The sequence below is a fragment of the Lysobacter sp. A289 genome (assembly GCF_054072675.1).
Map to the genome: position 1 here is coordinate 1 of NZ_JBSVRN010000002.1, position 56647 is coordinate 56647.

Below are 56647 nucleotides of genomic sequence, written 5' to 3' on the forward strand. Positions count from 1 at the left end.
CGGCCTTCTTCTTTTGCGGATTTAGCTGCCGATGCCCAACGCCGCTTGCGCCAGCAAGGCGATCACGCAAAGAAGCCCCACAGCCCAGACCAGACTGCGCAGCTTGTCCAGGTTGGCTATATAAAATGCGCCGTGCAGGACACGTGCGATGACGAAAGCGATCGCGAGCAACGCGATGTGTTCGTGTGACACCGCCGCAAGCTGGGCCAGCACTACAGCGATCGCGAACGGCGGGAAGGCCTCAAATGCATTGAGCTGGGCGGCGTTGGCGCGGACCGATCGTGGGTTGTCTTGCCTGGCCAGCCAGCCCCGCGGATCCCGGTTATCGAATCCATCGCCGCTGCCTTTGGCGACCATGGTCCAAACATACGGCAGCACGGCCGCCACCAACACGCACCAATATGCAGTTGTCAGAGTCATCTATGCACTCCTTTTGGGGAATACTGGAGATTCTTCCAAAGGGCAATAGCTACTCGACCGTTGGCGTCATCATGTTTTCGCGGGCGCTACGGAATGCGTTGCCTTGGTACCACTCAGGCCACTGGTCACTATTGGCCAGCTGCTCACCGACGCCATATAGTGCTTTCAAATCCTGTATCACGCCGTCGAGGTTCCACGAGGGGTCGTACTCATCGGCCGGCTGGTGGTAACGCCGATCACGGTAATCCAGCTCGCTCTTTTGCCCGGCTTCCACGCCGCCGTCGATCAGGTCGGTGCCGCCCTTGGCATACAGCGCGGGCACTCCGGCCTTGGCGAAGTTGAAATGGTCGGAGCGGAAGTAGAAGCCGTCCTCTGGAGTGGCCTCGGCATGCAGTACACGGCCCTGCTTGTCGGTGACGCTGGCAAGTACATCCTCCAGCTCGGAGCTGCCGAAGCCGACGACGGTCATGTCGCGCGAAGGGCCGGAGATCGGCATCGCATCCAGATTGATGACCGCAACCGTCTTGTCCAGCGGAATACTCGGATGAGCGACGTAATACTTGGAGCCGAGCAACCCGGACTCCTCCAATGTCACCGCGAGGAACAACAGCGAGCGATCCGGTGCGGGCTCCTGGGCGGCGAACTTCTCCGCGATGCCCAGGATGCCGGCTACGCCGCTGGCGTTGTCGACCGCACCGTTGTAGATCGTGTCTTTATCGGCGCCACTGTCGTGGTGGCCTTCGCCGCCGTGGTCACCCAGATGATCCCAATGCGCCATATAAACCACCGCTTCGTCGGGACGGGTCGCACCGGGCAACAGCGCGATCACATTGCGTGACGATTTTTCGCGGATGGTGCTGTCCAGGTCAAGCGATAGCGAGGCATCCAGCGGTATCGCCTTGAAGCCAGTCTTGTTCGCCGCACGGTACAGATCGTCCAGGCCATGGCCCAGCTCGCCCAGCACTTCGCGGGCGACTTCGCCGGTAATCCAGCCTTGTGCCGGCAAGCGCGGTTCGGGATCGTCCGCAGGAGCAAGATCGAACTGGGGACCCGACCAGGAGTTCTTGACCACGTCCCAGCCATACGAGGCGCCGCGGGTATCGTGAATGATCAATGCGGCCACAGCACCCTGGCGCGCCGCTTCTTCATACTTGTAGGTCCAGCGACCGTAATAGGTCATCCGCTTGCCTTCGAACAACTCCGGATCATTGGCATGGAAGCCCGGGTCGTTCACGAACATCACCACCGTTTTGCCCTTGACGTCGACTCCGGCGTAATCGTTCCAACCCAGTTCGGGCGCATTCACACCGTAACCGACGAACACCAGCTCGCTGTCCTTGATGTCGACCTCGGTCTGGCCGCTACGGGTTCCGATGACCATGTCGCTGCCGAACTGAAGGTCACGCGATTCACCGTCGATATCCAGATGGATCACGGTTGACTCGTCGGCGGTGGTCTCCACCATCGGTACAGTCTGGAAGTAGCTGTCGCCGTTGCCCGGCTGCAGTCCGAGTCGTTGGAATTCGGTCTCGAGGTAGTTGACGGTCTTCTCGCCACCGGGGCTGCCTGGCGCTCGACCGGCGAATTCATCGGAGGCCAGGATGCGGACCCGTTCGGCAAAATCGGCCGCATTGATGCTGGCGTCGGACGTGTATGTGCTCGCGTCGCTGGCAGCGGTGGCTGCCGGCTGCGACGGCGAATCTGCCGGATCATTGGACGGATTGCAGGCAGCCAACACGAGGGCAGCGGCTACCAGCGAAGTGGCGGGCAACAGGGGAATGCGGGACATGGGTCATCCAGAAGCGGCAGTATCATCGATACTAGCGCGTGTACCAGAAGCGTGCCCCACCCGCCTGCCCGCAGTGGGTATCGACCTCGCCGCGCCGTTGCGCGGTATCTATACCCGGGGTTAATCCTCGCGCGGTGGTGCACTGGTTCCCGAGTAGCTTGTCGCGGTGGCGCCGGTGACCGGTCCGATGCGGGCGCTGTCGTGGATCAACAACGTGACTTCACGTTCAAACACCAGCGAACCGCCAACCTGGGCGTTCGGGCCCACCACGATCCTTGGTTTGCGATTGCTGCGGAAGCTGAACCAGCCGACGTTTGGCTTCTGGTAATGGATCCCACCATGCACGTGCGAGCCCGCGCCGACGGTCAGGTCGCCGCCGACCATATCGATGTCGCCGGAAACATCGGTATCGACCAGACCCACTGCGCCGTTGACGGTGCCGACGTCCCCCTGGACGCTGCTGCCCCGGCCCAGGAAAACCTCACCGTTGACCGTGTTCACGGATTCGCCGACCTGCACGTTCGTGCCGGTGCGGATATCGCCATTGACCGTCGACAGGCCTCCGACCTGCGCACCATCACCCACATCGATGCTGCCATTGACGGTCGCCGCCTCGCCGGTGCTTGCCTTGGCGCCGATGCTGATCTGCCCGTTGACCGTGTCCAGGTCGCCGGCGCGCGCACCTTGTTGAACCTGCAGCGTGCCGTTGACCTTGCTCATGTCGCCTTGGTCGGCGAATGCCGTGGCCGGGGCGAGCAGGGCGAGCGAGATTGTCATCGACAGCGCGAGGGCGATTGGGTTGCGGGTCATGGCTTGAGTCCCGGTATAAAAGGGGAAATAGAGTGTCGGTTCACTTGCGGCACGAAGCTTGGCACGGCGTTTCGCTACAATCCACCCCATCTGAGTCAGCGAGATAAACGTCATGCCGATCCTCCAAGCGCCAGCCGTCCGGCCCGTCGTGTTGCTGATCCTGGATGGGTGGGGCCATCGTGAGGAGCCCGCTGATAATGCAATCGCGCAAGCAAATCTGCCCAACTGGAAAGCGCTGCTCGCGAGCTGTCCGCATACGTTGATCCATACCGAGGGTCGCCACGTCGGTTTGCCGGACGGGCAGATGGGAAATTCCGAGGTGGGCCACATGAACCTGGGCGCCGGCCGCATCGTGTACCAGAGCCTGACCCGGATCGATGCGGCGATCGATGACGAAAGCTTCTTCGGCAACCCGCAGCTGCGCGCCGCCTGTGCCGCGGCAAAGCGTAACCACTCCACCTTGCACCTGCTCGGGTTGCTGTCGCCGGGTGGCGTGCATAGCCACGAACGGCACATCTTCGCGATGCTTGAACTGGTGCGACGCGAAGGGGTGGAAAAAGTGGCCGTCCACGCGTTCCTGGATGGGCGCGACATGCCGCCGCGTTCGGCCCGACCTAGCCTGGAAGCGTTGCAATCGGCGTGCGCGTCGGCAGGCAACGCTCGTATCGCCAGTGTCACGGGCCGCTACTACGCGATGGATCGGGACCAGCGTTGGGACCGTTTGCACCAGGCATGGGACGCGATGATCGAAGGGCGCGCCGACCAACGCGCCGGGGATGCAGTGGCCGCGTTGGACGCGGCTTACGGCCGTGGTGAGGACGATGAATTTGTCCGGCCGACCGTGATTGGCGAGTCGCTGCCAATGGTCGATGGCGATGCCGTGGTGTTCATGAATTTCCGTGCCGACCGTGCCCGTCAGCTGGCGGCCGCGTTCGTCTCCCCGGCATTCACCGGCTTCGATACGCGCCGTCCCGCATTGTCGGATTTCGTGTGCCTGACCGAGTACGACGCCAGGCTGCCCACCGAGGTGGCGTTCCCCCCGGATGACCTGCGCCATACCCTGGGTGAGATCTTGTCCGATAGCGGCTTGCGACAGCTGCGTATCGCCGAGACGGAAAAGTACGCCCACGTGACGTTCTTCTTCAGTGGTGGTCGCGAAGATTCCTACGCCGGCGAGACGCGGATCCTGGTGCCCAGCCCGAAAGTCGCGACGTATGACCTGCAACCAGAGATGAGTTGCCCGCAGGTGACCGAGGGCCTCACCGCCGCGCTGCGCTCCGGCGATATCGATGTCGCGATCTGCAACATCGCCAACCCGGACATGGTCGGACATAGCGGCAATCTGGTCGCGGCGGTGAAAGCCGTCGAAGCGGTGGACGTTGCGATTGGTGAGATCCTGGCCGCGGTACGGCAGGCCGGTGGTGCGATCGTGGTCACCGCCGATCATGGGAACGTGGAGATGATGCGTGATCCGGTGACCGGGCAACCGCACACCGCACATACGGTGGGGCCGGTGCCACTGGTCTACGCCGGCCCACGACCGGCTTCGTTGCGCGACGGCGGCTCGTTGCGCGATGTCGCCCCGACCCTGCTGGACCTGCTGGGATTGCCCAAGCCGGGGGAGATGACGGGCCGCAGCCTGCTGCTGGACGGGCAGTCCGGCTGATGCCAGTCACGCGCGCAAGCGTCTGGGTTGTTTTTGCCGTCGCATGCCTGATGGCTGGGCCGACGTTCGCCCAAAGCAGCAGTGACACCGAGCGCAAGCTCCAGACGATCAAGAAGGAGCTCAAATCGGTCGCGAGCGAGCGCCGCCAGATCGAATCCAAGCGCGGCGCGGCGACCCGTGAGCTGCGCCAGGCCGACGAGCAGGTCTCTGCGTCCAGCCGCCAGTTGCGCCAGACCGAGCGCGACCTGGTTGCGAGCCAGGCCAAGCTGGACGAGGTACAGGCCCAGCGGGACGCCCTGAACGAGAACCTGGACACCCGGCGCGAGGAACTCGCCCGTTTGATACGTGCGGCCTATGCGCAAGGGGATGCGGCACCGTTGAAACTGCTGCTGGCTCAGGATCGGGTGGCTGATGCCAACCGGCTGTTGACCTACCACCGTTACCTGCAGAGCGACCGCGCTGCCCGGATCCAGTCGCTGTCGGGTGAGTTGGCGCAGGTGGATGCACTGGAGCGGGAGATCGTCGCCCGCCGTGCCGAGCTGGATGCGACCAGGCAACGCCAACGCAGCCAACTGGCGCAACTGGAAAAGGATCGCAGCGCGCGCAAGACACTGGTGGCCGAGCTTGACCAGCGTTTCCAGGACAAGCGCAGTCGCGAGAAAGCACTGGGGCGTGATGCCCAGGGGCTGGAGCAGGTACTGAAGAAGCTGCGGGCCGCCGCCGAACGTGCCGAGGCGGCCCGACGCGCCGCAGTGGCCAAGGCCGAACGCGAAGCGCGCGAAGCGGCGAAGCACACCGGTCAGCCCGCGCCACGCACTGCAACCCCAACCCCAACCCCCGTCGCCGGAGGCCCCCAGGTGGGCGGCGTTGGCTGGCCTCTGGCTGGCAACTTGATTGCCGGTTATGGAGCCAAGTTGCCTGACGGCCGTGAAAGCCAGGGCTTGTTGATCGGCGCCAGCGCGGGCACCGCGGTAAGTGCAGTGGCCGCCGGCACCGTGGTGTACGCCGAATGGATGAGCGGCTTCGGCCTGATCCTGATTATCGACCACGGCAATGGCTACATGAGCCTGTACGCACACAATGACGCCGTACTCCACGATGCCGGCGACACCGTCAGTCGTGGCGATCCGGTCGCGACCGTCGGCACCTCGGGTGGGCACGGCAGGCCGGCGCTGTATTTCGAATTGCGCCGTAACGGGGATCCGGTCAATCCATCTACCTGGCTGAAGCGCTGAGCGAGCCTGCCGACGGCATCGCTTTACCCGAAATTCCGGCGATGGGGCTTATTGTTGCCACCGGAGCCATCGTTCCTGGAGTTCGCCCAATGCATTTGCGTTACCTCCCGAGTGTCCTTGCTGCCGCCCTTGCCGTTGCATTGGCGCTACCGTCCGCAGCGGTTATCGCGCAGGATCAGACTACCCCCGCGGAACCAACGCCCGCGGCCCAGCCACCGGTGGAGCTGCCACCCGACCCGGTCGACGAGGAAGCACCGGCAGCGCCGGCCACTTCGGACGACACGCGTGCCGGCGACGATGCCGCTGCTGAGTCGAAGATTCCGCTGGACGAAATTCGCCGCTATGTCGCGGTGTACAAAGCCGTCAAGGCCGCCTATGTAGAGCCGGTCGATGACCATGACCTGATGCAGTCCGCGATCCAGGGCTTACTGCTTGATCTGGACCCGCACAGCGCCTATCTGAAAGGCGATGCGGCGGACAATTTCGATGAGCAATCACGTGGCAACTACGATGGCATCGGGGTGGAAATATTCCCACAGCCCGATGGCACCTTGCGGGTCATCGCCCCCATCGACGACACGCCGGCGGCGCGGGCGGGGGTCAAGGCCGGGGATCTGATTGTCGCCGTGGATGGCGTGCCGCTCAGGGCCAGCGCGGATGCGGAAGCCAGCTCGTTGCGCGGCAAGCCGGGTACCAAGGTCGAGTTGACGGTGGTGCGCGATGGCGAGGACGAGCCGTTGAAAATCAACGTTGAGCGCCAGACCATCGTCATCGCCAGCGTCCGCAGCCGGATGCTTGAGCCGGGCTATGGCTACATCCGCGTGAGTGCATTCCAGGCCGATACTGCCGGGGATTTCGAGGGTCAGCTTGAGCAGCTCAACCAGCAGTCAGGCGGCCAACTGAAAGGGCTGGTGCTGGACTTGCGCAGCAATCCGGGTGGCTTGCTGACCGCCGCGGTGCAGATTGCCGACGCGTTGCTGGATGACGGCGAGATCGTAAGCACGCGAGGGCGGATCCCGATCAGCGACGCGGTGTTCAGCGCCACTCCCGGCGACCTCATGCAAGGCGCTCCGGTGGTGATCCTGGTGGATGCCGGATCGGCCAGCGCATCCGAAGTGCTGGCCGGTGCGCTGGCGGATAATCATCGGGCGCGGGTGGTCGGCAGCCGGACCTTCGGCAAGGGCTCGGTGCAGACGCTGCTGCCGCTGGACAACGGCGACTCGGTCAAGCTCACCACGGCGCGTTACTACACGCCCAGTGGCAAATCGATCCAGGCGCTGGGTATCGTTCCCGATGTCGTCCTGCATGCTGACAAGCAGGACGATGATGCGCGTGCGACCCGCTACACCGAGGCCAGCCTGCCCGGGCACTTGGAGGGCGAGGGCGATCAGCCCGGCGCCCATGCCGGTGAAGTGCTCGATGGCGAGGCCCCGATCTCTGCCGGACTGGTGGAGTTGAAGCGGCTGGCAGCGATCCCGTCCGAGGCGACGTCGGTCAGCGCCCACTGATCTCCCGCACGCTTGCCGGGATCATCAGAAGCCGCTTCGGCGGCGCAGTCGCCGGGCGATGCCGGCGCGTGCAAGCAGCGCAAATGCCCCGCCGAAGGCGAAACCTGCCAAATGCGCGGACCATGCCACCGCGCCGAATGCGGGACCAATGAAGGTGAATACCACCTGCAACAACGCCCAGATCCCGATCAATAGTGCGGCGGGGACCTTCACAAACTGCAGGAAAACGCCCAGCGGCACCACCAGGCCGAGCCTGGCACCGGGGAACAAGGCCAGGTAGGCGCCGATCAGCGCGGACACCGCGCCGCTGGCCCCGATGATCAGCCGGTCAGGGGTGGCAATCGACAGCACCGCCGCGAGATTGGCGACGGCACCGCCGAGCAGGAACAACAGCATGAATCGCCATGGGCCCATGGCGCGCTCGGCCGGAAGCCCGAAGATCAGCAGGAACACCAGGTTTCCCAGCAGGTGAACCCAGTCGGCATGCAGGAACAACGCGCTGATCAAACGTACCAGACTGCCATCCGGCAGCGATTGCGCCCAGGCGATCGAGGTGGTCAGGCCACCCGACAGTGCTCCCCACTCCGTCAGCAGGCGGTGTTGTTCCGGCGCGGGCAACAATGTCAGCCAGGTAAAGCTGCCCCACAAGGCCGCAAACAGCAACGGGGTGGCCCAGCGCAATGGTGCCTTCTGGCGTGATGGAATCGCAACGAACATGTCAGTGTCCCGACGTGTGCGTTGCAGCGCGATCAGGCTGGTCAGACAAGCGAAACCTCATGTTTAACTGGGGTTGTGGGCGGTCAATGCTCATTTGTTAGCATGGGGTTAATCGGCACGCTATAGTGCAGACGGTGCCGTATGGCGGCGCCCCGGCATGCGTCGGCGACCGGCGAAACCGGCGCTCCAGACGCGCCGAAAAAATAACGTCATTGGAGATTACACGTATGCACCACGTACACCGCATCACACGCCTGTCGGCGCTGGCCTTGGGTATCGCTGGCGTGTTCGCGCTGGGCCAGGCCGACGCGTCGGGCTTTCAGCTCAAGGAAAACAGTGTCAAGGCCATGGGCGCGGCCTACTCGGGCACGGCTTCGAACGAGGGTGACACTTCGGTGGTGGTCAACAACCCGGCATTGATGACGAGCTTTGAAGGCACCACGGTGCAAGCGGATGTCAGCGTCATCGACCTGAGCTACGAGTTCAAGGGCGGTGGTTACGATCTGGCTGGCCAGCCATTGACCGGGGGTAACGGAGGCAACGCCGGTGGCGTGACCCCGATCCCGTCGATGTCGCTGGTCCACAAGTTCGACAATGGCCTGGCGCTGGGCGCGATGGTCAATGCACCGTTTGGCCTGAAGACCGAATATGACGACAACTGGGTAGGCCGCTACTACGCCCACACCTCGGACGTGCAGATCGTCGACTTGACGGTTTCCGCCGCGATCGACCTGATCCCTGATCGCCTGTCGGTCGGTGCCGGCCTGATCTATTCCAGTGCGGACGTGACCCTGTCCAAGTCGGTGGATTTCGGCACCATCCTGTATGGCGCCGGCGTGCCGTTGCCGTTCGCACGTCCGCAGGGAGCCGATGGCTTTGCCGACGTGCAAGGTGATGACACCGGCATGGGTTGGGTGCTGGGCTTCAATCTTCGTCCGACCGACAAGCTCTCCATCGGCCTTTCACACCGCTCCGAGATCGACTACGAGCTGCGTGGCGACGTGGACTGGACGCTGCCTGCCAACGCCCGCGCCACGTTCGACGCGGTAGGTCGCGCGGCGCTGTTCCAGGACGGCGGTGTAAGCGCCAAGTTGACCACTCCGGGAACCACCACGGTATCGGTAGCCTATGACTTCACCGATCGCGCCAAGGCGATGGTGACCTACGCGGAAACCGGTTGGGAGTCGTTGCACGAAGTCCGTGTCGACTTTGACGGCCCGGATCCGGATTCGGTTGAAGCGTTCGATTGGGACACCACCCGTTTCATGTCGCTTGGCGGCGAGTTCAAGTTGAATCCGGCCTGGACGCTGCGCGCCGGGTATGCGATCGACGAGACCCCAACCACCTATGCGACCCGTACCCCGCGTTTGCCGGACGAAGATCGCAAGTGGTACACGCTGGGTGCGACCTGGCAGGTCAGCGATGCGCTTGACATAAACTTCGCTTACGCGCGGATCGAGCCCGACACTCCGCAGATCGGCCTGATCACTCCGCCGGCGGAGGGTGGCCAGCGCCTGTTTGGCGAGTTTGACGGCGGTGCCAACCTGTACGGCATCTCGGCCCAGTACCGCTTCTGATCGATCGATACTGAACCAACAAAAAACCCCGCTTCGGCGGGGTTTTTTGTTGCTGCGGAGACGTCAATACAGCGGTTGCAGACGTCGCCCACGTGCCGGGCCACGTTGTTTCGCCAGGCTTATTCGCCCAGGGTCAACAGTGACGCATTGCCGCCGGACGCGGTGGTATTGATGGTGATCGTCTTCTCGGTGGTAAAGCGCGGCAGGTATTGTGGACCGCCGGCCTTGGGGCCGGTGCCGGACAGGCCATGGCCGCCGAACGGCTGCACCCCGACCACCGCACCGATCTGGTTGCGGTTGACGTAGCAGTTACCGACCTTGATACGGCTGGAAATCCTCTCCACCGTGGCATCGATACGCGAGTGAATGCCCAGGGTCAGCCCGTAGCCAGTCGCGTTGATGGCGGCGATGACCGCATCGAGCTGGTCCGCCTTCCAGCGGATCACGTGCAGCACCGGGCCGAAGATCTCCTGCTTCAGCTGATCCAGCGAATCCAGCGCATAGGCGCGGGGGGCGAAGAAGGTGCCGTGGGCGGTCTCAGGCCCCATGTCGCCGGTTGCGATCGGTGTCGCCTCGCGGTCCATGCGCTCGGCATGGTCTTCCAGCATCTTCAACGCGTCCTTGTCGATTACCGGGCCCACGTCAGTCGACAGCAGGCCGGGATCGCCCACCTTCAACTCGGCCATGGCACCGGCCAGCATGGTGACCACCGTATCGGCGATATCGTCCTGGACGAACAGCACGCGCGCGGCGGAGCAGCGTTGCCCGGCGGAAGTAAAGGCCGACGACAGCGCGTCTTTGATCAGTTGCTCGGGCAAGGCGGAGGAGTCGGCGATCAACGCGTTCTGGCCGCCGGTCTCGGCGATCAGCACGCCGAGCGCGCCTTCACGTCCCGCCAGGGCGCGGTTGATCGCCGCGGCGGTCTCGTTGGAGCCGGTGAAAGCAACACCCGCCACGCGTGGATCACTGGTCAGCGCGGCGCCGACGGTGATGCCGTCGCCGGGAAGGAATTGCAGCACATCTTCGGGCACGCCGGCTTCGTGCATCAGCCGGGTCGCGTAGTAGCCAACCAGGTTGGTCTGCTCGGCCGGCTTGGCCAGCACGCTGTTGCCGGTGGCCAGGGCAGCGGCGACCTGGCCGATGTAGATCGCCAGCGGGAAGTTCCACGGGCTGATGCAGACGAACACGCCGCGGCCACCGTGGTGCAGCACGTTGGTCTCTCCGGTGGGGCCGGGCAGCGGCTCCGGGGTGAACATCGTGCGCGCCTGGGTGGCGTAGTAGCGCAGAAAGTCGACCGCCTCGCGGACCTCGCCGACGCCATCGGCAATGGTCTTGCCGGCGTCCTTGGTGCACATCGCGATGAACTGGGCCATGCGCGACTCAAGCAGGTCGGCGGCATGCTCCAGGATCGTGGCGCGATCGGCCGCCGGGGTCGCATCCCACCTCGGGTGCGCAGCGACGGCATTCTGCAGTGCCTGCTCGACCACGGCGGCGTCGGCCGGAAGCCACTGGCCGACGACCTCGCGCAGGTCGGCCGGATTGGTCACCGGCACGCGCTCGCCGGTCAGCGTCGCGCCGGGTACCAACGGTTCTGCGTACCAGTCATTGCGCACCGCGGCGTTGACCTGTTCGGCCAGCGTCCGCAACTGGTCGTCGTTGGCAAGGTTGACACCCATGGAGTTGCTCCTGTTGCAATATTTCATTGAGGCTGCGTGGCTCCGGAACAGGTCGACCGGCAGCGGAATGTTGGGGTGCGAAATGGTGTCAAACCCGGCCACGGTGTCCAGCGGGTCGCGGACGAGTTTGTCGATGGGGACGCTCTCGTCGGTGATGCTGTTGACGAAGCTGGAGTTCGCGCCATTTTCCAGCAAGCGCCGGACCAGGTAGGGCAGCAGGTCTTCGTGGCTGCCGACCGGCGCATACACGCGGCACGGAACATCCAGGCGATCCGCCGGGATCACCTCGGCATACAGGTCATCGCCCATGCCATGGAGCTTCTGGAACTCGAAATCGACCCGGCGCCCGTCCAGGCCCGCCATGGTATGGACCGCGGCAATGGTCTGCGCGTTGTGGGTGGCGAACATCGGATAGATCGCGTCGGTGGCTTGCAGCATCTGGCGCGCGCAAGCCAGGTACGACACGTCGGTGTTGGGCTTGCGGGTGAATACCGGGAATCCGGGGTAGCCATCGACCTGGGCGCGCTTGATCTCGGTGTCCCAATACGCGCCCTTGACCAGACGTACCGGGATCCGGCGACCCACCTGGCGGGCGAGATCGACGATGAATTCAATGGCCTCCGGTGCACGCTTCTGATACGCCTGGATCGCCAACCCGCAGCCGTCCCATCCGTCAAGGGACGGATCGCGGTAGACGCCGGCGAACACGTCCAGTGACAGCTCCAGTCGATCGGCTTCCTCGGCATCCACCGTCAAGCCGATGCCGTGATGCTTGGCGAGCTGTGCCAGCTCCAGCACCCGCGGGGTCAATTCGGCCAGCACCCGTGCACGTTTGGGGTGCTCGTAGCGCGGATGCAGTGCGGAGAGCTTTACCGAGATGCTGGGGGTGGCAAAGATGTCGTCGCTGCGGTAATCGGCGCTGCTGCCGATCGTCTGGATGCCCTGACGGTAGGCGTCGAGATAGCGCAGTGCATCGGCATCGGTCAACGCGGCCTCGCCGAGCATGTCATAGCTATAGCGATAGCTGCTGTTGACGCCCTTGCGGGCGCGGGCCAGTGCCTCAGCCATGGTCCGGCCCATGACGAACTGGTGGCCCATGATTTCCATCGCCTGGCGCACGGCCAGCCGGATCACCGGCTCGCCAATGCGTCCCACCAGCCGTTTGAAGGCATTGTGAGCGTCGCGCTTGGTGTCATCGGCCAGCTCGACCAGTTTGCCGGTCAGCATCAGGCCCCAGGTCGAGGCGTTGACCAGCATCGAATGGGACTGGCCCATGTGGCGCTTCCAGTCGGCTTCACCCAGCTTGTCGCGGATCAGCTTGTCGGTGGTGAGCTGGTCGGGAATCCGCAACAGTGCCTCGGCGACACACATCAGCAACACCCCTTCCTCGCTGCCCAGGTCGTACTGGCGCATGAAGGCCTCGACCACGCCTTGCTCATGGGCCCGCGCGCGTACCCGCTGCACCAGGTCGGTGGCCAGTGTCTGGGTTGTGGCGCGGGCGGTATCCGGCAAACGGGCCCGCTCGGCCAGCGCAGTCACGTGGGCGGTCTCGTCACGCCGCCAACCGGCAGTGATCGCTGCACGCGCGCTGCCAGGCATGACCGGTAATTCAGGACTGATCAGGGTGCGCAACGGCAGCGAAGCGTCCAGGGAGGGGGATTTGTTGGTCATCGGGTCCGCAAGCGGCGGTGGGGGGGAGGGCCCGATAGTCTATGGTTAAACACGCGCGCGCGCTGGATAACTTAAGTCATGGTCGAAGTCACCATGGGCGTGATTCGCTTGCTGCAAATCGTCCTGGCGGATACCCTTTGAAGGCTTTCGGTAACGTAGTCACTGGCGGGATGGGTCCCGGTGGGCCCGTCAATCATTCCGTCGCGGGTCGTTTCGGCACCCCGGTGCCGGATGCAGGCCGGGGCAGCTCGCGGAGCAGGACCTAAGGTAATCATGATCAACAAGCGGAATGCGGGGCTCAAATTGATGAAATCCGGTCGTGTCAAACAGTGCGTCATGGGGCTTGTCGCCATGGCTGCGCCGATGTGGGCGTTTGCGCAGAGTGCGGACCCGCACCGCTGGCAGCTCAACATGGGCCGCGGTGTCACCCACCTGTCCAACAACGCGTATGAAGCCCATATGATGGTGCTATGGATCTGCGCGGGAATCGGCCTGTTGGTGTTCGTCGCCATGGGCGTGGCGATGTTCCGGTTCCGGAAGTCGCGCGGCGCGGTGGCGGACACATCATTCACCCACGATACCAAGCTGGAGACCCTGTGGACGGTGATCCCGGTGATCCTGCTGGTCCTGATGGCGACCCCGGCAACCTTCAAGCTGGTCGACATGTACGACACGCGCGATTCGGAGATGACGGTCAAGGTCACCGGCTACCAGTGGATGTGGGAGTACGAGTACCTTGGCGAGGACGTCAGCTTCACCAGCCGGATGGATCGCGAAAGTGATCGTATCCGCCAAAGTGGCCTGGATCCACGCGATGCCGAGACCGAGCATCCGTACTACCTGCTGGATGTCGACAACCCGCTGGTGGTGCCCGTCGATACCAAGATCCGGTTCGTGATTACCGCTGACGACGTGATTCATTCGTGGTGGGTGCCGGCATTGGGTTGGAAGCAGGACGCGGTGCCGGGCATCATCAATGAGGCTTGGGCCGACATTTCCACCCCAGGTGTCTACCGCGGCCAATGCGCCGAGTTGTGCGGCAAGGATCACGGCTTCATGCCGATCGTGGTCAAGGCACTGCCCAAAGCCGAGTTCGAGCAGTGGCTTGCCGCCCAGAAGGGCGGCGAGGCGCCGACCGAACCGGCTTCAACCGCTACCGACACCCCGGAAGCACCCCAGGCAACTCCCGAACCCGAAACCGATGCCCCGGCCGCTGTCGCGGTCGCCGGCTGACCGGCCCGCCGGCTTTTACATCACACGAATCCAGAGGTAGGCCATGGCTGCCACGTACCCCGTCACTGATCAGCACGATGACCACGGTCCCCAGCAGGGGTTCGTCCAGCGTTGGCTGCTTTCCACCAACCACAAGGACATCGGGACTCTGTACCTGCTGTTCAGCTTCATCATGTTCCTTATCGGCGCGGCGTTCTCGATCGTCATTCGCAGTGAACTGGCGCAACCCGGGCTGCAGTTCGTCGACCCGCAGTTCTTCAACCAGATGACCGCGTTGCACGGATTGGTGATGATCTTCGGCGGGGTGATGCCGGCGTTCGTCGGCCTGGCCAACTGGATGATCCCGTTGCAGATCGGTGCGCCGGACATGGCGCTGCCGCGCATGAACAACTGGTCGTTCTGGATCCTGCCGTTCGCGTTCGCGATGTTGCTGATGACCCTGTTCCTGCCGGGTGGCGCGATGGGTGGCGGCTGGACGATGTACCCGCCGCTGTCGTTGCAGGGCGGTTCCAACGTAGCGTTCCAGATCTTCGCTATCCACATGATGGGCGTCAGCTCGATCATGGGCGCGATCAACGTCATCGCCACCGTGCTCAACATGCGCGCGCCAGGGATGGACTTGCTGAAGATGCCGATCTTCACCTGGTCGTGGTTGATCACCGCGTTCCTGCTGCTTGCGGTGATGCCGGTGCTGGCCGGTGCGGTCACCATGCTGTTGACCGACAAGTTCTTCGCGACCTCGTTCTTCAACGCCGCAGGTGGCGGTGACCCGGTGATGTACCAGCACATCTTCTGGTTCTTCGGCCACCCCGAGGTCTACATCATGATCATGCCGGCGTTCGGCATCGTCTCGGAGGTTATTCCGACCTTCAGCCGCAAGCCGCTGTTCGGCTACCAGGCCATGGTGTATGCGCTGGCGGCGATTGCATTCTTGTCGTTCATTGTCTGGGCGCACCACATGTTCACCGCCGGCATGCCGCTGGGCGGAGAACTGTTCTTCATGTACGCCACCATGCTGATCTCGATCCCGACCGGGGTGAAGATCTTCAACTGGGTCACCACCATGTGGCGCGGCTCGTTGACCTTCGAGACGCCGATGCTGTTCGCGGTGGCGTTCGTGATCCTGTTCTCCATCGGCGGCTTCTCCGGGCTGATGCTCGCGATCGTACCGGCCGACTTCCAGTACCACGACACCTACTTCGTGGTTGCCCACTTCCACTATGTGCTGGTGACCGGCTCGGTGGTGGCGCTGATCTCGGCGGTGTACTACTGGTGGCCCAAATGGACGGGCCGGATGTACAACGAGTTTTGGGGCAAGTTCCACTTCTGGTGGACCATGGTGTTCCTCAATCTGCTGTTCTTCCCGCAGCACTTCCTCGGTCTGGCCGGCATGCCGCGCCGCATCCCGGACTACAACGTGGTGTTCGCCGACTGGAACCTGATCAGCTCGATCGGCGCGTTCGGGATGTTCGTGACCCCGTTCATGATGATCTTCATCCTCGGCCACTCGAAGAAGTACGGTGCCAAGGCAACCGCGCGCGTCTGGGAAGGTGCCCGTGGCCTGGAGTGGACCGTGCCCAGCCCCGCGCCGCACCACACCTTCACCGTACCGCCGGTAATCCGTGACGGTGACCTGGCCCACGGTGACGTGACCCACTGAACCGCCCGTATCCGGCGCGATCCCGACCTGGACTGAACATGACTCCGACCCCGCCACCGCATGATGATGTCGCCGCGCGCCGCAAGGCCGCACGGCGTACCGCGCTGTGGCTGGCGGTGGCTGCAGCGCTGGTCTACGGCGGTTTCATGCTGATTGCGGCACTCAGGCAATGAACGCCGGACACGAGCCATCGACGCCGCCGCGCAAGGCGTCGACCGGCCTTGCCAAGATGCTGATCGCGGCTGCGGTGGCGTTCGCCTTCAGCTTCAGTCTGGTGCCGCTGTACCGGATTGCGTGCGAGAAGGTTTTCGGGATCCGGCTGGACAATACTGCCGTCGAGTACACCGCCGACGCCAATGCCGCGGTCGACCGGATGATCACCGTGGAGTTCGACGGCGGGGTGAATTCCAAGTTGCCCTGGAGCTTCAACCCCAACCAGTCGACCATGCAGGTGCGCCCGGGCGTGCAATACGAGACCACTTATTTCGCACGCAACGATAGTGATCGGGCGATAGTCGGCAGCGCCGTTCCCTCGGTGGCGCCGGCACGCGCTTCGCGCTACTTCAGCAAGACCGAATGCTTCTGCTTCACCGCCCAGACCATGGCCGCCGGCGAAACCCGGGACATGCCGGTACGGTTCATCATCGACCCCAATTTGCCCAAAGACATCAAGACCGTCACCCTGTCGTATACGTTTTTCAAGAACCCTGAGCTCACCGCGCAGTTGGCATCCAGTGCCCACGCGGTTTCGGCCACGCCGGTCTCAGCGCCCTGATTGCTCCATTGAACCCATTGCATAACGGAACCATCTCCATGGCCCAAGTCCAGTCGTCTGACGCCAACGTCTACTTCGTCCCGCACCACAGTCGCTGGCCGATCCTGGGCTCCGTTGCCCTGTTCGTGATGATGACCGGCGCCGCTGGCTGGCTCAACCAGAGTAGCTGGGGGCGCTGGACCTTCATCGTCGGCGTCGCGTTGATGATCGGGGTGCTGTTTGGATGGTTCGGTGACGTCATCCGCGAGTCGGTGCGCGGCAAATACAACCGCCAGGTGGACATGTCATTCCGGATGGGGATGGTCTGGTTCATCTTCTCGGAAGTGATGTTCTTCGCCGCATTCTTTGGTGCGCTGTATTACTCCCGCCAGTTGTCGCTGCAATGGTTGGGCGGTGCCGGCGACGGCGCGATGACCAATGCGTTGCTCTGGGACGGCTTTACCACGGGCTGGCCGAGTAATGGTCCAGGCGTGGTTGGCGGTGCTTACCAGACGGTCCCGGCGTGGGGCTTGCCGCTGGTCAATACATTGATCCTGCTGAGCTCGGGGGTGACCCTCACCGCGGCGCATCACGCGCTCAAGGCCGGCAAGCGCAAGGCGTTGCTGGTCGGCCTGGGCCTGACGGTGCTGCTGGGCTGTCTGTTCCTGTTTTTCCAGGCCGAGGAATACGCTCACGCCTATGCCGAGCTGAATCTGACGATGGGTTCAGGCATATACGGCTCCACGTTCTACCTGCTGACCGGTTTCCACGGCGCGCACGTGACGTTGGGCACGATCATGCTGCTGATCATCTGGTTCCGCTGCCTCAAGGGACACTTCAGCGCGGACGACCATTTTGGTTTCGAGGCGGTGGCGTGGTACTGGCACTTCGTCGATGTGGTCTGGCTGATGCTGTTCCTGTTCGTCTACGTCCTGTAACCACGATCCACACGATCCTTCCGGGACGTCGCGGCAGGTCGGCCACCAGCCCGCTCCTACACACAACAAGCGGGTGATGCCAGCTTCCAGCGGTGGGGGTAAAGCGGCCTGCCCACCACCGGCGATCGGTTGGGCGAGCCCCTCAGCCCCCAACGGAGTGGAACTGGATCCACCCCATCTTTGCGGCGACCGCCACAAACAAGATCATCGCAATGGACAGTGCGACCCGACGGGTCAATGCGTTGACGGTTCGCTTGCTCTCGCCCTTGTCGACCAGCATGTAGTAAAGCGCGGCACCGAGGTTCCAGACAATCAAAACCAGGAAGCCGATGATCACCAGGGTCTTCATCAATTTGCTCCGGCGTGTTTGCGACCAGCCCGGCGCGGGAGTCGACGTGGGTGGATTATCGCAAGTTGTGATGGATAAGACGTGAGCCGACGCCACACATTGGTCGTTGGTTGGCTGTCGGCGATGGCCGTCATTGTACTGTTCGTCAACCTGGGCAACTGGCAGCTGCATCGGGCGGTCCAGAAACAGGGGATGCTGGATGCCGCCGCGCGGGTGCTGGCCACGCGTGAACGTCATCCACTTGGCCTGGCAACCGACGAGAGCCGTCTGGAAACTTACGATTGGGCCGCAGGCCGCGGTGAGTTCGCGTCGCGTCCGCCATTGCTGCTCGACAACCAGCAGCGCGAGGGCCGCGTCGGCGTAAACGCATATCGGGTGTTCCTGCCCGAACAAGGCGCCCCCCTGCTGGTCGACCTGGGCTGGTTGCCGTTGCCGGCCGACCGCACGTTGCCGGCCATTGCCCGGCCAGAAGGCACGATCAGCCTGCAAGGGTTGCTGGTGCCGCCGCCAGCCACCGGGATCCCGATGGGCCCCGGACTGGTGCGTGACGGCGGCAGTTGGCTGCTGACCCGGGTGGATATCGCGGCTATCGCGTCGGCGATCGACCTGCCTCTCGCGTCGCGGGTATTGCGCCTGGATCCGGCCTCGCCGCTGGGGTATGAGCGCGACCTGGCGCTGCTTGCCAACACGCTCACGCCCGACAAACATCGCGCCTACGCACTGCAGTGGTTCGCATTGGCGCTGGCGGTGCTGGCCACTGCCCTCATCGTTACTTTCCGCAAACCGCGCAAGCACAACCCCAAGGCCGATACGCCATGACCAGCCCACAACCGCCCGCCAAGCCGCAGGATATCGACATCAAGTCGCGCAACCGCAACCGCATCATGCTGGTCGCGATATTTGTCCTGTTCTTCGGCAGCGCGGCGGTTGCCGGCTTCCTGCGGTTCTCCGGTTGGCAACCCGAAGGCAGCAAGAACCACGGTGAAGTGCTGCAGCCGCCGACGGACCTGCGCGAAGTCATTCCGCAGTTGGTGGACGGCGGCACGTATGAGTGGAATCCGGATGCCCGCACCTGGCGCATTGCCCTGGCGCCGCCAACGGACTGTGGCGCGGAGTGTGCCGAGCTTGCACGCGACCTGGACAAGGTGTGGCGGCTGTTTGGCAAGGACGCGGACCGCCTCCACATCCTGTGGATCTGTGACTCCCCGGGTTGCATGCCGCCCGCCGCGATGCCGTTGCCTCGCACGCTGCGGCAGCTGCAGCCGGATCCGCGGTTGCGCGCGGGGTTGCCGGGCGTGGATGATCCCGCCGGCGTGCCGGTGTATGTGATCGATCCCAATGGATTCGTGATCATGCGCTTCGAGCCCGGTTTCGATGCCGGCGGCTTGCGCTCCGACCTGGCCACGCTGTTCAAACTGATCTGAATACGGTCGTTACCGTTCCGGGGCCGGAACCGGTATCCACCAAGGGAACCCAATGACCGCATCACACAACCCCGCCAGCCACTCGACTCATCTGCGGCCAGCACGGCACTTCCATCGCCTCGCCTGGCTGGCGGTGGCATTGGCGCTGGGGGTGATCGTGTTCGGGGCATTTGTGCGCTTGTCCGATGCCGGTCTGAGCTGCCCGGACTGGCCGACCTGTTATGGCCATGCCGCATGGCCAACGCAGGACGGGCAGGGTGCCGACCATGTCGCCGCCGAGATCCGGCCGGTCAATGTCGACAAGGCGTGGCGCGAGCAGTTGCACCGGATGGTTGCCGGCGCATTGGGAGTATTGACCCTGGGCCTTGCCTTGCTGGCCGCCCGCCGACGCAAGTTCGGCATCACCCGGGTCGTCGCCGCGTCGGTGATGGTGGCGGTCGCAATCCCGCTGTACATGCGTGATCAACACGTTGCCGCGACGGTGTTGGCGATCGTCGCAGAGACCGTGCTGCTGTTCTCGGCGCTGCGCTGGAGCAACCTGGACCTGGCCCGGGCCGCAACCCTGACCCTGGCGGTGATCATCTTCCAGGCGCTATTAGGCATGTGGACGGTGACCTGGCTGCTCAAGCCGATCGTGGTCATGGGGCATTTGTTGGGCGGCTTGCTGACGTTTTCGCTGTTGTTGTGGATGGCGTGGCGTGCAACCAACGTGCCGATCCGGCTGGCCGAGGCGCCCCGGCTACGGACGTTGATGATTGCCGGGTTGGTGTTGCTGGGCACGCAGATCGCGTTGGGCGGCTGGACCAGTGCCAATTACGCGGCGCTTGCCTGCGGCACCGATTTTCCGACCTGCGTAGGCCAGTGGTGGCCACCGACTGATTTCCGCGAAGGGTTCGTGCTGTGGCGTGGGATCGGCATGGACTACGAAGGTGGCGTGCTGGACGGCGCATCGCGCATCGCGATCCAGATGGCGCACCGGATGATGGCGCTGGTGGTGGCCATTTACCTGTTGTGGGTGTCGTGGGTGCTGTTGCGCAAGCCAGGCATGCGCGGTTGGGGAAGCCTGCTGGGGCTATTGGTGTTGGCCCAGGTCAGCCTTGGCATCGCCAATGTCAAACTGGCCCTGCCGTTGTGGACCGCGGTGTCGCACAACGCCGGCGCCGTGTTGCTGCTGTTCGTGCTGGTATCGCTGTTGGCGCGGCTGCGCGCACCGGAGCCGTGAGATGAGCCACACCTTCCGTCAGATCTGCCGCGAGTACTGGGACCTGACCAAGCCACGCGTGGTGGCGTTGATCATCTTCACCGCGGCGATCGGCATGTTCCTGGCGGTGCCCGGGCTGCCGCCACTGCAGGAGTCCGTGCTCGGCTTCCTGGGTATCTGGCTGGCGGCGGCTTCCGCAGCGACCATCAACCAGCTGCTGGATGCCCGCATTGACGCCAAGATGGTCCGCACCTCGTGGCGGCCGATCGTGGTCGGGCAGGTGACCCCGCGCCAGGCGCTGCTGTTTGCGCTGGCACTGGCGGGTTTGTCGATGCTGATCCTGCTGGTGTGGGTCAACGTGCTGACGGCGGCGCTGACGTTCGCCTCGATGATCGGCTATGCGGTGATCTATACCGTGTACCTCAAGCACGCGACCCCGCAGAACATCGTGATCGGTGGCCTCGCAGGCGCGGCGCCGCCCGCGCTTGGATGGACGGCGGTTACCGGCCAGCTCGATCCGCACGCATTGCTGCTGGTGCTGATCATCTTCATCTGGACGCCGCCCCATTTCTGGGCGTTGGCGATCTTCCGCCGCGACGACTATCGCAAAGCCATGGTGCCGATGCTGCCGGTCACCCACGGCGTGCAGTACACCCGTTGGCAGATCCTGTTCTATACCGTGCTGCTGGTGCTGGTGACGGTGTTGCCGTGGGCCACCGGCATGAGCGGCCTGTTCTACCTGGGCGGCGCGCTGGTGCTCGGTGTGGCGTTCCTCTATTACGCCTGGCGGTTGATGAACCCGCCCGATGAGACCTACGCCATGAACGTCTTCGGCTTCTCGATCGTGTACCTGATGGCGCTGTTTGGGTTCCTGCTGGTCGACCACTGGCTGTTGGCACTCATGCAGCCGGCCGCACTGATGGAGTTCAAGGCGCTCGGCTGATCACTTGATCACGATGCGTGCCGAAGACGGCGATTGCGCCGCCAGCAATGCCGACAACGATGGATCGGCCGGATAGCCGTCGCCGTTGAACTGGAGCGCGACCGTGCCGACGCGGTCGGGATCGGTACCGACGCCGACGAACAGTTCATGCCAGCCCCGATGGCGACGCGAACTGATCGCGATCGGCGGCCGGGTATTCGTGGTCCGGGTGACCAGACGGAAATTTCCCTCGGGCGCCGCATGAAAGATCAGCAACGAGCAGCCCTGGCCGCTGCACCAGCGACTACCCTCCAGCAACATCATCAGGTCATCGGCGCCGTCGCCGTCAAGATCGACAAGTGCCTCACGGTAAGCCGGAACCTGCTCCACTTGCCGGTCCGCCAGGAAGCCTGCCAACGCGTCTTCGGCCGGGTTTATGGCTGCGGTGGTCAGCGCCGGTACGGGCAGCGCGACGGTTTTCGTCGCCGACGTCACCGCATCGGCGTGTCCGGTGTCGTTTTGGCGCTGCGCGTTGGGCAAGTCGAATGCCGGCAGATTACCGCTGCAGCCACTGATCGCGGCAACCGCAAGGGCGCAAGCTACCAGTCGCACAGTCCCACCTGGCCGTGGTGCACGCGCAGGCATGTGATCTCTCCGATACTTCATCGCCGTCCAGACTAGACGTGCGTGCGTCGTCGTCGAGTCAACGAGCCTGCGGCAGCGTCACCAGACCAGGTCGTCGGGCACCGGGAAGCGCTGGTAGTACTCGTCGTCCGTGGCATCGCCGCCGGTCTGGGCGATGTCCTTGCGGCCATGGTCGAGCACGATCATCGACGGATCGCGCGAGTGAACCTTGTCGGCGGCCGCGCGGGGAAGCAATTCATAGCTCTGGCCGTGGCGGACAACGACCAGCGCACCCTTGGCGAGCTGGGCGCGCAGGGTCTCGTTGACCAGCACGTTCCTGATCGCGCCGTCGTCGTTGAAGCGGTAGGCAATCTCGCCTTCGCGCGTGACCTTGTGGCTATCGACGATCTGTCGGACCTGCGCCCGCAGCTCGGCACTGTGGGCCTGCGCATTGCGTTCGGCCGCCAGCGCGCGATCACGCTCGGCGCGCTGTTCCTGCAGCTGGCGGGTGTCTACCGGCGAGGCATCCGGGGTTGCAGTGCTGCGGCCATGGCGCTGCCGCGTCTGTTCGCGAACTGCCTTGGCCACCTTGTCCTTCTTGACCAGGCCAGCCTTCAGCAACTGCTCCTGCAAGGGGGTGCGCATAGTAAAAAGACCGTGGTTCCGTGAAGGGGGGTAATGATTGTAGCGTTATCGCGGAACAAGCCCCGCTGGCATCCCGGACTAGCTGAGGCGGGCCAGCAGCAATCCGCGCAGTTCGTCCTTGTCGTCATCGCTCAAGCCGCTTTGGTGCCGTTGGGCTTGCAACTCGTCGACGCGTTGCTGCAGGGTCTGGCGGTTGAGCTGGGCGATGGTGTCGAGCAGTTCCTTGCGCAGCGTGCTCTCGTCGCCCGGCAGCGAGACGGCCGCCAGCTTCTGCAATGACTCATGCTCCTGGCGGCCGGCGAAGTGCTCGATCAGCGCGCCGGTACCGATGTCGGGACGCTCATAGACCAGGCCCAACAAGTCGACCAGCAGGTCGATGCCGGGTTGTTGTAACGCCGCGAAACGAAATGGCGGTTCCAGCTCCAGCGCCAGTGCGGGCTGTTGCAGCAGCAGCAGGATGGCACTGCGCACCAGGCTGCGGCGCGGGGCGGCGGCGCGCCCATGGCCGGCGCGGGCACGCTGTACCGGCACATGGGTCGTGGTGGTGCTGGTGCGAGCGCCGACGCCGGTCAACTCGGTCAGCCGTTGCTGCATCAGGTCGGCGAACGCGCCGTCGGGGATCTGCGCGAGCAGGGGTTTGGCACGCTCGGCCAGCCGGCCCTTGCCTTCCAGGGTGCCCATGTTGACGTCGCTGGACAACGAGTCGAACAGATACTGCGACAGCGGCGTGGCGGCCTGGCAACGCTGGTCGAAGCCACTGGCACCCTCGCGGCGAACGATGCTGTCGGGATCCTCGCCATCGGGCAGGAACAGGAAGAATCCCTGGCGCCCGTCCTTCATGCGCGGCAATATCGATTCGACTGCGCGCCAGGCCGCTGCCCGGCCGGCGCGATCGCCATCGAAACAGAAATACACGTCCGCCGCGTTGCGGAACAACAGCTCGGCGTGGTCGGGCGTGGTCGCGGTGCCCAGGGTGGCCACCGCGGTGTCGACGCCGTGCTGGAACAAGGCGACCACGTCCATGTAGCCTTCGACCACGATCAGCCGGGGGATCTTGTTGTGGGCCTGCCGTACCTGCCACAGGCCATACAGCTCGCGGCCCTTGTGGAACAGCTCGGTCTCTGGCGAGTTCAGGTATTTGGGGTTGGCGTCGGCATCCAGCACACGCCCACCGAAGCCGATGGCGCGGCCGCGACGGTCGTGGATCGGGAACATCACCCGGTCACGGAACTTGTCGTAGATGCGGCCGCTGTCGCTTTTGGAGAACAGGCCGCCGCGCTCGAGCAGGCTGGTCTGGCGCTGATCGGTCCCCAACGCGTCGCGCAGGGCATTGAAGCCATCCGGCGCGTAACCGATGTGGAAGCGCGCGCGGGTCTCGGCATCCACGCTGCGCCCGTCCAGGTAAGTCCGCGCCTTTGCGCTGTCGGCCAGTTGCTGCTGGAAGAAGGTTGCCGCCGCCGCCATTGCGTCAAACAGGGCCTGGCCATCGGGATTGGCGTTGCGCTGCCGGGTATCACGCGGCACTTCCATGCCGGCGTGCTTGGCCAGCTCGTCGACCGCATCGAGGAATTCGAGCCGGTCGTAGTTCATCAGGAAGCTGATCGCGGTGCCATGGGCGCCGCAGCCGAAGCAGTGGTAGAACTGCTTGGTTGGCGAGACGGTGAAGCTGGGCGAGCGCTCGTCGTGGAACGGGCAACGCGCCGAGTATTCCTTGCCTTGGCGCTTCAGCGGCACCCGCGCGCCAACCAGCTCGACAATGTCGGAGCGGGCGAGCAGGTCATCGATGAATGCGTCGGGGATGCGGGCCATGCAGCGTTGTCCTGGCGGACATCCATGATCGAAAGTGAATGGTAGGACTAGGATGCCACCGCAGCGGTTGTTCCGCTTGCCGGCAAGAGAATGGTGTCAGGTGTTGCTGGCGCCGGCGGGCGGTGGGCCGTCCATAGCGAAGCCGGTCTCGTCCGGCGCAGAGGCGTTCATGGCCCGGGATTGTTCGTCCATCAAGCGGCCCTTGACCCGCGCATGCTCGTCCAGCATCGCGGTGATCAGCGCGCCGGTCATGAACACCATCGCGCAGTAGTACAACCACACCAGCATCACCACCAGCCCGCCGGCCGGCCCATAGGCGTTGCCCAGGGTGGCTTGGCCCAGGTACAGGCCGATCGCCCAACGGCCCAGCATGAAAAGTCCGGCCGTGAGCGCGCCCCCGAACAGCGCACGTCGTCGACTGACGGGACGGTCCGGCAGCAGCCGGTAGATCAATGAAAACACCAGCATATAGAGCAGGAAGGACACCGCCGCGGCGAATACCGGCAGCAGGTCCGGCAGCCAACGCATCAGTATCGCCATTGCGGCCTGCGCCGCCATCGATACCACCAGCAAGAAACCCACTCCCAGTGCCATCCCGAATGACAGCAACCGCTTGCGGAGCCAGCTCAGCAGGCCGCCCAGATGTTTGGCGTCGCTGCGGAAAACCCGGTTGAGCGCCGATTGCAATTGGCCAAAGACGATGGAGGCGCCAATCAGCAACGCGCCGACGCTGAGCAGTGCGGAAAATGAACCGGTGTCCGGTTGCTGCTCGGCATTGGCCACGATCAGCCGCGCGGTGTCCTCGACCTGGGGCCCCACCAGCATGCCGACCTGGTGGAAGAACTCATCCTGTGCCGCCGGGTACAACGCGGTCGTCAGCCACAACAGCAACACCACCAGCGGCGCGAGCGACAGCAAGGTGTAAAACGCCAATGCCGCGGCCAGCGCGAGGATGTCGTAGTCGATGAACCGGCGGACGAACTTGGCAGGCCAGCTCTGCTCCAGTCGGGCCTGCAGCCCGTGGATGCGATCGATGAGCTCCGGGTCGGGGGTTTCCCCGTGCGCCTTCAAGGGCCTCGGCAGGATGGGCGCGGCAGATTCGTCGGCGTTGCGGTCGGAGGTCGGCATGCAGCGTTCATCAGCGACGCGAAGAACGTCCCCGACAGTATCGATGAGCGCGGGTTAGCATCGCGTGGGCGAGACCTTCAGGCGCTCAGGCGTTGCTTCACCAGCTTCGACACCAGGCCCATGTCCGCCTGGCCGGCGAGCTTCGGTTTGAGCACACCCATCAGCTTGCCGATGTCGGCAGGGCCGGCAGCACCGGTTTCCGCCACGGCGGCATCAATTGCGGCGATCACCGCAGACTCGGACAGCTTGGCCGGCAGGTAGCGCTCAATCACCACGATCTCGTCGCGCTCGATGACGGCCAGGTCTTCGCGGCTGGCGGCCTCGAACTGGGTGACCGAGTCGCGGCGCTGCTTGACCATCTTGTCGAGGATGACCAGCACCTGGGCATCGTTCAGCTCGATGCGCTCGTCGATTTCCTTTTGTTTCAGTGCCGCCAGCATCAGACGGATCACGCCGAGGCCCTGCTTGTCGCCGCTCTTCATTGCGGCTTTCATGTCATCGGTAAGTTGCTGCTTGAGGGTCATGACGGCGCCTTGTGAGTGTGGGGAGGTGGAAACGATGCCAACGCAAAAAGCCGGCTGCGCATGACGGCGCGGCCGGCTTGGTGCAAGTATCTCCCTCCGTGCCCGTGGCCACGAAGGGCGGGCGCGGGAGGCGTGAGCGGCGCGCCTCAGGCGCGGTGGCTCAACCGCAATCGATCAGCAATCGATCAATACAGGCGCTGGCGCTTGGTCACGTCGCGCGCGGCGCGGCGGGATTGACGCTTCACCGCAGCGGCAGCCTTGCGCTTGCGCTCCTGGGTCGGCTTTTCGTAGTACTCACGCTTGCGGGTCTCGGCGAGTACGCCGGCTTTCTCGCAGGTGCGCTTGAAGCGACGCAGGGCAAACTCGAAGGGCTCGTTTTCGCGGACTTTGACGGCGGGCATACGGAATCTCGGTTCGGGTGAACTGCCTGGCAGATCCAGGCGAGCCGCATATGATAGCGAGGCGCGAGGGACGGGCGCAAGTCCGGGCCGGCTGAATGCGGGAGTACGCCGCGTAAAAGGGGCTGCTGGCGTACCCTGATTGTCCTCCTTCTTCGTTCGAGCTGCCATTGCCGTGAGAGTCCTGGGTATCGAAACCAGTTGCGACGAGACCGGCGTGGCCGTGTACGACACGGCTACCGGCTTGCTCGCGCACGCGCTGTACAGCCAGATAGCGCTGCATGCCGAGTACGGCGGGGTGGTTCCCGAGCTGGCCAGCCGGGATCACGTGCGCAAGCTGCTGCCGCTGATCCGGCAGACCCTGGACGAGGCAGGGATGACAGTCGAGGATATCGACGGGGTGGCCTATACCGCCGGTCCGGGCCTGGTCGGCGCGTTGCTGGTTGGCGCCGGGGTCGCGCGCGCGCTGGCCTGGGCCCTGGACAAGCCGGCGGTCGCGATCCACCACATGGAAGGTCACTTGCTGGCGCCGTTGCTGGAGGATGATCCACGCGGACGCCCGGAGCCGCCGTTCGTGGCGCTGTTGGTCTCGGGGGGGCATACCCAGTTGGTTGCCGTGGACGCCATCGGGAGCTATCGCCTGCTCGGCCAGACCCTGGACGACGCGGCTGGCGAGGCCTTCGACAAGACCGCCAAGCTGATGGGCCTGCCCTACCCGGGTGGGCCACAGCTGGCTGCGCTGGCGGAGCAGGGCACCGCGGGGGCATACAAGTTCGCGCGGCCGATGACCAACCGGCCCGGGCTGGATTTCAGCTTCAGTGGCCTGAAAACCCAGGTGATGCTGGCGTGGCGTGACAGCGACCAGTCCGACCAGGTGCGCGCCGACATCGCGCGTGCGTTCGAGGACGCCGTGGTCGATACGCTGGCGATCAAATGCGAGCGTGCCTTGGAAGCGACGGGTTGCCAAACCCTGGTGGTGGCCGGTGGCGTCGGCGCCAACCGGCGGTTGCGGGCCGGGCTTGACCAGATGACCTCCAGCCGCGGTGGCCGGGTCAGCTTCCCGCGACCGGAGTTCTGCACCGACAACGGCGCCATGATCGCCTTCGCCGGCGCGCTGCGGCTGCAAGCCGGGCAACACGCGGGTGCCGCCGTGACTGTAGCCCCTCGCTGGGACATGGCGGCCTTGCCGGCAGTTTGACGGGCATCCCTCCACACCATCACACCGGTACGCGCCGCGATGGCGCTGCCCAAGGCACGGGAACGCAATGGACAAGGTATTCATCGAAGGGCTGCAGATCGACGCACTGATTGGCATCTATGACTGGGAGCGGCGGATCCGCCAGCCGCTGGTATTTGATATCGAGATGGCGTTCGACAACAAGATCCCGGCGGCAACCGATGCCATCGGCGATACGCTCAATTACAAGGCCGTCAGCAAGCGGGTCGTCGAGTACGTATCGCAATCCGACTTTGGCCTGGTGGAGACCCTGGCTGAACGGGTGGCGTCGATCATCCTGGAGGAGTTCGGTGTGCAGCACGTCAAGCTCAAACTGAGCAAGCCCGGCGCCGTGCGTGGCGCACGTGCGGTGGGGGTGATGATTGAGCGAGCGGCCGGTACCCTGCACGGATGAATCCAATCACCTATCCCGAATTTCTGCAGCCAGTGCTTGCCATTCCGTATGCCCCGACCGTGCTTGGCATCGTGTTTCTGGTGCTCACGGCATGGATCGCCAACTGGCTCACCCGTCAGGTACTGCTGAAGATCGTGGCCCGGGTGGCCCGGCTTTCGCCGTCGCGTTGGGACGACGCGATCATGTCGCGCCGGGTGCTGGCGCGGCTGGCCAACGTGGTCCCGGCACTGGTGCTGCTGGCCGGGGTGGGTGCAGTACCGGGCTTGCCCGAAGTCGTGGATGCGGTGATACGCAATGTCGCCTGGGCCTATGTCGCGCTGACCCTGGCCATGGCGGTCGGCAACCTGCTGGACGCGCTCAACGATATCTACCAGGCCAATAGCCGCTACGCACGCGAACGGCCGATCAAGGGCTACCTGCAACTGGTCAAGTTGGTGGTGTACGTGATTGCCGCAGTGTTGATCATCGCCGCGCTGATCAACAAGAACCCGGGGATCCTGCTGACCGGCCTGGGGGCGATGACTGCGGTGACGATGCTGGTGTTCAAGGACACCATCTTGTCGTTGGTAGCCAGCGTGCAGTTGGCCAGCAACGACATGCTGCGGGTTGACGACTGGATCGAGATGCCCAGCCAGAACGCCGACGGCGACGTGATCGACATCAGCCTGCATACCGTCAAGGTGCAGAACTGGGACAAGACGATCAGCACCATCCCGACCCACAAGCTGATCAGCGAGAGCTTCCGCAACTGGCGGGGGATGCAGCAATCGGGCGGGCGACGGATCAAGCGGTCATTGCTGCTGGACCAGTCCTCGGTGCGCTTCCTGAGCCCCGAGGAGCGAACCAGCCTGCGTCGTATCGCGCTCATCGACGATTACCTGGATACCCAGCGTGAGGAGCTGGAGGCGTACAACGCCAAGCTGCAGGCGGCCGGCAAGGACCCCGTCAACAACCGCCGCGCGACCAACCTGGGCACCTTCCGCGCCTACGTCACGGCCTACCTGCGCGCCCACCCGGGGGTGAACCAGGACATGACCCTGATCGTGCGCCAGCAAGACCCCGGTCCGACTGGCTTGCCGATGGAGATCTACTGTTTCTCCGCCGATGTCGGCTGGGTGGCCTACGAGAACCTGGCGGGCGATATCTTCGATCATCTGCTGGCCGTGCTGCCCGAGTTCGGCCTGCGCCTGTTCCAGCAGCCTAGTGGTGCTGACATGATTGCCGGCCTGGGCGGTCATCCGCGCGGTGTGGTCAATACGGCGGCTGTGGCGGCGGCCGCCGCCGATGCCGATATCGACACCGATGGCCGTCCTGCAGATTCCGACACCCGCCCTGCACAACCGGACCGCGCATGAGCTGGGCGTATCTGAGCCTGGGCAGCAACCTGGACCCGGCGCGGCATCTGCGCGAGGCAATCGCCGCGTTGCACGAGCGCTTCGCGGTGATCAGGCTGTCACCGACCTACCGCACCCGCGCGGTAGGTTTCGAAGGCAGCGACTTCTACAACGCGGCCGCCGTGATCCAGACCGATCTTGAACCGGACGCGTTGAACGATTGGTTACATGCACTCGAAGATGCCCACGGCCGCGACCGCAGCGGCCCGCGTTACGGGGATCGCAGTCTGGATATCGACGTGGTGTTGTTTGACGACCGGGTCATGGAGGGCGCAGGCAACCTGCGTATTCCCCGGCCGGAACTGAAGCACGCATTCGTGCTGAAGCCGTTGGCCGATATCGCCGCCGACACGGTCGTGCCCGGTGATGGCCGCACCCTGGCCGAGTTGTGGGCGATGCACGAGGACCACGACCTGCCGATGGAAGTGATCGAGCTTTAGCCGGCCAGCATCCGGCCACCGTCCAGATACAGCACTTGTCCTGTGCAGTAGCTTGCGTCCTGTAGCAACCAGCGCACGGCTTCGGCGACTTCCGCCGGCGTGCCAGTGCGGGCCAGTGGCGTGCGCGCGATTTTCGCCTGCTGCACCGCGGTGAGGGAGGCGGCGTCACCGTTTGCTGACGGTCCGGTAGCCGTGTCGGTCGGGTCCTGCGGCCACAGGATCGCGCCGGGCGAGACTGCGTTGACGCGCACCCGCGGCCCCAGTTCCAGTGCCAGTGACTTGGTGGCCATCAGTAGCGCCGCCTTTGCCATGCAGTAGATCGTGTGTTCCGGCAGTGGGCGCTCGGCGTGGATATCGGTCATGTTGACGATGGCACCGCCGGCGGCAGCCAGGTGGGGCGCTGCGGCCTGGGCGAGGAAGAATGGCGCGCGGGCGTTGCTGGCAAACAGCTCGTCCCACTGCGCCGGCGTGGCCTGGCCGACCGGCGTGGCCCGGAAGCCAGAAGCATTGTTGACCAGCGCGTCCAGGCGGCCGAAGCGACCGATCGTTCGCGCGATCATCTCCGGCAAGCGATCAAAATCGGCCAACTCCGCCTGCAGTACCAGGGTGCTGCGTGGACGCGTCGTTTCCAGTTCGGCCACCAGCACGCCCAGCTCCGCCTCGGAACGGCGGTAATGCAGGGCCAGGTCGTAACCCGCCGCGTGCAAGGTGCGGGCAATGGCCGCACCGATGCGGTGGGCGCTTCCAGTGATCAGGGCAACGGGTCGGGACATGGCGGCAGGCAATCAGCCAGCATTGGTGGGTGAACCGCTATCCTGCGCGACTGGGATGTCCAATGCCAAGCGAGCTCCGTCAACGTGAGTGACTTCACCCTTCCGCCGCCCGATGCCGATGCGCTCGCCCATAGCGAGCAGTTGCAGGCATTGATCCACCAGCAGATCGCCGCCAGCGACGGCGCGATCGCGTTCTCGCGCTTCATGGAGCTGGCCCTGTATGCGCCTGGCCTGGGTTATTACAGCGCCGGGGCAAGCAAGTTTGGCGAGTCGGGGGATTTCATCACCGCCCCCGAACTGGGCCCCGTCTTTGCGACCTGCGTGGCCGAAGCGGTGGCGCCGGTGTTGGCGCAATGCGGTTCGCAAGCCCGGATGCTGGAGTTGGGCGGCGGCACCGGCGCGTTTGCAGAGGTGGCGCTCAAGACCCTGCACGAGCTCGGTGCAGTGCCCCACCGTTACGCGATCCTGGAGCCGAGCGCGCAGTTGCGCCAGCGCCAGCAGCAACGGCTTCGCGAGCAGTTGCCGGCGTCGCTGTTCGAGCGGGTCGAATGGCTGGACGCGCCGTTCGCGGATGACTGGGATGGCGTCGTGTTCGCCAACGAGGTGATCGACGCGCTGCCGACCCCGCGTTTCGCGATCGACCAGGGCCAGGTGTACGAGGAGCACGTGGTGGTGGCCGAAGCCGGCCTGGTGCGTGAGTGCCGCCCCGCCGACGCGTTCCTGTGCGGCGCGGTGCGCAACCTCGAGCAACGACTGGAGCAGCCATTGCCGGATGGCTACCGCTCCGAGGTGCTGCCGCAGCTGCCGTACTGGATCCAGGCGGTCGCCGGTGGACTGCAGCGTGGCGCGATGCTGTTCGCCGACTACGGCTATCCGCGCGCCGAGTACTACCTGCCCGAGCGCAGCGATGGCACCTTGCGCGCCTACTACCGCCACCGCATGCATGCCGATCCGCTGTTGTGGCCCGGCCTGCAGGACATCACCGCGTCAGTGGACTTCACCGCGTTGGCCGAAGCCGGCGCGGGGGCGGGGTTCGAGCTGGCGGGGTACTGCAGCCAGGCCAGTTTCGTGCTCGGCAATGGCCTGGCCGGGATACTGTCGCAGGTCGAGACGCTCGCCGATGATGGCCAGCGGCAGCAACGCGTCAACGAGATCAAGCAGCTCACCCTGCCCAGCCACATGGGGGAGCGTTTCCAGGTGATGGGGTTCCAGAAGGACGTCGAATTCGACGCGGCGTTCCTGGCTGGCGACCTGAGTTTCCGGTTGTGACCAGCGAGGCGGCGGCGACGCAGCGCCGATGGTTGCGCGACTTCCATCGGCCGTGGTTGTGGCTGGCCGGATGGGTGGGCTTGCTGGTATTGGTCGCCGTGGGTTCGCTGCTACCGTCCGACGACCTGCCATCGGTGTCGCTGGCGTATTTCGACAAAGCCCAGCACTTCGTGGGCCATGCGGTGCTGTCGGTCTATGCGGTGATGCTGTTTGCGCGCCTGCGTACCCAGGCCGTGGTCGCGTTGGGGTTGATCGGGTTCGGCATCGCCCTGGAGTTCGCCCAGGCCATGCTCACCATCGACCGGATGGGTGACAGTGCCGACGTGGTCGCCAACAGCCTCGGCGTGCTGGCCGGCTTGTTGTTGTCGGCCACGCCGGTGGCGCGCTGGTTGCAGCACCTGGATGCGCGATTGCGCTGAGTGCGCGATGGCACCCGTCGCGAGGCCGCTTCAGGGTCTCTTGCCGGTAGCCGCCGCGACGGCCGCGACGCGTGCCTCTCGCAGTGCCGCGCCGATGGCCGGGCCCGAGAGGCCGTCAGGCAAGTCGTTTGCGCGTATCGAGCAGGCGACTGCATGGGCGGCACGCAGTGCGTCTGCCTGCGGATAGGCGTCTTCGGCGTGGCCGGTGCGGCCGCGTTTGTCGGCGCTGCAGACGGTGGCCAGTTGGTCGATCCGCCCGGGCTTGCGGAAGCCATCGCAACGCTCGATCAGCGTGATCACGGTACCGGCACGCAATTCGTCAAAGCGGTGCACGTTGAGGTGCTCGCGGCAGGCAATCGCGGCCAACTGGAAATGCTCGTTGGGGACTTTCAGCCGTTCGCACAGGGCGCGCAACGGCGCGACGCCGGCTTGTTCGTGGCCGATGTGGCGTGGCAGCACATGGGCCGGGGTCAACGCCTTGCCCAGGTCGTGGGTGAGCGCGGCGAAACCGATCAGGTCGTGGCCCGGGGCCATCCGCGCGGCCATGTCGCATACCAGTTCGACATGCACGCCGGTGTCGACCTCCGGATGGAACTCGGCGCGCTGGGGGACGCCATACAACGCGTCCACCTCGGGCAACACCACCGCCAGCGCGCCGGCGTCGTGCAAGGTCCGCAGGAACGCCGACGGCCGTGCGCTGGCGAGGGCGCGCCGCAACTCCTGCCAGACCCGCTCGGGCACCAGTTCGGCCAACTCGCCCGACGCCACCATCTGTTGCATCAACGCCATGGTCTGGTCGGCGACGGTGAAGCCATGCGCCGCAAACCGGGCCATGAAGCGCGCCGCGCGCAACACCCGCAACGGGTCCTCGACGAAGGCTTCGCCAACGTGGCGCAGCACGCGCGCCTGGATATCGGCCGCGCCGCCGTGGGGATCGATCAGCTTGCCTTGGACGTCCTGGGCGATCGCGTTGATGGTGAAATCGCGCCGGCCAAGATCGTCTTCCAGCGTCACCGATGGATCGGCATCGACCACGAAACCGCGGTAGCCCCGCCCGGACTTGCGCTCGGTCCTGGCCAGCGCATGTTCCTCACCGGTATCGGGATGCAGGAACACCGGGAAATCACGGCCGACCGGTTTGAAGCCGGCGGCTTCCATCGCGGCCTGGGTCTGGCCGACCACGACCCAGTCGCGGTCACCGGGCTCCAGACCGAGCAGGCGGTCACGCACCGCGCCGCCGACCAGGTAGACCTCCATCAGGACGCGGTGCCGCTGGCCGGGCAGGCGAACGACTTGCGCGGCGCATCGGTACTGCCCTGCATGCGATCAGTCAAGCGCGCCGCATCGCCATCCAGGCGCCAGTCGTAGATCACGCTGAATGCCAGCACGCGGGCCACGTACTCGCGGGTTTCGCGGTAGCTGATGGTCTCGATCCAGAAGTCCGCATCCATGCTCGGCCGTTGCGCTTGCCAGCGTCCCAGCGGCGCCGGCCCGGCGTTGTAGCCGGCGATGGCGAAGTACGGCTTGCCGCCGTACTGGTCGAGCATCTGGCGCAGGTAGGCGGTGCCCAGGGCGATGTTGGTGTCGGGGTCGTACAGGCTGTCCGAGCCGCCCCATGGCTGGCCGATGCGTCGCGCCACTGCGGCGCCGGTGCTGGGCAGCACCTGCATCAGGCCCAGGGCGTTGGCGCCGGAACGCGCCTTCGGGTTGAAGATGCTTTCGGCGCGGATCTCGGCCGCCACCCAGGCCGGATCGAGGTCGTTGCGCGCGGCCTGGCTGCGAATGGTGGCATCGTGGTGAAGCGGGAAACGCAATGCATACAGCTGCTTCTCGCCGGGCGCCTTGCCCAGTGAAAACACCGCGCGGTCGAACCAGCCATTGGCCTGCGCCAGCTTGACCGCGACCTGGCGCTGGGTGTCGCTGAAACCGTCGGTGGCGTCATGCCATTCCTTCACCGCCCAGCTCGGGTGGCCCAGCAGGTGCAGCCCGAGCGCGCGTTGCAGCGCGGGATCGGCCGCCACTTTCGCGATGGCCGTGGCATCGGCGTCGACCTTCCAGGGGCACAGTGCGTAGGGCTGGCCGAGGCGATCGGCGGCCAGGAAGCCATGGAACTCCGCCTCGCGCGCGGCCGCTTCGTACTTGGTCTTTGCGGTGGCTTTGTCGCCACCGAGCTCGGCCAGCCGCGCCTCGAAATACTCGTACCGCGAATCGCTGCGCTGCTTGTCGCCCATCTTGCGGATCGCGACCAGGGCGGCGGGCCAATCCGAGCGTGCCAGCGCCTCGCGTACGCGCCACTCATGCAAGCGGGGGTCATAGCTGGCTTCGGGTACCAGGTTGAGCCGGCGCTCGGAGTCGGGAAGGTAGGAGGCCACCGTCCACAGCGCGATCATGTACATCGCACGGCCGCGGTCGGCTTCGGTGAAGCCCAACGCGTTGGCGTACTGCGGCAACAAGGCCTCGGCGCGGTCGGGGTCACTCTTGCCCAGCTTGGCCAGGCCATGGGACGCGACCAGGCGGCTGCGATCGGTCTTTGGCCAGCTCAGCGCGCGCGGGTGCGGGGAGTCCATGAAAGCGGCGTACTGCTCCGCCAGTTCGCGCTCGGGGGCGGACAGGCCGCTGGCCGCGCTGCGCATCACCCCCGGCTGCCATTCGGCGGTGGCGGCCTCGATTCGATCCCAGCGCATCGCCGGTGTCAGGCCGCCGCGCTCGCTGAGCGCGGCGAACACCGGATCGCAGTCGTTGGGCAGCGACTTGCCGCTGCTGTTCCATAGGGCTTGCGCGTCCTTGACCCATTGCGCGTCTGTCTTGCCCAAGGTGACCTGTGCATCCAGTTTTGCGCAGCGCAATTTGGTGCTGTCGATGTTGTTGTTCCACGCTGACAGAAGCGCGGCGGGGTCGTTGCGGCGCGCGCTGGCGGCCAGCCACGCGGCCCGGAACAACTCGGCCACCGCCGTGCCCTGGTATTGCTGCAGGAAGGCTTCGGCGCGCGATGGCACGACGCTGTCGATGTTGCGTCGCAGGCTGGCGTACTGGATCCACCGATAAAGCGGGTGGTCCACCAGGTCGGCGTACTGCCCCGCGTCGAACCGACCGCGCTCGGCCGCCTCGATCGCCGCGCCGACGCGTGGCAGTTGCGGGTCGGCCAGCGGTTTGATCGATGCGGTCGGGACGGGCGCGGCCGTGGCGGTCGACGATTGCGCGGCCGGTGTCGGGGTGGATTGGGCGCAGGCAGGCGTGGCAACCGTCATAGCCAGCGCGGCGAGTACGATGGGCAGGATTGGGGGCAACATGACGCGACTATAGCTCAGCCGGCATGAACGTCCCGACGCCCGAAGGCGACGTGCCCGATGCCCGATCCGCATCCCCAAACCCCCGCCGTGCATGGTTTTCCGCTCAGGCCGTCCTTGGAGTATCGATGACATCGCTATGGTTGTTGTTTCCCTTGCTCGGCCTGGTGGTGGGCGTGTTGGCCGGCTTGCTCGGCGTGGGCGGCGGGCTGGTCCTGGTCGCGGCGCTGGTATGGCTGTTGCCACTGTTGGGGGTGCCGCCGGACGCCGCGATGCACGCCGCGTTGGCCAGTTCCCTGGCGAGCATCGTGCTGACTGCCGCAGCCTCCGCGCGGGCCCACTCCAAGCGCGGCAGCGTGCTGTGGCCAACGGTGGCGTGGATGGTGCCGGGGCTGCTGATCGGCGGCTGGCTGGGCAGTGGCGTGGCGGTACGTATTGGTGATGATGCGCTGCGCTATATCGTCGCCGGCTACTGCCTGCTGGCGGCGGCGCAAATACAGTTTGGCCGGCAACGGTCGGCGACCGGCCCCGCCGTGCCCGCACCGCGGGGCGTGCCGATGGTCGTCGCCGGTGGCGGTATCGGCGCACTGTCGGCGGTGATTGGTATTGGCGGTGGCAGCATGACGGTGCCATTGCTGGTCTGGCGAGGGGTGATACCGGTACGCGCGGTCGGTACCTCCTCGGCGTGCGGAGTTGCCATCGGCCTGGCCAGCGCGCTGGGCTATGCGGTGCACGCGCCTGCGGGTGCGCTGCCGGAGTACGCGATTGGCTATGTGTACCTGCCGGCCGCGATCGGGGTGGCGATTGCCTCGGTCGTGGCAGCGCCTTGGGGGACTCGTCTGGCGCATCGCCTGCCTGCAGCCAGCCTCAAGCAGATCTTCGCGCTGTTCCTGGTGATCGTCTCCGTGAGCCTGTTGGTGGGCGGGTAGTGCCTGCGAAGAGAATCGTCGCGATAAGTCGCCCAAAGAACCGCCAGCCCGGCTGAGCTTCGGCAAAGGTCTTCAGCTCCATGCCGGCATCGGAGAAGGAAGGCACGGAGGGCTCCGGCGTTGACGGGATAAGTGCATTTGTAACATCATTAGTTACATGAAAAAAGACAGCCGCCTATCCGTCGTGCTCCATGCACTGCTACACATGGCAGAGCACCGGGTCCCCATGACGTCCGATGCGTTAGCCCGGTGCCTCGGCACCCATCCGGTTGTGGTGAGGCGCACCATGGGCCTGCTACGCAACGCGGGGCTTGTCGCTGCGGATCGCGGCCATGCGGGGGGATGGTGGATCAAGGCCGACCTTTCCGCCGTCTCCCTGCGCGATCTGCACGAGGCGCTCGGAGAGCCCGCGCTTTTTTCCGTCGGGAACCGCAGCGAGCACCCGGCCTGCCTGGTCGAGCAGGCGGTCAATGCGGCGCTCAACCATGCCTTCGACGAGGCCGAGGCGCTGCTGATGGAGCGGTTCGCAGCGGTCTCTCTGGCTCAACTGGCCGCGGATTTCGCGCGCAGGCATCAGACCCATCGAAGCGGAGCATCCATATGAAGTACGACGTGATCGTCATTGGCGGCAGCTATGCGGGGATGGCAGCGGCCCTCCAGCTACTCAGGGCGCGCCGGACAGTCCTGGTCATTGATGCCGGACAGCGTAGAAATCGCGCGGCTACCGCGTCACACGGTTTCCTCGGCCAGGATGGTGTCGACCCGGGCGAGTTCGCGAGCACCGCGCGTGCACAACTCGAGCGTTATCCCACGTTGACCTGGCTGGATAGTCTTGTAGTCGCTGCATCCGGTGCCAAGGATGATTTCACGGTGAGCACCCGAGACGGCGACGATCACCAGGCACGGCGCCTACTGCTGGCGATAGGTGTGTCCGATGAGCTGCCCCAGGTTCCTGGATTGGCTGAGCGTTGGGGAACGAGCGCATTTCACTGTCCTTATTGTCACGGCTATGAGCTGACCAACGGCCGCATCGGCGTCATCGCCTCCGGACCCAACTCGGTTCATCAGGCCCGGCTCCTACCGGAGTGGGGCCAGGTGACCTTCTTCCTCAACGGCGTGCTCGATCTGGATCAGCACGCCGGTGGGCAAGAGCTGCTGGAGCGAGGCGTTACCATCGAGTCCACCAAAATTGCCGGAATCGAGGGGCATGCGGATATTGTGCTGGCAGACGGCCGGCGCTTGCCTTTTGAGGGGGTGTTCACCGCTCCGCGCAACGCCCCGTCTACGCCTATCGCCGAGCAGATGGCATGCGAGCTCATGGATACCCCAATGGGTACTCAGATCAGAACAAATGAGGCCAAGGAAACCAGTGTTTCCGGCGTGTACGCCTGTGGTGATACGGCACGCGTCCCGCATTCGGTTTCACTGGCTGTGGGGGACGGTGCGTGGGCTGGTGCGCAGTTGCACCAATCGTTGGTGTTCCCGCCGGCATAGCCTTGCACGGGCAAATCTAAGGTCCGCTTTCGGTGGCGGTTTCAACAGGTCAACGCAACAGTTCGTGGCCCGCAGCGACCAAGGACGGGCGGGATCCCAGTGTGAACGCCCGGCTTGGGATCATCATGATCCTGTCATATCCAACTGATCTGCTGTTCTCAGCATGAACGCATCGCTGAGTCCGCCGTTTGCCGCGCTGGCCGCCCCGCCGCTCCCCTGCGACGGCGCCGAAGAGGCGGCGTTTCAGCGGCATCGGACCATCTGGATCTCCGACACCCACCTGGGCACGTCTGGCTGCAAGGCGGAGTTCCTGCTGGACTTCCTCAAGTGGAATGACTCCGACACCCTTTACCTGGTCGGCGACATCATCGACGGATGGCGACTGCGCAAGGGCTGGCACTGGCCGCAGTCGCACAACGACGTCATCCAGAAGGTGCTTCGCAAGGCCCGTAAGGGCACGCGCGTGGTCTATGTACCGGGCAACCACGACGAGTTCGCGCGCGCCTACGTGAACCATGCCTTTGGAGGCATCGAAGTGGTGCACGAGATCGTGCACCGCACGGCTGACGGCAGGCGCCTGCTGGTAACCCACGGCGACCTGTTCGATGGTGTTGTGCAGCAGGCCAGGTGGCTGGCGTTGCTGGGAGACACGCTGTACACGCTGATCCTGGCCCTCAACCACTGGTTCAACCGCGCCCGCGCGCGCCTGGGCTTCGGCTACTGGTCCCTGTCTCAATATCTCAAGCACAAGGCCAAGAGCGCCGTGGCCTTCATCACCGATTTCGAGCTGGCGTTGGTTCGGGAGGCGCGTCGCCGCGGCTTCGACGGCGTCGTTTGCGGGCATATCCACAAGGCGGAGATTCGCATGGTTGACGGCATGCTCTATTGCAACGACGGGGACTGGGTCGAGAGTCTTACCGCCCTGGTCGAGGACCACGCGGGGCAGCTGCGCATCGTCGAATGGAGGGACATCCGGCAATCGACGCCGGCGCTCGCGGCGGTGGAGCCGTGAGGATCCTGATCGTCACCGATGCCTGGGAGCCGCAGGTCAACGGCGTGGTGCGGACCCTCAAATCCACGCGGCGGGAGCTCGAACGCATCGGCCACCAGGTCGAGCTCATCACGCCATCGGGATTCCGCACGCTGCCGTGCCCGACCTATCCGGACATCCGGCTATCCCTGCTGCCGGGGCGCCAGGTGCGCCGCCGCATCCGCGCGTTCGCGCCGCAGGCGATCCATATCGCCACGGAAGGGCCGCTCGGCATGGCCGCGCGCGCGTATGCGCTGCGCCATCGGCTGCCGTACACCACCGCGTACCACACGCGCTTCCCGGAGTACGTACGGGCGCGCACCGGGTTGCCGCTGGCGGTCACGTACCGTTTCCTGCGCTGGTTCCACGGTCGTGCCGAGGCGGTGATGGTGCCGACCGAGGTCGTGCGGCGCGATCTGGTAGCGAACGGCTTTGCCCCCTCGAAGGTCGTGCTGTGGTCCCGCGGCGTGGACCTGGACATCTTCAATCCCGGGCCGGCGATGCCCCACGATCTGACCAAGCCGATCTTCCTGTGCGTCGGCCGCGTCGCAGTGGAGAAGAACATCGAGGCCTTCCTGCGGCTCGACCTGCCCGGCAGTAAATGGGTCGCCGGCGAGGGACCGGCGCTGGCCAAGCTGAAGGCGGAGTTCCCCGACGTCCGGTTCACCGGGGTGCTGGGGCAGGCGGAACTGGCGACGCTCTACAACGCCGCCGATGTGTTCGTGTTCCCGAGCCGCACCGACACGTTCGGGCTGGTGCTGCTCGAGGCGCTGGCCTGCGGCTGCCCGGTCGCCGCCTATCCCGTCACCGGCCCGGTGGACGTGATCGGCGATTCGCCGGCGGGTGCGCTCGACGAGGATCTGCGCGCCGCCGCGCTGCGCGCGCTCACGATCGACCGCGCTGTTGCACGCAGGCATGCCGAGCGCTTCTCCTGGGAGGCGTGTACGCGGCAGTTCCTCTCGCACCTGCATCCGTTCGATCCCGGACCCGGCCCCGGAGAAGTTGCGATCGCGCCGGCGCCTGGTCCGCCCGCGAGCCACGGACCGTCGGTACCGTGACGGACGGTGGAGGCACTTCGCCGCCTGAGTTGCCAGAAGAGTCCGCGGCCCGGGAGAGTCCGTACAAGAGTCTCGGCGGCCCGGGCCGCATCTGGAATGCCCTGCGCTACTCGATGCGCGGGCTGGTCCATGCCGTGCGTGTGGAGAGCGCGTTCCGGCAGGAACTGATTGGTGCAGCCATCCTGGTGCCGCTGGCACTCGCGCTCGCCCTGCCGGCGCTGGAAACGGTGGCGCTGATCGGGTCGGTGATGCTGGTGTTGATCGTGGAGCTGGTCAACTCCAGCATCGAGGCAGCGATCGACCGCATCTCCCTCGACCACCACCGCCTGTCCGGCCGCGCCAAGGATCTGGGCAGCGCCGCGGTGTTTCTGGCGCTGCTCTGGTGCGCGTTGACCTGGCTCCTGGTGGCGGGGCCGTCGCTACTGGTGCGATGGGGTCAGTTCGCGCCTTAGAGCCCGCACGAGTTGGCTTCTGATGTTCGCTCTCGACCCGAAGCGGGCATTGCGCGCGGTGCAGTAATGATGCCGGGAGAGACTATGTCGACCGCCTAGACGCATTGGAGGGGCCGGTATAGCTTTCCTTGCTGATGAATGGGGAGGAGTCGAAATGGATTCAAGCCGCAACTCTCACGAGTTGCCACATCTTCACAATCTATCTACGTACTCCAACGCCAGACTGGTTCCGATACCCCCGACGAAGGAGCATTGAAATGTTTGTGACCAAACAACATCTGGTGATGGCGCGTACGCTCGGCGTGGCGATCGTCGCCACCGTGGGACTTGCCGGCTGCGCAACCTATGCTGACGAGTTTGCAGGAATCAACTCACGCCTCGATCAACTCGACACGAGGGTTCAGAGCGCGGCCCAGAGCGCCGAATCCGCCAATCAGTCCGCGCAGCAGGCCAATCAACGGCTGGATCAGATCGAAAGCCGCGTCCAGCAGCTCGAAACGGCGCCCGGCCGCCCGCCGCGCGGTTAGTCGCTCTTGCACAATTCGCGACGAACGCCCTGAACCGGGACCCGGTGGCCTTTGCTGGCCAACGGTCTCCTTGATCTTCATCCAGTCTTCGTTTTAAGGAACGCCATATCCGTACGTGCACACACCCTGCGATCCGGGCCGTTTATGGTGCGCTCGCGCTGGCGCTGGCTTTTTCGAGCTTCGGCGCGGCCAGTGCCGAGGATGCCGCCGCGCAACCGGTCGCCGCCGTCGACCAGCTTCCGCGAGGCCAGGATGTGTCCGGCACGGTGATTGAGCTCGCGGGCTGGGTTGTCGCAGCCAACGACAACCAAGGCTATCCGTTTGCGGTCATAGACAAGGCCGCCGCACAGATCCTGGTGTTCGACGGCGACGGCCGGCTTCGCGGCGCGGCCCCCGGGCTTTTTGGCTCGGCGATCGGCGACCATTCGGCTCCCGGCGTCGCCGGTCTCGCGCTCCGCGAGATTCCGGGCCGGGATCGCACGACGCCCGCTGGCCGCTTTGTGGGCGGTTTCGGTCCGTCAATCGACGCTGGCCGCGTGCTGTGGGTGGACTACGATTCCGCAGTCTCCATCCACCCTACCGCTACTGGCGTCCCGGCCGAGAGACGCGCGGAACGCCTTGCATCGCCTTCGCCGGACGACAACCGCGTCAGTCATGGCTGCATCAACGTCTCGCCCGAGTTTTACGAAGGGATCATCCGTCCGACGTTCGAGCGGGGTGGGGTGTTCTACATCTTGCCGGATGAGGCGCCGATAGCGGAGACCTTCCCGGAGTTCGCGGAAAGTCGCGCGACTACGCAACGCGACGATGGGAGACGCGCACAGCCCGCCCGCCAGTAAAGGGCGCGTCGGCGTGTCGCCTTTGTGGTGTGCGAGGCAGCGCAGCCGATGACGCTGCTCGTGGCCCGGCCTCTTTTGCTAGTGTGCAGCACAATGCCGTGCCTTCCATGCAGTGGGGATCCGGTCAGGCGTTACGTCTGATCTTGGCAGTTCCCGGACTTGGTTCTTGGCTGAGGCTTTGGCCTCGGCATTGATGAGCGCGGAGGCGATCAGGCCACCTGCGAGGCCAGCGGCAGCTGCGCTGCCGTACGACAGTCCGGGTGTGCTCGCGTATAGGTTGTTCGTGGCGTTGGCGGCGGTGGCACCCACGTCGATGTACCCGTAGGTGATCTGGCTCTTGAGCCGGTCATGCGCGGCGGCGGCGTGCACCGCCATGCTCGAGAGTAGTTCGTCTTGCGACGGATCGTGGCCCTCCGGCCTGTCCTTCGCCGCGTGAGCGGCACCGCACGCGCAGACAAGAACCGCCGCCACGAGCGGCAGCCCAATGCTTCGACTCGTCATCTCTTCCCCTTTCCCCTGAATGCGCGAACGCGCGCGAGAGCTTATCCACAAGCCGCAAAGCTCGTAAAGTGGTTTGGCTTAGGGCAGGGGAGGCCGACCGCGTGGGTTTACGGAACGGCAGCTGGGCGAGCTCGGGTCCAGGGCGTGGCCGGAAAGGCACGCAGCCCCCAAGTCCGCTGATGTCGATCAGCCAATGTCCGCTTCCGACCCTAAGAAGACGCGATTGGTTTTGTACGCACGCCACAGCACGCGTTGCCCTTGCGGCGGCTTTACAAATTGTTTACAAGTGGGTTTGTCGCAGGCAGGGGGGCGGCACTTCGAAATATTCTTATGGAGAGAGAAGTCGATGAACGCACCCCGTCGCCACGCGTTGGCCAACGCCGTTTCACTGTGCCTGTTTCTGACCCTGCCGGGATTGGCAGCCGCGCAGGACAGCCCACCCGATAGTCCGTCCGAAGCGACCACGCTCGACAGCGTCCAGGTCACCGGTACGCGAATCAAAAAAGCCGAGATTGCGACCCAGACGCCGGTCCAGACCCTTACTCGCGAGGACATCGAGCGCACCGGCCTGACCTCGATCGGCGACATCCTGCAGGAGTTGACCGGCTCGGGCTCAGCGCTCAACACCAAGTTCAACTCATCGGGCAACTTCGGCTTCTCGCCCAATGGCGACGGTGTCGGCGCCGGTTCGGCCCAGGTCGACCTGCGCAACCTGGGTGCCAAGCGCGTGCTGGTGCTGGTCGATGGCATGCGTTGGGTCAATGAATCGTCCGCGTCCGGTGTCGGTGCGACCACCGATCTCAATACGATCCCCTTGGCGCTGGTCGAGCGCATCGACGTGCTCGAAGATGGTGCCTCGTCGTTGTATGGCTCCGATGCGATCGCCGGGGTGGTCAACATCATCACCCGGCGCAATTTCGAGGGTGGGCAGGTCACGCTCAACTATGGCCAGTACGGCAAGGGTGATGGCGCCTCCAAGGGCATCGACGTTGCCTGGGGCATGAACACCGAGCGCAGCAATCTGTTCATCGGCGCCAGTCGGGTCGAGCAGGATTCGATCTCCGCCAACACGCGCGAACAATCGCGCTTTCCGGTTCCTGGCACCGGGCTGACGTTTGGCAGCTCCGGTACCCCGCGTGGACGCTTCATCATCACCGACCCCAACACTGGCGTCACCCACGACATCACTCCCAACGAGGGCGACAACGACCCGTTCTACGACCCGGCCCAGACCGGTTGCAACCGCACCGATGGCTTCCATTGTTTCGGTACTCCCGATCGCTTCAATTTCTCCGAATACAACCTGCTGCTGACCCCGTCGACCCGCACCGGGGTGTTCGGCCAGTACCGCTTCTATTTCAACGACAAGGTCCACGCGTACGCCAAGGCCCTGGTCAATCGCCGCGAGTCGGTCAACCAGGCCGCGCCGGAGCCGTTGTTCCTGGGCGCCGACGCCGGCACCGGCAACCCGATCTCCGATGGCATGTTCGTGTCGGCCAATAACCCGTACAACCCGTTCGGTTTCGATCTGGTATCGGTCGACGATCCGGCTACCGCGCAGAACGAAGTCAACTTCGTGTTGCTGGGCCGGCGTCCGGTCGAAGGCGGGCCACGCGTCTACGAGCAGCAAGTCGATACCCGCTACTTTGCCGCAGGCCTGGAGGGAAGTTTCGAGGCCAGTGAGCGGACCTGGTTCTGGGATGTGAACCTGTCCACCAGTGAGAACGAGGCCGAGCAGACCAACTACGGCAGCTATGACATTCGCAAGGTCGCCCTGGCGCTGGGTGATCCAGCCGTATGCGCGGCGAATCCGGGCTGCGTGCCGCTCAACCTGTTTGGCGGCCCCGGCACGCTCACACCCGAGATGCTCGCCTACATCCAGCCGGTGGTGCGTGACCGCAGCCAGCAGACCCTGGACGTGTTCACCGCCAACCTGTCGGGTGACTTGGTCGACTTGTGGGCGGGGCCGTTGTCGTTCGCCGTCGGCGCCGAGCATCGCCGCTATGAAGGGTCCTACCAGCCCGATCCGCTGACGGTGGCTGGGTTCTACAACGGCGTTCCGTCGTTGCCGACATCCGGCGAGTACGACGTCACCGAGGCATATGTCGAGCTCAATGTGCCGCTTATCCCCCGGGGCTCGTTTGGCGAGAGCCTGGACCTGAGCCTGGCCGGTCGCTATTCGGACTACTCCACTTTTGGCGGCCAGTTCACCCCGAAGTTCGGGCTGCGCTGGCAGGTCGCCGATGAACTGCTGTTCCGGGCCACCTACGCCGAGGGCTTCCGTGCACCGTCGATTGGTGAGCTGTTCGGCTCGGCCAGTCGCGCCGACCTGCAGATCGATGACCCTTGCCTGGTCGGACTGGACGGCAGCGCGCCAACCGGCAGTGCGGCCAACTGCGCCACCTTGGGAGTACCGGTCGGCGCGGAGCAGACCAACAGCCAGATATCGGTCACCACCGGCGGCAACATGGAACTCGATCCCGAGACGGCGCGCAGCTTCACCGCCGGCATGGTGTTCAGTCCCGGCTTCGCCAGCGCCGTGGCATGGTCGGATCGGCTGGACTTCGAACTGACCTTCTATCGCCACGCGATCGACGGGGCCGTCCAGGCCATCGATGCCCAGACCCAGCTCGACCTGTGTGTGGCATCGCTGGATCCGCTGTATTGCAATGGCATCACCCGGTCCTCGATCGGCAGCATCAACGGGTTCAGCAATCGCTTGACCAACCTGGGCTCGATCAAGACCAGCGGCTGGGATGCCGATGTGTTCTGGACCTTGCCCGAGAGCGCGGCAGGGGTGTTCAAGCTGGCTTGGCAAAACACCTTCGTGGCCCATTACGAGGCCGTGGGTGCCTCCGGACAAGCGCAGCCGCGCACGGTCGGGGTGGAAGTGACCGACAGCGCAATTCCGGACTGGACCTCGACCGCCAGCCTGGACTGGCGTCGCGACCAGTGGAATGCCTCGTGGAGCATGCGTCACATCAGTGAGCTGGAGGAGCAATGTGGTGATGCGGTGTCGTTCCCGGTCTGCAGCAACCCGACCGAAGGCACCAACACGCTCGACGCGATCACCTACCACGACCTGCAGGTGGGTTACGAGTTTGACTGGTTCAAGGGTCTGCAGTTGACCGGCGGCGTCAACAACGTGTTCGACAAGGATCCACCGATCTGCCTGTCGTGCTCGCTCAACGGCTACGACGCCTCGACCTACGACATCCCCGGCGGCCGTTACTTCTACGTGCGCGCCAACCTGCGCTTCTGATCAGCAGAAAGCTGACCGGTGATAGCTGGCCCGATAGCGGGCCAGGCAGGGCCATCCGCGATTGTGCTCGCGGATGGCCCTGCGTCGTTGTCGGCCTAGGCCAACGACGCGTCGGGCACATCCAGTTCCAGCGACATGGCCAGATGGTCGGAGTGCGCGGCCGGCATCGCGCAGGCGCCCGAGCAGCTCAGCCCGTCGCCGATCAGGATGTGGTCGATCGCACGCTGCGGTCGCCAGCTGGGGAAGGTGGCCACCGCGCACTCGGGGGGCTGCAAGCGGGTGTTGCGAAACAGCGTCTGCATTTCCGGGCGGTCGATGGCGCAGTTGAAATCACCCATCAGCACCGCATGGGGATTGTCCTGCAGCAACTCGGCAATGAAGCCCAGCTGCGCGCTGCGCGAGTTCGCACCCAGTGACAGATGGGCAATCGCGATGACCAGGCCGTCCTCGCCATGGCCAAAGCGCGCCAGCAGCACACCACGTCCGGAGATCCGACCCGGCAGCGAATGGTCGGTCACCTCGATCGGCTCCAGCTTGCTGAGCAGGCCATTGGCGCTGGACGCCACCCCGCCCATGCGGCGGTTGGGTTGATGACTCCAGTAATCGAAGCCGCCACGTTGGGCGAGGTAATGGGTCTGGTTGGTGAAACCCGAACGCAGGCTGCCGGGATCGGCCTCGTTGAGGCCGACGATGTCGTACTGGCCGGCCAGCTGGGCAATCAGGTCCAGGCTGCCGCGCTTGTTGCCAGCGGGCAATACATGCGACCAACTGCGCGCGACATAGTCGTGATAGCCGCGGGTGCTGGAGCCGGCCTGGATATTGGCGCTGAGCACGCGCAGCCGGCGCGAACCCTCCGGCGGCGTCGCCACGGGAGGGATCTCGTCGATGCGTTGAGCGCCAGGAGTCGCCATGGTCGTTATGCCGCTTCCCAATCAGCCGTTGTCGGCTTCGGTCGGGGTGGCGGCTTCGTCACCGGCGGGGGCGGCGTCCGGGCGGGCGGCGCGCTCTTGGGCGATCAGGTGCTCGGCGATACGCAGGTGTTCTTCCCAGCTCTGGCCGGTGACGCGGTACTTGCCATCGACGATCAGGGTCGGGGTGGAATCCACGCCGCTGCGCTGCAGGAACTGCTGGGCACGCCCCATCTTGGCGTTGATCGCAAAACTCGCCATGGTGCTGGCGAACTGCTTGGGGTCCGCGCCGTATGCCGCGTAAAACTGGGCGATCTGCTGGTCGCTGGAGTCCGCACCAAGGCTGCGGTCGATATGAATCGCCTTGAACATCGCGTCGTGGGTCTGTGGCAGCAGGCCGGTGGCCTGCGCGGTGAAGAACGCCTTTGCATACGGCATCCAGAAGCCACCGAACGGTGCCGCTACCGGCGTGAACTGCACATCAGCCGGCAGTTTGGCGGCCCAGGCACTGACCATCGGCTCGAAGTTTGCGCAGGCAGGGCAGGTGTAGCCAAACACCTCCACGACTTCGATCTTGCCGCTGTTGGGCTGGTAGGGTTCGCCACCGGCGATTTCCACGTAATCGGTACCGGCGACTGGTGCCGGGCCAACCGGAGCAACGATCGGCCCCGGTGTACGGGCAGGTGCGGCGGTCGCCGGGGCGGTCGTCGCGGGGGCTGGGGCGGCCGTTGTGTTGGCTGCCGTGGCGGCAGGCGCAGCGGGTGTGGGCGCGGGTGCATCGGCCGAGCAGGCGGCGAGAGCGAGCACGCCCGCCAGGGCCAGTCCGAAACGGGGCAGTAGAGCCGATCGCAAGGTCATGGGTAGATCTCCGGAAGATAAACAAAGAATGCGAGGTCGTGCAGGCCGGTCAAGGATAACCAGCGCGACGGCGGGGGAGTGTGCACGGTGCACGTTCCGCAAATTCTGGATTCCCGGACGCCGTCGATGATCTCGGTGTTGGTGGTGTCAGTGTCAGTGTTGGTGATCTCAGTGCTGGGGCTGCGCGCGCCGCGAGCGTTCCAGCTCGACCAGCTTGGCGGCGTTGTCCAGCAGGTCGGTGGCGCTGTTGCCCAGCACCCGGTATTTGCCGTTCACGATCAACGTGGGTGTGCCTTCCACGCCGCTGCGCCGCAGGAAGTCGCGCGCTTGCTTCAGCTGGGCCTGGATCGCCGGGCTGGTCATGGTGTTGGCGAACTGCTCCGGATCGGCCCCGTAGCGGGCGTAAAACGCCGCGATCTCCGCAGGTGTTGCACCGCTGATGGGCAGGCTGTGCTCCTGGTGCAATGCGCGGAACATTGGAGCGTGGGTCCGTGCCACCAGCCCCTGGGCCTGAGCGGTGTAGAACGCCTGCGCATAAGGTATCCAGTAGCCACCGAAGGGGGCGGGAACCTCGACGAAATTGACGTCGGCGGGGAGCCTCGCTTTCCACGCGCTCACCAGTGGTTCGAAGTGCGCGCAGTGGGGGCAGGTGTAGCCGAACACTTCGACCACCTCGATCTGGCCGGCTGGCGTGGCGAATGGGGCGCCATCGGGAATCTCGATGTAATCGGTACCGGCAACCAGATCTCCCGTTGGCGCTGCGGCGAACCCGATCATCGGCAACGCCACGAACATGGCCGCGATAGCCGCCCGGGCCAGGAACGAACCACCAATCCGACGCGAACGGAACAGGTGGGTTTTTGCGAAATCGTGGTTCATCAGCGGGTATCCCTCAAACAAGAGCGCCGACCGCAAGGATACGGTCGGCGCAATGAACAGTTGCGGGTGCAGGTCCGGCCGGTGTCGGATGACCTGAACGAGAGTACGGTTCTGCTCAGCCTTCCGATACCGGTTCGGCTTCCGGTTCCACTGGCGTGGCGGGCTCGGTTGCCTCGGCGGCCTCAGCGGAGTTGGTGTCGGTCGCTTCCGCCTCGGCTTCGGTCGCTCCTGCCTCTGCGGCATCCGCTGGTGCGTCGGTGGCCGCGGCGCTCGCATCGACGGCAGGCACGGCTGCAACGGGCGCTGCCGGCGCGGGAACTACCATCGCAAGCTGGTCATTTGCCGCCGGGTGCAGGCCCTGCAGGTAGCTTGCCAGTGCGCCGATCTCCTGATCGGTCAGTGGCTTGGTGATGGTCGCCATCATGTCAAACAGGTGTGAGTCTTCGCGATCACTGACCCCGGCGCGGTACAGCTCCAGTCGCTGTTGGGTATAGGCCGCCTGCTGACCGGCCACGTGCGGGTAGGCCGGGCCGGGGTTGCCGGCGCCGTCCGGGCCGTGACACGCCATGCACGCCGGGATGCCGCGTTCGGCGTCGCCGGCCAGGAACAATTGCTCACCCACCTCGTAGAACTTCAGGCCCTCGTACGGCCCTGAGGTGACCAGGCTGTCATCGGCAACGCCGGCACCGGACTCCTGGGTGGCGTAGTACGCGCCCACGTCGCGCGCGTCCTGGGCGCTGAGCATGTCGGCAAAGGGCTTCATCACCGCAGCCATGCCGCCACTGCGCTCACCGCTTTTGAACAACGCCATTTGATTGGCGATGTAACGCTCGCTCTGGCCGGCCAGGCGCGGGTACATCTCGATCACCGGGTTGCCGTCCAGACCGTGGCAGGCTGCGCAGGTGCCGGCCAGGGTCTGGCCATTCTGCGCATCACCCCAGGTGGCGGTTTCCGGTGCCGCGGGAGTCAGCGGCGCCGTCTCCACCGGTGCGACGTCGGGGATTGGGGTGACCGTGGTCTGGGCATAGGCAACTGCGGCAACCGCCGCGAGGACGGTAATACCAACGATGCCAAGGACGCGGGCGTGGCTCATGGGGCTGGGCTCCGGAAAACGCTGAAGTGACGATCGTGAACGGTCGTCTAACCGCAGAATTATCGTCGGCACGCGCGGCGGGGTCAACGCGAGGTCAACGCGGGCACGGCGCGATGACGCTTCTGGCCGGGCCACGGTCACGCCAGGGGAGGGACCCGGTCGGTATTGCCGGCGCACTGGAGGCTTCCGGCGTGCGATCCTATGCCCATGTCAAAACATCTTGTCCGTGCCCAGTACCTGCTGGCTGCACATACTCCCCAGCAGCTGCCGCCCGACGGTGGCTTCGAGGTGGCGTTCGCCGGCCGCTCCAACGCGGGCAAGTCCAGCGCGCTCAATGCGATCTGCCAGCAGAACGCCCTGGCACGGGTCTCCAAGACCCCGGGCCGGACCCAGCAGCTGGTGTTTTTCGCCCTGCCGCCGTCAACCGACCGCTTCCTGGTCGATCTGCCCGGTTACGGCTACGCCAAGGTGCCCAAGGACCTGCAAGCTCATTGGCAGGCCTTCCTGGACCGGTACTTCCGCACCCGCGAAGCCCTCAAAGGTCTGGTCGTGGTGATGGATATCCGCCATCCGCTGAAGGAATATGACAAGCAGATGCTCGGTTATGCGGTCAGTCGCGGCCTGCCGGCCCATGTGATCCTGACCAAAGCCGACAAGTTGAGCCGTGGCGCCCAGGGCACGGCCTTGCTGGAGGTGCGCAAGGCATTGCAGGCCGAACACGGTGATGCGGTCAGCGTGCAGCTGTTTTCCGGCGAGTCCAAATTGGGCGTCGATGAGGCGCGTCGGGTAATCGGCGGCTGGCTGCAGCTGTAGGAGTACTTCACTCGGCTGGGCTCACTGGCGCGATGCAGTGTTGCGTTGCGTGGAGTCATCGATGCTGGCGGCGATCTACACTGCGGGTCTTGCGTGTGCGGCTGTCATGCCGCATATCCAGTTCCAATGATCCAGCCCAACGAGGTGCGCGTGTCCGGTTCCAGTCACGTCGAGGAAGTTTCGATCCAATCACGCGATCAACTGGTCGAGTACCTCAGCTCGGGAACTCGCACGCGCGATGATTGGAAGATCGGCACCGAGCACGAGAAGTTCGGTTTCCGGTTTGATGACCTGCGTCCGCCGACCTTTGATGGCGAGGGCGGGATCGAGGCGGTGCTCAAGGGCCTGGTTCAGTTTGGCTGGGCCCCGGTGGAAGAGCACGGCCGGGTGATTGCATTGACCCGCGACGGTGCGTCGGTGTCGCTGGAACCGGCCGGCCAGCTGGAACTGTCTGGCGCCCCGCTCGATACCCTGCACGACACCTGTCGCGAGGCGGCCTCGCACCTGCGCGAAGTGCGCGCGGTGGCCGAGCCGATGGGCCTGGGTTTCCTGGGCATGGGCTTCCAGCCCAAGTGGCGGCGCGACGAGATGCCGTGGATGCCCAAGGGGCGCTACAAGATCATGCGCGAATACATGCCCAAGGTCGGCGAGCTCGGCCTGGACATGATGACCCGCACCTGCACCGTGCAAGTCAACCTGGATGTCGCCTCGGAAGCCGACATGGTGAAGAAGTTCCGGGTCTCGCTGGCGTTGCAGTCGATTGCGACCGCGTTGTTTGCCGACTCGCCGTTCACCGAGGGCAAGCCCAACGGCTTCCTGTCGTACCGCTCGCATATCTGGACCGATACCGATAACGATCGCTCCGGGCTGCTGGACTTCGTGTTCGAGGACGGCTTCGGTTACGAGCGTTACGTCGATTACCTGCTCGACGTGCCGATGTACTTCATCTACCGCAACGGCGAATACATTGATGCGTCGGGGCAGTCATTCCGCGACTACCTCGCTGGCAAGCTGCCGGCGCTTCCGGGTCAGTTGCCGACCCTGCAGGACTGGGCCGACCACACGACCACGGCGTTTCCCGAAGTGCGGCTGAAAAAATACCTGGAGATGCGCGGTGCGGACGCCGGGCCGTGGAACCGGATCTGCGCGCTGCCGGCATTCTGGACCGGCCTGTTGTATGACGACACCGCGCTGGATGCGGCCTGGGACCTGGTCAAGGATTTCAGTCTTGAGGAGATCCACGCCCTGCGCAACGGCGTGCCGAGGCAGGCATTCAAGATGCCTTTCCGTGGCGGCACCGTGCTCGACCTGGCCCGCCGTGCGGTGGAGATCTCCGCCCACGGGCTGGCGCGCCGTGCCCGGCTCAATGACAACGGCAGTGACGAGTCGATCTTTCTCAGTCCGTTGATGGAGCTGGTTGAGGCGGGCGAAACCCCGGCAGAGCGGAAGCTGGCGCTGTTCCATGGCGTCTGGAATGGCAGCGTGGACCCGGTGTTTCGCGAGTTCGCCTACTGACATGCACCGGAGCAGTTCCCCTCGTGGGTGCGGCGTCACCGGGAGTCGGCCGCTGTTGCGTTAGCCTTGGGGGATGCAGATCCCAACCGATACGACCGACGACTCCCTGCGCAGCGTCGAGTTCGCACCCACTGACCAGTTTTTGCGCGAGGACGTCAAGCAACTCGGGGCGCTGGTGGGGGAGATCCTTGCCGAGCAACGCAGCCCGGACTTCCTGGCCCGGGTCGAGCGCCTGCGCCGCGCGGCGATTACCCGCCGCGAGAACGACGAGCCGGTAGCCGGATTGGCCGATGCCCTGGCGGACACGCCGATTGAGCAGGCCAGTGACTTGGTGCGCGCGTTCTCGACCTATTTCCAGGCCATCAACCTGGCCGAGCGGGTCCATCGCATTCGCCGCCGCCGCGAGCATGAGCGTGCCGACCACGGTGCCCAGCCCGCCAGTCTGGACGATGTCATCGGTCGGCTCGCCGCGCAGGGAGTGGGTGCGGACGAACTGGGCACGGTGTTGTCGCGGCTGCGGATCGAGCCGGTATTCACCGCTCATCCGACCGAGGCCGTGCGCCGGGTACAACTGAAGAAAGAACGCGAGGTCGTGACCTGCCTGGTCAACGACATCGACCGTGGTCGTACGCCCGCCGAGCGCAGTGCCGATCGCGAGCGCATGCGCATGGCGCTGACCGCAAGCTGGCAGACCGTGGAGGCGCCAGCCGCCAAGCCGAGTGTCGCCGATGAGTTCGAGCACGTCGGCTTCTACCTGACCGAGGTGCTGTACCGGGTCCTGCCCGTTTTCCATGAGGCCTTCCAGGCGGCATTGACCGAGCACTACGGGGACGCGGTGGCGTTGCCCGATGTACTCGGGTTCGGCAGTTGGGTCGGCGGCGACATGGACGGCAATCCCAATGTCGGTGCCGACACCATTGCCGCGACCCTGGCCCGGCAGCGGGCGCTGGTGCTGGCCGCGTATCGACGCGATATCCACAAGCTCGAGGACTTGCTGAGCCAGTCCCTGAGTCGGGTGGCGGTCAGTGAAGCGGTGCTGGACAGGGTCGACCATTACCGCGAACTGTTGCCGGCCGGCGTCGAAAACCTGCATCCGCGCCATGCCGACATGCCGTATCGCAACCTGCTGACGCTGATGGCCGAGCGGTTGCGGATGACCACCGATGACGAGCCGTCCGCTTATCCGGATGCGGCGAGCTTCGTGGCCGATATCGAGTTGATCCACCAAAGCCTGCTGGCCCACCGCGGTGAACACGCCGGTGATTTCGCGGTGGTGCGCCTGCTCCGCCGCGCGCGCTGCTTCGGCTTCCATCTGGCCAGCCTGGATTTGCGCCAGGATTCGGCGATGCACGACGTCGCTCTGGCCGGCTTGCTGGATGACCCGCAATGGGAACAACGTGAGCCCGCCGAGCGCGCGCGCAAGCTGCACGCGATGATGGATGGCAGCTTGGTGCCAAGCGATGCCGATGCCGACGTGGCGCGTAGCACCCTCGACGTATTCCGCACCGTGGCCCGGCTCCGCCCGCGCTACGGCCAACGGGTGTTTGGTCCGTACATCGTCAGCATGAGCCGCAGCGCGGCCGATGCACTGGCGGTGCTGGCGTTGGCGCGGTTGGCCGGCTGTGTGGAAAGCGATGACGGGCAAGCCAGTGACGCGCAAGCCGATTACGGCCAGGCCGGTCGGGCCGGCACGACCATCGCACACGGCGCGGTACCGCTGGACGTCGCGCCGCTGTTCGAGACCATCGCCGATCTGGACGCCGCCGCCGACACCATGCGCGCGCTGTTTGCCGACCCGGTCTATCGCGCCCACCTGGCAGCGCGTGGCAACCGCCAGGTGGTGATGCTCGGATACTCCGACAGCGCCAAGGACGGTGGCATCGTCGCGTCGCGCTGGAGCTTGCAGCAGACCCAGATCGAACTGACTGCCCTGGCCAGCGAGAGTGGCGTACGGATCGCGTTCTTCCACGGCCGTGGCGGTTCCATCAGTCGCGGCGGGGGCAAGACCGAACGTGCGGTGATCGCCGCCCCGCGCGGTTCGGTTGACGGCACCCTGCGACTGACCGAGCAGGGCGAGGTGATCCACCGCAAGTACGGCATCCGTGCGCTGGCACTGCGCAACCTGGAGCAGACCACCGGCGCGGTGTTGCGTGCGAGCCTGCGCCCGCGACCCGCCGACCCTCGCGAGGCCCAATGGCGCCGCGTTGCCAGCCAGATGGCCGCGGACGCCAGTGCGCATTACCGCGCGCTGATCCACGAACATCCCGATTTCACCGCCTACTTCCGCGCCGCCACCCCGATCGACGTGATCGAGCGGCTGCGCATCGGTTCGCGTCCGAGCAAGCGTACCGGCGCCGGCGGAGTGGAGTCGCTGCGCGCGATCCCGTGGGTGTTCTCGTGGGCCCAAAACCGCTCGGGCCTGACCGCGTGGTACGGCGTGGGCACTGCGATGGAGCGTGCATTGGCAAGCCACGGGCAGGAAATGCTGGCCGAGATGGCCCGGGACTGGCCGTTCTTTGCCGCACTGGTGGACGACATCGAAATGGTCCTGGGCTCCTCCGACCTGGGGATCTTCGAGCGCTACTCGCAGCTGGCCGCCGATGTGCCAGCCTCGACCGGGAAGGGCGATTTGCACGCGCTGATGCACCCGGGAATCGTCGCCGAGTTCACCCGCACCCGCGATGCCGTGCTGGCGATCAAGGGCGAGGACGAGCTGTTGGCCCGGGACCTGCGCCTGCGCCAGTCGATCCGCCTGCGCAATCCCTATGTCGATCCCATCAGCCTGTTGCAGGTCGACCTGCTGGCACGCTGGCGGGCCGGCGAGCGCAACGACGATGCGCTGCTGCAAGTATTGATGGCGACCGTCAACGGCATCGCCGCGGGAATCCAGAATACGGGTTGAGGCCCGCACCGCCTATCATTGGGGCTATCCCCGCACTGGAGCCCGATCATGAAATCCCGCGCCGCCGTCGCTTTCGAAGCCGGAAAGCCCCTGCAGATCGTCGAAATCGACGTCGAGCCGCCGCGCGCCGGCGAGGTGTTGGTGAAGATCTCCCACACCGCCTTGTGCCACACCGATGCGTTCACGCTGTCGGGCGATGATCCCGAAGGCGTGTTCCCGGCGGTGCTCGGCCACGAGGGTGGCGGCGTGGTGGTCGAGGTCGGCGAGGGCGTCACCAGCGTCAAGCCCGGCGACCACGTGATCCCGCTGTACACGGCCGAATGCGGCGTGTGCAAATTCTGCACCTCGGGCAAGACCAACCTGTGCTCATCGGTGCGGGCCACCCAGGGCAAGGGACTGATGCCGGACGGCACCACGCGGTTTTCCTACAACGGTGAGCCGATCCATCACTACATGGGCTGCAGTACGTTCAGCGAGTACACGGTCGTGGCCGAGGTGTCGCTGGCCAAGGTCAATCCCGACGCGCCGCTGGAGAAGGTCTGCCTGCTCGGCTGCGGGGTGACCACCGGCATCGGTGCCGTCCACAACACGGCGAAGGTGAATCCGGGTGACACGATTGCCGTGTTCGGCCTGGGAGCGATTGGGCTGGCAGTGATCCAGGGCGCGGTGCAGGCGAAGGCCGGCCGGATCATCGCGATCGACACCAACCCGGACAAGTTCGAACTGGCCAAGTCGATGGGCGCGACGGATTGTGTCAACCCGAAGGATCACGACAAATCGATCCAGGACGTGATCGTCGAGATGACCGACGGCGGCGTGGAGTTCAGCTTCGAGTGCATCGGCAACGTCAACGTCATGCGAGCCGCGTTGGAGTGCTGCCACAAGGGCTGGGGCGAGTCGGTGGTCATCGGTGTCGCCGGCGCGGGCCAGGAAATCAGCACCCGGCCATTCCAACTGGTCACCGGCCGGGTCTGGCGCGGTTCCGCGTTCGGCGGCGTCAAGGGACGCTCCGAGTTGCCGGGCATGGTCGAGCAGGTGATGCGCGGTGAGATCGACCTCGATCCGTTCATTACCCACCAGTTGCCGCTGGAACGCATCAACGAGGCCTTCGACCTGCTGCATGAAGGCAAGTCGATCCGCACGGTGATCCACTACTGAGCCCGCAGCAACAGCCGTCAGTAGCGACGCAATCAGGGAGCGCACATGCAACGTATCGAACAACACGCTTGCTTCGGCGGCAGTCAGGAAGTCTGGCAACACGCCTCCAGCACGCTGGGCTGCGACATGAAATTCGCGGTCTACCTGCCGCCACAGGCAAGGCAGGGCCCGTGCCCGGTGCTGTACTGGCTGTCCGGGCTGACCTGCAATGAGCAGAACTTCATCACCAAGGCCGGTGCCCAGGAGTACGCCGCGCAGCATGGCGTGATCCTGGTCGCCCCCGACACCAGTCCGCGTGGCGAGGGTGTCGCCGACGACGAGGCCTACGACCTCGGCCAAGGGGCAGGCTTCTACCTCAACGCCACCCGCGAGCCGTGGGCGGCGCAGTACCGGATGTATGACTACCTGGTGCAGGAACTGCCAGCATTGGTGGATGCACATTTCCCGACCACCACCGCGCGGGCGATCAGTGGCCACTCGATGGGTGGCCACGGCGCATTGGTGATCGCGTTGCGCAATCCCGGCATGTACCGCAGCG

52 protein-coding genes and 1 pseudogene (1 of these 53 cut by a window edge) are annotated in these 56647 nt (G+C 65.1%); 33 read left to right on the forward strand and 20 right to left on the reverse strand.

Annotation, left to right across the window (positions count from 1 at the left end; translation table 11 throughout):
* Nucleotides 1-21 precede the first annotated feature (21 nt).
* The 3 genes from ACW5DN_RS12100 to ACW5DN_RS12110 all read right to left on the reverse strand — a co-directional run bounded on the left by ACW5DN_RS12100 (nt 22) and on the right by ACW5DN_RS12110 (nt 2986).
* Complete coding sequence (locus ACW5DN_RS12100; RefSeq protein WP_456963069.1) at nt 22-420, reverse strand: MAPEG family protein; 399 nt, start codon at nt 418-420, stop codon at nt 22-24.
* Between the two features lie 49 nt (nt 421-469).
* Nucleotides 470-2209 (reverse strand): M28 family metallopeptidase, encoded by a 1740-nt coding sequence (locus ACW5DN_RS12105; RefSeq protein WP_456963070.1) that lies wholly within the window; start codon nt 2207-2209, stop codon nt 470-472.
* 120 nt (nt 2210-2329) lie between these two features.
* On the reverse strand, nt 2330-2986 hold the full coding sequence (locus ACW5DN_RS12110; RefSeq protein WP_456963403.1) for a hypothetical protein: 657 nt from the start codon (nt 2984-2986) through the stop codon (nt 2330-2332).
* Between the two features lie 145 nt (nt 2987-3131).
* On the opposite strand from ACW5DN_RS12110, the gene gpmI reads away from it, so the two are divergent.
* The 3 genes from gpmI to ACW5DN_RS12125 all read left to right on the forward strand — a co-directional run bounded on the left by gpmI (nt 3132) and on the right by ACW5DN_RS12125 (nt 7428).
* On the forward strand, nt 3132-4685 hold the full coding sequence (gene gpmI, locus ACW5DN_RS12115; RefSeq protein ID WP_456963071.1) for a 2,3-bisphosphoglycerate-independent phosphoglycerate mutase: 1554 nt from the start codon (nt 3132-3134) through the stop codon (nt 4683-4685).
* A complete protein-coding gene (locus ACW5DN_RS12120; RefSeq protein ID WP_456963072.1) occupies nt 4685-5920 on the forward strand; it encodes a murein hydrolase activator EnvC family protein in 1236 nt (411 codons plus the stop codon). The genes gpmI and ACW5DN_RS12120 overlap by 1 nt, the downstream gene beginning before the upstream one ends.
* 89 nt (nt 5921-6009) lie before the next feature.
* The gene (locus ACW5DN_RS12125) at nt 6010-7428 is read left to right on the forward strand and encodes a S41 family peptidase (RefSeq protein ID WP_456963073.1); all 1419 of its coding nucleotides are present in this window, start codon (nt 6010-6012) and stop codon (nt 7426-7428) included.
* Nucleotides 7429-7452: 24 nt separating this feature from the next.
* Here the strand turns inward: ACW5DN_RS12125 and ACW5DN_RS12130 are convergent, their stop codons facing one another.
* Nucleotides 7453-8145 (reverse strand): rhomboid family intramembrane serine protease, encoded by a 693-nt coding sequence (locus ACW5DN_RS12130; protein ID WP_456963074.1) that lies wholly within the window; start codon nt 8143-8145, stop codon nt 7453-7455.
* A gap of 227 nt (nt 8146-8372) precedes the next feature.
* On the opposite strand from ACW5DN_RS12130, the gene ACW5DN_RS12135 reads away from it, so the two are divergent.
* Nucleotides 8373-9722 (forward strand): OmpP1/FadL family transporter, encoded by a 1350-nt coding sequence (locus ACW5DN_RS12135; protein ID WP_456963075.1) that lies wholly within the window; start codon nt 8373-8375, stop codon nt 9720-9722.
* A 119-nt stretch (nt 9723-9841) separates the two neighbouring features.
* Here ACW5DN_RS12135 and putA read toward each other — a convergent pair whose 3' ends face one another.
* A complete protein-coding gene (gene putA / locus ACW5DN_RS12140; protein WP_456963076.1) occupies nt 9842-13069 on the reverse strand; it encodes a bifunctional proline dehydrogenase/L-glutamate gamma-semialdehyde dehydrogenase PutA in 3228 nt (1075 codons plus the stop codon).
* Between the two features lie 306 nt (nt 13070-13375).
* On the opposite strand from putA, the gene coxB reads away from it, so the two are divergent.
* The 5 genes from coxB to ACW5DN_RS12165 are packed head-to-tail and all read left to right on the forward strand — an operon-like array spanning nt 13376 to nt 17654.
* The gene (gene coxB, locus ACW5DN_RS12145) at nt 13376-14302 is read left to right on the forward strand and encodes a cytochrome c oxidase subunit II (RefSeq protein ID WP_456963077.1); all 927 of its coding nucleotides are present in this window, start codon (nt 13376-13378) and stop codon (nt 14300-14302) included.
* 43 nt (nt 14303-14345) lie between these two features.
* On the forward strand, nt 14346-15962 hold the full coding sequence (gene ctaD, locus ACW5DN_RS12150) for a cytochrome c oxidase subunit I (RefSeq protein WP_456963078.1): 1617 nt from the start codon (nt 14346-14348) through the stop codon (nt 15960-15962).
* A gap of 38 nt (nt 15963-16000) precedes the next feature.
* Nucleotides 16001-16135, forward strand: a complete 135-nt coding sequence (locus ACW5DN_RS12155; protein WP_456963079.1) for a hypothetical protein — start codon at nt 16001-16003, stop codon at nt 16133-16135.
* A complete protein-coding gene (locus tag ACW5DN_RS12160) occupies nt 16132-16737 on the forward strand; it encodes a cytochrome c oxidase assembly protein (protein WP_456963080.1) in 606 nt (201 codons plus the stop codon). Before ACW5DN_RS12155 ends, ACW5DN_RS12160 begins: the two co-directional genes overlap by 4 nt.
* A 38-nt stretch (nt 16738-16775) precedes the next feature.
* Nucleotides 16776-17654 (forward strand): cytochrome c oxidase subunit 3, encoded by an 879-nt coding sequence (locus ACW5DN_RS12165; RefSeq protein ID WP_456963081.1) that lies wholly within the window; start codon nt 16776-16778, stop codon nt 17652-17654.
* A gap of 142 nt (nt 17655-17796) precedes the next feature.
* Here the strand turns inward: ACW5DN_RS12165 and ACW5DN_RS12170 are convergent, their stop codons facing one another.
* Nucleotides 17797-18003 carry a twin transmembrane helix small protein gene (locus tag ACW5DN_RS12170; RefSeq protein ID WP_456963082.1) on the reverse strand — a complete coding sequence of 69 codons (207 nt, stop codon included), beginning with the start codon at nt 18001-18003 and terminating at the stop codon, nt 17797-17799.
* Nucleotides 18004-18084: 81 nt separating this feature from the next.
* Here ACW5DN_RS12170 and ACW5DN_RS12175 point away from each other — a divergent pair, with 81 nt between their 5' ends.
* The 4 genes from ACW5DN_RS12175 to cyoE are packed head-to-tail and all read left to right on the forward strand — an operon-like array spanning nt 18085 to nt 21571.
* The gene (locus ACW5DN_RS12175; protein WP_456963083.1) at nt 18085-18822 is read left to right on the forward strand and encodes an SURF1 family protein; all 738 of its coding nucleotides are present in this window, start codon (nt 18085-18087) and stop codon (nt 18820-18822) included.
* Nucleotides 18819-19427, forward strand: a complete 609-nt coding sequence (locus ACW5DN_RS12180; protein ID WP_456963084.1) for a hypothetical protein — start codon at nt 18819-18821, stop codon at nt 19425-19427. The genes ACW5DN_RS12175 and ACW5DN_RS12180 overlap by 4 nt, the downstream gene beginning before the upstream one ends.
* A gap of 52 nt (nt 19428-19479) precedes the next feature.
* Complete coding sequence (locus ACW5DN_RS12185; RefSeq protein WP_456963085.1) at nt 19480-20649, forward strand: COX15/CtaA family protein; 1170 nt, start codon at nt 19480-19482, stop codon at nt 20647-20649.
* Nucleotide 20650: 1 nt separating this feature from the next.
* Nucleotides 20651-21571, forward strand: coding sequence for a heme o synthase (gene cyoE / locus ACW5DN_RS12190; RefSeq protein ID WP_456963086.1), 921 nt, complete (start codon nt 20651-20653; stop codon nt 21569-21571).
* Here cyoE and ACW5DN_RS12195 read toward each other — a convergent pair whose 3' ends face one another.
* The 6 genes from ACW5DN_RS12195 to rpsU form a co-directional block, all read right to left on the reverse strand.
* Entirely contained in the window at nt 21572-22195 is a 624-nt protein-coding gene (locus ACW5DN_RS12195; protein WP_456963087.1) for a hypothetical protein, read from the reverse strand. It abuts the gene before it with no gap.
* A 78-nt stretch (nt 22196-22273) separates the two neighbouring features.
* Nucleotides 22274-22819: a DUF2058 domain-containing protein gene (locus tag ACW5DN_RS12200; RefSeq protein WP_456963088.1), complete on the reverse strand. Its 546-nt coding sequence runs from the start codon at nt 22817-22819 to the stop codon at nt 22274-22276.
* A gap of 78 nt (nt 22820-22897) precedes the next feature.
* On the reverse strand, nt 22898-24628 hold the full coding sequence (gene dnaG / locus ACW5DN_RS12205; RefSeq protein WP_456963089.1) for a DNA primase: 1731 nt from the start codon (nt 24626-24628) through the stop codon (nt 22898-22900).
* A gap of 96 nt (nt 24629-24724) precedes the next feature.
* Nucleotides 24725-25756 (reverse strand): YihY/virulence factor BrkB family protein, encoded by a 1032-nt coding sequence (locus tag ACW5DN_RS12210; protein ID WP_456963090.1) that lies wholly within the window; start codon nt 25754-25756, stop codon nt 24725-24727.
* 77 nt (nt 25757-25833) lie between these two features.
* A complete protein-coding gene (locus tag ACW5DN_RS12215; RefSeq protein WP_456963091.1) occupies nt 25834-26280 on the reverse strand; it encodes a GatB/YqeY domain-containing protein in 447 nt (148 codons plus the stop codon).
* 185 nt (nt 26281-26465) lie between these two features.
* Nucleotides 26466-26681, reverse strand: a complete 216-nt coding sequence (rpsU, locus tag ACW5DN_RS12220) for a 30S ribosomal protein S21 (RefSeq protein ID WP_456963092.1) — start codon at nt 26679-26681, stop codon at nt 26466-26468.
* Between the two features lie 172 nt (nt 26682-26853).
* Between rpsU and tsaD the strand changes: the two genes are divergently transcribed.
* The 4 genes from tsaD (at nt 26854) to folK (ending at nt 30143) form a co-directional block, all read left to right on the forward strand.
* Complete coding sequence (tsaD, locus tag ACW5DN_RS12225) at nt 26854-27876, forward strand: tRNA (adenosine(37)-N6)-threonylcarbamoyltransferase complex transferase subunit TsaD (protein ID WP_456963093.1); 1023 nt, start codon at nt 26854-26856, stop codon at nt 27874-27876.
* A 67-nt stretch (nt 27877-27943) separates the two neighbouring features.
* Complete coding sequence (folB, locus tag ACW5DN_RS12230) at nt 27944-28309, forward strand: dihydroneopterin aldolase (RefSeq protein WP_456963094.1); 366 nt, start codon at nt 27944-27946, stop codon at nt 28307-28309.
* Complete coding sequence (locus ACW5DN_RS12235) at nt 28306-29664, forward strand: mechanosensitive ion channel family protein (protein ID WP_456963095.1); 1359 nt, start codon at nt 28306-28308, stop codon at nt 29662-29664. The genes folB and ACW5DN_RS12235 overlap by 4 nt, the downstream gene beginning before the upstream one ends.
* Complete coding sequence (gene folK / locus ACW5DN_RS12240; protein ID WP_456963096.1) at nt 29661-30143, forward strand: 2-amino-4-hydroxy-6-hydroxymethyldihydropteridine diphosphokinase; 483 nt, start codon at nt 29661-29663, stop codon at nt 30141-30143. The genes ACW5DN_RS12235 and folK overlap by 4 nt, the downstream gene beginning before the upstream one ends.
* Here the strand turns inward: folK and ACW5DN_RS12245 are convergent.
* Nucleotides 30140-30916, reverse strand: a complete 777-nt coding sequence (locus tag ACW5DN_RS12245) for a pteridine reductase (RefSeq protein WP_456963097.1) — start codon at nt 30914-30916, stop codon at nt 30140-30142. The two genes, folK and ACW5DN_RS12245, sit on opposite strands and share 4 nt — an antisense overlap.
* A gap of 84 nt (nt 30917-31000) precedes the next feature.
* Here ACW5DN_RS12245 and ACW5DN_RS12250 point away from each other — a divergent pair, with 84 nt between their 5' ends.
* A complete protein-coding gene (locus ACW5DN_RS12250; RefSeq protein ID WP_456963098.1) occupies nt 31001-32185 on the forward strand; it encodes a class I SAM-dependent methyltransferase in 1185 nt (394 codons plus the stop codon).
* A complete protein-coding gene (locus ACW5DN_RS12255) occupies nt 32182-32604 on the forward strand; it encodes a hypothetical protein (protein WP_456963099.1) in 423 nt (140 codons plus the stop codon). The genes ACW5DN_RS12250 and ACW5DN_RS12255 overlap by 4 nt, the downstream gene beginning before the upstream one ends.
* Nucleotides 32605-32634: 30 nt before the next feature.
* On the opposite strand, the gene ACW5DN_RS12260 is transcribed toward ACW5DN_RS12255, so the two are convergent.
* Both ACW5DN_RS12260 and ACW5DN_RS12265 read right to left on the reverse strand, forming a co-directional pair.
* The gene (locus ACW5DN_RS12260) at nt 32635-33861 is read right to left on the reverse strand and encodes a multifunctional CCA addition/repair protein (protein WP_456963100.1); all 1227 of its coding nucleotides are present in this window, start codon (nt 33859-33861) and stop codon (nt 32635-32637) included.
* Nucleotides 33861-35894: a transglycosylase SLT domain-containing protein gene (locus ACW5DN_RS12265; protein ID WP_456963101.1), complete on the reverse strand. Its 2034-nt coding sequence runs from the start codon at nt 35892-35894 to the stop codon at nt 33861-33863. The genes ACW5DN_RS12260 and ACW5DN_RS12265 overlap by 1 nt, the downstream gene beginning before the upstream one ends.
* Nucleotides 35895-36019: 125 nt before the next feature.
* On the opposite strand from ACW5DN_RS12265, the gene ACW5DN_RS12270 reads away from it, so the two are divergent.
* The 8 genes from ACW5DN_RS12270 to ACW5DN_RS12305 all read left to right on the forward strand — a co-directional run bounded on the left by ACW5DN_RS12270 (nt 36020) and on the right by ACW5DN_RS12305 (nt 42220).
* Nucleotides 36020-36820 (forward strand): sulfite exporter TauE/SafE family protein, encoded by an 801-nt coding sequence (locus tag ACW5DN_RS12270; protein WP_456963102.1) that lies wholly within the window; start codon nt 36020-36022, stop codon nt 36818-36820.
* Nucleotides 36821-36977: 157 nt separating this feature from the next.
* On the forward strand, nt 36978-37424 hold the full coding sequence (locus tag ACW5DN_RS12275) for an Rrf2 family transcriptional regulator (protein ID WP_456963103.1): 447 nt from the start codon (nt 36978-36980) through the stop codon (nt 37422-37424).
* Complete coding sequence (locus ACW5DN_RS12280) at nt 37421-38314, forward strand: NAD(P)/FAD-dependent oxidoreductase (protein WP_456963104.1); 894 nt, start codon at nt 37421-37423, stop codon at nt 38312-38314. The genes ACW5DN_RS12275 and ACW5DN_RS12280 overlap by 4 nt, the downstream gene beginning before the upstream one ends.
* A gap of 163 nt (nt 38315-38477) precedes the next feature.
* On the forward strand, nt 38478-39326 hold the full coding sequence (locus ACW5DN_RS12285; protein ID WP_456963105.1) for a UDP-2,3-diacylglucosamine diphosphatase: 849 nt from the start codon (nt 38478-38480) through the stop codon (nt 39324-39326).
* Nucleotides 39323-40402, forward strand: a complete 1080-nt coding sequence (locus ACW5DN_RS12290) for a glycosyltransferase family 4 protein (RefSeq protein WP_456963106.1) — start codon at nt 39323-39325, stop codon at nt 40400-40402. Before ACW5DN_RS12285 ends, ACW5DN_RS12290 begins: the two co-directional genes overlap by 4 nt.
* Before the next feature lie 29 nt (nt 40403-40431).
* A complete protein-coding gene (locus ACW5DN_RS12295) occupies nt 40432-40854 on the forward strand; it encodes a diacylglycerol kinase (RefSeq protein WP_456963107.1) in 423 nt (140 codons plus the stop codon).
* Between the two features lie 257 nt (nt 40855-41111).
* Nucleotides 41112-41381 (forward strand): hypothetical protein, encoded by a 270-nt coding sequence (locus ACW5DN_RS12300; RefSeq protein ID WP_456963108.1) that lies wholly within the window; start codon nt 41112-41114, stop codon nt 41379-41381.
* A 158-nt stretch (nt 41382-41539) separates the two neighbouring features.
* Nucleotides 41540-42220 (forward strand): hypothetical protein, encoded by a 681-nt coding sequence (locus ACW5DN_RS12305; RefSeq protein ID WP_456963404.1) that lies wholly within the window; start codon nt 41540-41542, stop codon nt 42218-42220.
* A 78-nt stretch (nt 42221-42298) separates the two neighbouring features.
* Here the strand turns inward: ACW5DN_RS12305 and ACW5DN_RS12310 are convergent, their stop codons facing one another.
* Complete coding sequence (locus ACW5DN_RS12310; RefSeq protein WP_456963109.1) at nt 42299-42721, reverse strand: hypothetical protein; 423 nt, start codon at nt 42719-42721, stop codon at nt 42299-42301.
* Between the two features lie 346 nt (nt 42722-43067).
* Here ACW5DN_RS12310 and ACW5DN_RS12315 point away from each other — a divergent pair, with 346 nt between their 5' ends.
* On the forward strand, nt 43068-45983 hold the full coding sequence (locus ACW5DN_RS12315; protein WP_456963110.1) for a TonB-dependent receptor: 2916 nt from the start codon (nt 43068-43070) through the stop codon (nt 45981-45983).
* Between the two features lie 95 nt (nt 45984-46078).
* On the opposite strand, the gene ACW5DN_RS12320 is transcribed toward ACW5DN_RS12315, so the two are convergent.
* The 4 genes and pseudogenes from ACW5DN_RS12320 to ACW5DN_RS12335 all read right to left on the reverse strand — a co-directional run.
* The gene (locus ACW5DN_RS12320) at nt 46079-46816 is read right to left on the reverse strand and encodes an endonuclease/exonuclease/phosphatase family protein (RefSeq protein WP_456963405.1); all 738 of its coding nucleotides are present in this window, start codon (nt 46814-46816) and stop codon (nt 46079-46081) included.
* 99 nt (nt 46817-46915) lie between these two features.
* Nucleotides 46916-47749: a thiol:disulfide interchange protein DsbA/DsbL gene (locus tag ACW5DN_RS12325; RefSeq protein WP_456963111.1), complete on the reverse strand. Its 834-nt coding sequence runs from the start codon at nt 47747-47749 to the stop codon at nt 46916-46918.
* Between the two features lie 168 nt (nt 47750-47917).
* A complete protein-coding gene (locus tag ACW5DN_RS12330; protein WP_456963112.1) occupies nt 47918-48628 on the reverse strand; it encodes a thiol:disulfide interchange protein DsbA/DsbL in 711 nt (236 codons plus the stop codon).
* A gap of 304 nt (nt 48629-48932) precedes the next feature.
* Nucleotides 48933-49721, reverse strand: a pseudogene (locus tag ACW5DN_RS12335) (c-type cytochrome); the annotation flags it as partial.
* Nucleotides 49722-49928: 207 nt separating this feature from the next.
* Here ACW5DN_RS12335 and yihA point away from each other — a divergent pair.
* The 5 genes from yihA to fghA all read left to right on the forward strand — a co-directional run.
* The gene (gene yihA / locus ACW5DN_RS12340) at nt 49929-50534 is read left to right on the forward strand and encodes a ribosome biogenesis GTP-binding protein YihA/YsxC (RefSeq protein WP_456963113.1); all 606 of its coding nucleotides are present in this window, start codon (nt 49929-49931) and stop codon (nt 50532-50534) included.
* A gap of 150 nt (nt 50535-50684) precedes the next feature.
* The gene (locus tag ACW5DN_RS12345; RefSeq protein WP_456963406.1) at nt 50685-52049 is read left to right on the forward strand and encodes a glutamate--cysteine ligase; all 1365 of its coding nucleotides are present in this window, start codon (nt 50685-50687) and stop codon (nt 52047-52049) included.
* 73 nt (nt 52050-52122) lie between these two features.
* Nucleotides 52123-54951 carry a phosphoenolpyruvate carboxylase gene (gene ppc, locus ACW5DN_RS12350; protein ID WP_456963114.1) on the forward strand — a complete coding sequence of 943 codons (2829 nt, stop codon included), beginning with the start codon at nt 52123-52125 and terminating at the stop codon, nt 54949-54951.
* A gap of 48 nt (nt 54952-54999) precedes the next feature.
* On the forward strand, nt 55000-56109 hold the full coding sequence (locus tag ACW5DN_RS12355; RefSeq protein WP_456963115.1) for an S-(hydroxymethyl)glutathione dehydrogenase/class III alcohol dehydrogenase: 1110 nt from the start codon (nt 55000-55002) through the stop codon (nt 56107-56109).
* Nucleotides 56110-56154: 45 nt separating this feature from the next.
* Nucleotides 56155-56647: the 5' portion of an S-formylglutathione hydrolase gene (gene fghA, locus ACW5DN_RS12360; protein WP_456963116.1), read on the forward strand. The gene runs 338 nt beyond the window's last position; only the first 493 of its 831 coding nucleotides appear in the window; its start codon is at nt 56155-56157; its stop codon lies off the right edge, out of view.

Bases quoted from the DNA above. Each gene is read 5' to 3' on its own strand.
- gpmI (WP_456963071.1), top strand. From the start codon at position 3,132: ATGCCGATCCTCCAAGCGCCAGCCGTCCGGCCCGTCGTGTTGCTGATC.
- ACW5DN_RS12215 (WP_456963091.1), bottom strand. From the start codon at position 26,280: ATGACCCTCAAGCAGCAACTTACCGATGACATGAAAGCCGCAATGAAG.
- folK (WP_456963096.1), top strand. From the start codon at position 29,661: ATGAGCTGGGCGTATCTGAGCCTGGGCAGCAACCTGGACCCGGCGCGG.
- ACW5DN_RS12200 (WP_456963088.1), bottom strand. From the start codon at position 22,819: ATGCGCACCCCCTTGCAGGAGCAGTTGCTGAAGGCTGGCCTGGTCAAG.
- ACW5DN_RS12325 (WP_456963111.1), bottom strand. From the start codon at position 47,749: ATGACCTTGCGATCGGCTCTACTGCCCCGTTTCGGACTGGCCCTGGCG.
- ACW5DN_RS12260 (WP_456963100.1), bottom strand. From the start codon at position 33,861: ATGGAGGTCTACCTGGTCGGCGGCGCGGTGCGTGACCGCCTGCTCGGT.
- ACW5DN_RS12135 (WP_456963075.1), top strand. From the start codon at position 8,373: ATGCACCACGTACACCGCATCACACGCCTGTCGGCGCTGGCCTTGGGT.
- ppc (WP_456963114.1), top strand. From the start codon at position 52,123: ATGCAGATCCCAACCGATACGACCGACGACTCCCTGCGCAGCGTCGAG.
- cyoE (WP_456963086.1), top strand. From the start codon at position 20,651: ATGAGCCACACCTTCCGTCAGATCTGCCGCGAGTACTGGGACCTGACC.
- ACW5DN_RS12185 (WP_456963085.1), top strand. From the start codon at position 19,480: ATGACCGCATCACACAACCCCGCCAGCCACTCGACTCATCTGCGGCCA.
- ACW5DN_RS12155 (WP_456963079.1), top strand. From the start codon at position 16,001: ATGACTCCGACCCCGCCACCGCATGATGATGTCGCCGCGCGCCGCAAG.
- rpsU (WP_456963092.1), bottom strand. From the start codon at position 26,681: ATGCCCGCCGTCAAAGTCCGCGAAAACGAGCCCTTCGAGTTTGCCCTG.
- ACW5DN_RS12210 (WP_456963090.1), bottom strand. From the start codon at position 25,756: ATGCCGACCTCCGACCGCAACGCCGACGAATCTGCCGCGCCCATCCTG.
- ACW5DN_RS12125 (WP_456963073.1), top strand. From the start codon at position 6,010: ATGCATTTGCGTTACCTCCCGAGTGTCCTTGCTGCCGCCCTTGCCGTT.
- ACW5DN_RS12355 (WP_456963115.1), top strand. From the start codon at position 55,000: ATGAAATCCCGCGCCGCCGTCGCTTTCGAAGCCGGAAAGCCCCTGCAG.
- ACW5DN_RS12300 (WP_456963108.1), top strand. From the start codon at position 41,112: ATGTTTGTGACCAAACAACATCTGGTGATGGCGCGTACGCTCGGCGTG.
- ACW5DN_RS12330 (WP_456963112.1), bottom strand. From the start codon at position 48,628: ATGAACCACGATTTCGCAAAAACCCACCTGTTCCGTTCGCGTCGGATT.
- ACW5DN_RS12120 (WP_456963072.1), top strand. From the start codon at position 4,685: ATGCCAGTCACGCGCGCAAGCGTCTGGGTTGTTTTTGCCGTCGCATGC.
- ACW5DN_RS12160 (WP_456963080.1), top strand. From the start codon at position 16,132: ATGAACGCCGGACACGAGCCATCGACGCCGCCGCGCAAGGCGTCGACC.
- ACW5DN_RS12110 (WP_456963403.1), bottom strand. From the start codon at position 2,986: ATGACAATCTCGCTCGCCCTGCTCGCCCCGGCCACGGCATTCGCCGAC.
- putA (WP_456963076.1), bottom strand. From the start codon at position 13,069: ATGACCAACAAATCCCCCTCCCTGGACGCTTCGCTGCCGTTGCGCACC.
- ACW5DN_RS12130 (WP_456963074.1), bottom strand. From the start codon at position 8,145: ATGTTCGTTGCGATTCCATCACGCCAGAAGGCACCATTGCGCTGGGCC.
- ACW5DN_RS12285 (WP_456963105.1), top strand. From the start codon at position 38,478: ATGAACGCATCGCTGAGTCCGCCGTTTGCCGCGCTGGCCGCCCCGCCG.
- ACW5DN_RS12195 (WP_456963087.1), bottom strand. From the start codon at position 22,195: ATGCCTGCGCGTGCACCACGGCCAGGTGGGACTGTGCGACTGGTAGCT.
- ACW5DN_RS12165 (WP_456963081.1), top strand. From the start codon at position 16,776: ATGGCCCAAGTCCAGTCGTCTGACGCCAACGTCTACTTCGTCCCGCAC.
- ACW5DN_RS12270 (WP_456963102.1), top strand. From the start codon at position 36,020: ATGACATCGCTATGGTTGTTGTTTCCCTTGCTCGGCCTGGTGGTGGGC.
- ACW5DN_RS12100 (WP_456963069.1), bottom strand. From the start codon at position 420: ATGACTCTGACAACTGCATATTGGTGCGTGTTGGTGGCGGCCGTGCTG.
- ACW5DN_RS12235 (WP_456963095.1), top strand. From the start codon at position 28,306: ATGAATCCAATCACCTATCCCGAATTTCTGCAGCCAGTGCTTGCCATT.
- ACW5DN_RS12105 (WP_456963070.1), bottom strand. From the start codon at position 2,209: ATGTCCCGCATTCCCCTGTTGCCCGCCACTTCGCTGGTAGCCGCTGCC.
- dnaG (WP_456963089.1), bottom strand. From the start codon at position 24,628: ATGGCCCGCATCCCCGACGCATTCATCGATGACCTGCTCGCCCGCTCC.
- ctaD (WP_456963078.1), top strand. From the start codon at position 14,346: ATGGCTGCCACGTACCCCGTCACTGATCAGCACGATGACCACGGTCCC.
- yihA (WP_456963113.1), top strand. From the start codon at position 49,929: ATGTCAAAACATCTTGTCCGTGCCCAGTACCTGCTGGCTGCACATACT.
- ACW5DN_RS12265 (WP_456963101.1), bottom strand. From the start codon at position 35,894: ATGTTGCCCCCAATCCTGCCCATCGTACTCGCCGCGCTGGCTATGACG.
- ACW5DN_RS12275 (WP_456963103.1), top strand. From the start codon at position 36,978: ATGAAAAAAGACAGCCGCCTATCCGTCGTGCTCCATGCACTGCTACAC.
- ACW5DN_RS12310 (WP_456963109.1), bottom strand. From the start codon at position 42,721: ATGACGAGTCGAAGCATTGGGCTGCCGCTCGTGGCGGCGGTTCTTGTC.
- folB (WP_456963094.1), top strand. From the start codon at position 27,944: ATGGACAAGGTATTCATCGAAGGGCTGCAGATCGACGCACTGATTGGC.
- coxB (WP_456963077.1), top strand. From the start codon at position 13,376: ATGAAATCCGGTCGTGTCAAACAGTGCGTCATGGGGCTTGTCGCCATG.
- ACW5DN_RS12315 (WP_456963110.1), top strand. From the start codon at position 43,068: ATGAACGCACCCCGTCGCCACGCGTTGGCCAACGCCGTTTCACTGTGC.
- ACW5DN_RS12170 (WP_456963082.1), bottom strand. From the start codon at position 18,003: ATGAAGACCCTGGTGATCATCGGCTTCCTGGTTTTGATTGTCTGGAAC.
- ACW5DN_RS12180 (WP_456963084.1), top strand. From the start codon at position 18,819: ATGACCAGCCCACAACCGCCCGCCAAGCCGCAGGATATCGACATCAAG.
- ACW5DN_RS12280 (WP_456963104.1), top strand. From the start codon at position 37,421: ATGAAGTACGACGTGATCGTCATTGGCGGCAGCTATGCGGGGATGGCA.
- ACW5DN_RS12245 (WP_456963097.1), bottom strand. From the start codon at position 30,916: ATGTCCCGACCCGTTGCCCTGATCACTGGAAGCGCCCACCGCATCGGT.